The 57,671-nt window shown below is 37.7% G+C and carries 61 protein-coding genes, 5 tRNA genes, 1 other RNA gene and 1 other annotated feature (1 of these 68 running past the window's edge); of the genes, 59 read left to right on the plus strand and 8 right to left on the minus strand.

Annotation, left to right across the window (positions count from 1 at the left end; genetic code table 11):
- Nucleotides 1–37 precede the first annotated feature (37 nt).
- From IV86_RS03395 to IV86_RS03440, 10 genes are all read left to right on the plus strand, one after another.
- Nucleotides 38–110, plus strand: a tRNA-Asn gene (locus IV86_RS03395).
- Between the two features lie 48 nt (nucleotides 111–158).
- Nucleotides 159–231: transfer RNA gene (locus tag IV86_RS03400), tRNA-Thr, on the plus strand.
- A gap of 92 nt (nucleotides 232–323) precedes the next feature.
- The gene (locus IV86_RS03405) at nucleotides 324–1,790 is read left to right on the plus strand and encodes a peptide MFS transporter (protein ID WP_002834588.1); all 1,467 of its coding nucleotides are present in this window, start codon (nucleotides 324–326) and stop codon (nucleotides 1,788–1,790) included.
- A 67-nt stretch (nucleotides 1,791–1,857) separates the two neighbouring features.
- Nucleotides 1,858–2,391, plus strand: coding sequence for a dihydrofolate reductase family protein (locus IV86_RS03410; RefSeq protein WP_002834589.1), 534 nt, complete (start codon nucleotides 1,858–1,860; stop codon nucleotides 2,389–2,391).
- A 4-nt stretch (nucleotides 2,392–2,395) separates the two neighbouring features.
- Nucleotides 2,396–3,211 (plus strand): metallophosphoesterase, encoded by an 816-nt coding sequence (locus IV86_RS03415; RefSeq protein ID WP_029258125.1) that lies wholly within the window; start codon nucleotides 2,396–2,398, stop codon nucleotides 3,209–3,211.
- 88 nt (nucleotides 3,212–3,299) lie between these two features.
- Nucleotides 3,300–3,385: transfer RNA gene (locus tag IV86_RS03420), tRNA-Tyr, on the plus strand.
- 3 nt (nucleotides 3,386–3,388) lie between these two features.
- Nucleotides 3,389–3,460, plus strand: a tRNA-Gln gene (locus tag IV86_RS03425).
- A gap of 215 nt (nucleotides 3,461–3,675) precedes the next feature.
- A complete protein-coding gene (gene proC, locus IV86_RS03430; protein WP_002833221.1) occupies nucleotides 3,676–4,467 on the plus strand; it encodes a pyrroline-5-carboxylate reductase in 792 nt (263 codons plus the stop codon).
- Between the two features lie 65 nt (nucleotides 4,468–4,532).
- A complete protein-coding gene (gene nagA, locus IV86_RS03435) occupies nucleotides 4,533–5,675 on the plus strand; it encodes an N-acetylglucosamine-6-phosphate deacetylase (RefSeq protein WP_002833222.1) in 1,143 nt (380 codons plus the stop codon).
- Between the two features lie 26 nt (nucleotides 5,676–5,701).
- Nucleotides 5,702–6,403 carry a GntR family transcriptional regulator gene (locus tag IV86_RS03440; RefSeq protein ID WP_002833223.1) on the plus strand — a complete coding sequence of 234 codons (702 nt, stop codon included), beginning with the start codon at nucleotides 5,702–5,704 and terminating at the stop codon, nucleotides 6,401–6,403.
- A gap of 27 nt (nucleotides 6,404–6,430) precedes the next feature.
- On the opposite strand, the gene IV86_RS03445 is transcribed toward IV86_RS03440, so the two are convergent.
- Nucleotides 6,431–7,162: a WecB/TagA/CpsF family glycosyltransferase gene (locus IV86_RS03445; RefSeq protein ID WP_002833224.1), complete on the minus strand. Its 732-nt coding sequence runs from the start codon at nucleotides 7,160–7,162 to the stop codon at nucleotides 6,431–6,433.
- 107 nt (nucleotides 7,163–7,269) lie between these two features.
- On the opposite strand from IV86_RS03445, the gene IV86_RS03450 reads away from it, so the two are divergent.
- The 13 genes from IV86_RS03450 (at nucleotide 7,270) to IV86_RS03510 (ending at nucleotide 23,136) form a co-directional block, all read left to right on the plus strand.
- Complete coding sequence (locus IV86_RS03450) at nucleotides 7,270–8,733, plus strand: nicotinate phosphoribosyltransferase (RefSeq protein ID WP_011673713.1); 1,464 nt, start codon at nucleotides 7,270–7,272, stop codon at nucleotides 8,731–8,733.
- A gap of 17 nt (nucleotides 8,734–8,750) precedes the next feature.
- Complete coding sequence (gene nadE / locus IV86_RS03455; protein ID WP_011673712.1) at nucleotides 8,751–9,569, plus strand: ammonia-dependent NAD(+) synthetase; 819 nt, start codon at nucleotides 8,751–8,753, stop codon at nucleotides 9,567–9,569.
- Nucleotides 9,570–9,796: 227 nt separating this feature from the next.
- Nucleotides 9,797–12,448: a cation-translocating P-type ATPase gene (locus tag IV86_RS03460; RefSeq protein ID WP_002833227.1), complete on the plus strand. Its 2,652-nt coding sequence runs from the start codon at nucleotides 9,797–9,799 to the stop codon at nucleotides 12,446–12,448.
- Nucleotides 12,449–12,460: 12 nt separating this feature from the next.
- Nucleotides 12,461–12,895, plus strand: coding sequence for a hypothetical protein (locus IV86_RS03465; protein ID WP_002833228.1), 435 nt, complete (start codon nucleotides 12,461–12,463; stop codon nucleotides 12,893–12,895).
- A gap of 89 nt (nucleotides 12,896–12,984) precedes the next feature.
- Entirely contained in the window at nucleotides 12,985–15,153 is a 2,169-nt protein-coding gene (locus IV86_RS03470) for a Tex family protein (RefSeq protein ID WP_002833229.1), read from the plus strand.
- Nucleotide 15,154: 1 nt separating this feature from the next.
- The gene (locus IV86_RS03475) at nucleotides 15,155–15,601 is read left to right on the plus strand and encodes a SprT family protein (RefSeq protein ID WP_036673006.1); all 447 of its coding nucleotides are present in this window, start codon (nucleotides 15,155–15,157) and stop codon (nucleotides 15,599–15,601) included.
- A gap of 78 nt (nucleotides 15,602–15,679) precedes the next feature.
- Nucleotides 15,680–15,765, plus strand: a tRNA-Leu gene (locus tag IV86_RS03480).
- 488 nt (nucleotides 15,766–16,253) lie between these two features.
- Nucleotides 16,254–17,225, plus strand: coding sequence for a mannose/fructose/sorbose PTS transporter subunit IIA (locus IV86_RS03485; protein ID WP_002833231.1), 972 nt, complete (start codon nucleotides 16,254–16,256; stop codon nucleotides 17,223–17,225).
- A gap of 27 nt (nucleotides 17,226–17,252) precedes the next feature.
- Nucleotides 17,253–18,059: a PTS mannose/fructose/sorbose transporter subunit IIC gene (locus IV86_RS03490; RefSeq protein WP_011673707.1), complete on the plus strand. Its 807-nt coding sequence runs from the start codon at nucleotides 17,253–17,255 to the stop codon at nucleotides 18,057–18,059.
- 17 nt (nucleotides 18,060–18,076) lie between these two features.
- The gene (locus IV86_RS03495; protein WP_002833234.1) at nucleotides 18,077–18,988 is read left to right on the plus strand and encodes a PTS system mannose/fructose/sorbose family transporter subunit IID; all 912 of its coding nucleotides are present in this window, start codon (nucleotides 18,077–18,079) and stop codon (nucleotides 18,986–18,988) included.
- A 109-nt stretch (nucleotides 18,989–19,097) separates the two neighbouring features.
- Entirely contained in the window at nucleotides 19,098–19,478 is a 381-nt protein-coding gene (locus IV86_RS03500; protein WP_002833235.1) for a DUF956 family protein, read from the plus strand.
- A gap of 195 nt (nucleotides 19,479–19,673) precedes the next feature.
- Nucleotides 19,674–22,604, plus strand: a complete 2,931-nt coding sequence (locus IV86_RS03505; protein ID WP_056979361.1) for a sigma-54-dependent transcriptional regulator — start codon at nucleotides 19,674–19,676, stop codon at nucleotides 22,602–22,604.
- A 31-nt stretch (nucleotides 22,605–22,635) separates the two neighbouring features.
- Complete coding sequence (locus IV86_RS03510; RefSeq protein WP_002833237.1) at nucleotides 22,636–23,136, plus strand: PTS sugar transporter subunit IIB; 501 nt, start codon at nucleotides 22,636–22,638, stop codon at nucleotides 23,134–23,136.
- A 57-nt stretch (nucleotides 23,137–23,193) separates the two neighbouring features.
- Here the strand turns inward: IV86_RS03510 and IV86_RS03515 are convergent, their stop codons facing one another.
- A complete protein-coding gene (locus IV86_RS03515; RefSeq protein WP_002833238.1) occupies nucleotides 23,194–23,655 on the minus strand; it encodes a hypothetical protein in 462 nt (153 codons plus the stop codon).
- Between the two features lie 241 nt (nucleotides 23,656–23,896).
- On the opposite strand from IV86_RS03515, the gene IV86_RS03520 reads away from it, so the two are divergent.
- The 4 genes from IV86_RS03520 (at nucleotide 23,897) to IV86_RS03535 (ending at nucleotide 27,504) form a co-directional block, all read left to right on the plus strand.
- The gene (locus tag IV86_RS03520) at nucleotides 23,897–24,868 is read left to right on the plus strand and encodes a beta-ketoacyl-ACP synthase III (RefSeq protein WP_002833240.1); all 972 of its coding nucleotides are present in this window, start codon (nucleotides 23,897–23,899) and stop codon (nucleotides 24,866–24,868) included.
- Between the two features lie 171 nt (nucleotides 24,869–25,039).
- Nucleotides 25,040–25,720: a 2,3-bisphosphoglycerate-dependent phosphoglycerate mutase gene (locus tag IV86_RS03525; RefSeq protein ID WP_002833241.1), complete on the plus strand. Its 681-nt coding sequence runs from the start codon at nucleotides 25,040–25,042 to the stop codon at nucleotides 25,718–25,720.
- Between the two features lie 152 nt (nucleotides 25,721–25,872).
- Nucleotides 25,873–27,060: an MFS transporter gene (locus tag IV86_RS03530; RefSeq protein WP_002833242.1), complete on the plus strand. Its 1,188-nt coding sequence runs from the start codon at nucleotides 25,873–25,875 to the stop codon at nucleotides 27,058–27,060.
- Nucleotides 27,061–27,123: 63 nt separating this feature from the next.
- Nucleotides 27,124–27,504 carry a winged helix-turn-helix transcriptional regulator gene (locus IV86_RS03535; protein WP_002833243.1) on the plus strand — a complete coding sequence of 127 codons (381 nt, stop codon included), beginning with the start codon at nucleotides 27,124–27,126 and terminating at the stop codon, nucleotides 27,502–27,504.
- A gap of 75 nt (nucleotides 27,505–27,579) precedes the next feature.
- Here IV86_RS03535 and IV86_RS03540 read toward each other — a convergent pair whose 3' ends face one another.
- The 3 genes from IV86_RS03540 to IV86_RS03550 form a co-directional block, all read right to left on the minus strand.
- The gene (locus IV86_RS03540) at nucleotides 27,580–28,926 is read right to left on the minus strand and encodes a C1 family peptidase (RefSeq protein WP_002833244.1); all 1,347 of its coding nucleotides are present in this window, start codon (nucleotides 28,924–28,926) and stop codon (nucleotides 27,580–27,582) included.
- 69 nt (nucleotides 28,927–28,995) lie between these two features.
- Nucleotides 28,996–29,682 carry a ribose-5-phosphate isomerase RpiA gene (gene rpiA / locus IV86_RS03545; protein ID WP_002833245.1) on the minus strand — a complete coding sequence of 229 codons (687 nt, stop codon included), beginning with the start codon at nucleotides 29,680–29,682 and terminating at the stop codon, nucleotides 28,996–28,998.
- A 3-nt stretch (nucleotides 29,683–29,685) separates the two neighbouring features.
- Entirely contained in the window at nucleotides 29,686–30,015 is a 330-nt protein-coding gene (locus IV86_RS03550) for a GNAT family N-acetyltransferase (protein ID WP_002833246.1), read from the minus strand.
- 136 nt (nucleotides 30,016–30,151) lie between these two features.
- Here IV86_RS03550 and IV86_RS03555 point away from each other — a divergent pair, with 136 nt between their 5' ends.
- The 15 genes from IV86_RS03555 to rplL all read left to right on the plus strand — a co-directional run bounded on the left by IV86_RS03555 (nucleotide 30,152) and on the right by rplL (nucleotide 41,797).
- Entirely contained in the window at nucleotides 30,152–30,685 is a 534-nt protein-coding gene (locus tag IV86_RS03555) for a dCTP deaminase/dUTPase family protein (protein WP_002833247.1), read from the plus strand.
- A gap of 99 nt (nucleotides 30,686–30,784) precedes the next feature.
- Nucleotides 30,785–32,155 carry a DNA repair protein RadA gene (gene radA, locus IV86_RS03560; RefSeq protein ID WP_002833248.1) on the plus strand — a complete coding sequence of 457 codons (1,371 nt, stop codon included), beginning with the start codon at nucleotides 30,785–30,787 and terminating at the stop codon, nucleotides 32,153–32,155.
- A 17-nt stretch (nucleotides 32,156–32,172) separates the two neighbouring features.
- The gene (locus IV86_RS03565; protein ID WP_002833249.1) at nucleotides 32,173–33,303 is read left to right on the plus strand and encodes a PIN/TRAM domain-containing protein; all 1,131 of its coding nucleotides are present in this window, start codon (nucleotides 32,173–32,175) and stop codon (nucleotides 33,301–33,303) included.
- Between the two features lie 69 nt (nucleotides 33,304–33,372).
- Complete coding sequence (gltX, locus tag IV86_RS03570; protein ID WP_056979362.1) at nucleotides 33,373–34,860, plus strand: glutamate--tRNA ligase; 1,488 nt, start codon at nucleotides 33,373–33,375, stop codon at nucleotides 34,858–34,860.
- Between the two features lie 180 nt (nucleotides 34,861–35,040).
- Nucleotides 35,041–36,453 carry a cysteine--tRNA ligase gene (gene cysS, locus IV86_RS03575; protein WP_002833251.1) on the plus strand — a complete coding sequence of 471 codons (1,413 nt, stop codon included), beginning with the start codon at nucleotides 35,041–35,043 and terminating at the stop codon, nucleotides 36,451–36,453.
- Nucleotides 36,446–36,859, plus strand: coding sequence for a Mini-ribonuclease 3 (locus IV86_RS03580; RefSeq protein ID WP_002833252.1), 414 nt, complete (start codon nucleotides 36,446–36,448; stop codon nucleotides 36,857–36,859). The genes cysS and IV86_RS03580 overlap by 8 nt, the downstream gene beginning before the upstream one ends.
- Nucleotides 36,852–37,610, plus strand: coding sequence for a 23S rRNA (guanosine(2251)-2'-O)-methyltransferase RlmB (gene rlmB / locus IV86_RS03585; RefSeq protein WP_002833253.1), 759 nt, complete (start codon nucleotides 36,852–36,854; stop codon nucleotides 37,608–37,610). The genes IV86_RS03580 and rlmB overlap by 8 nt, the downstream gene beginning before the upstream one ends.
- Nucleotides 37,611–37,727: 117 nt before the next feature.
- Nucleotides 37,728–38,321 (plus strand): competence protein ComX, encoded by a 594-nt coding sequence (locus tag IV86_RS03590; RefSeq protein ID WP_002833254.1) that lies wholly within the window; start codon nucleotides 37,728–37,730, stop codon nucleotides 38,319–38,321.
- A 55-nt stretch (nucleotides 38,322–38,376) separates the two neighbouring features.
- Nucleotides 38,377–38,526, plus strand: a complete 150-nt coding sequence (gene rpmG / locus IV86_RS03595; protein ID WP_011673699.1) for a 50S ribosomal protein L33 — start codon at nucleotides 38,377–38,379, stop codon at nucleotides 38,524–38,526.
- A 12-nt stretch (nucleotides 38,527–38,538) separates the two neighbouring features.
- Nucleotides 38,539–38,709, plus strand: a complete 171-nt coding sequence (gene secE / locus IV86_RS03600; protein ID WP_002833255.1) for a preprotein translocase subunit SecE — start codon at nucleotides 38,539–38,541, stop codon at nucleotides 38,707–38,709.
- Nucleotides 38,710–38,802: 93 nt separating this feature from the next.
- The gene (gene nusG, locus IV86_RS03605) at nucleotides 38,803–39,348 is read left to right on the plus strand and encodes a transcription termination/antitermination protein NusG (RefSeq protein WP_002833256.1); all 546 of its coding nucleotides are present in this window, start codon (nucleotides 38,803–38,805) and stop codon (nucleotides 39,346–39,348) included.
- A 128-nt stretch (nucleotides 39,349–39,476) separates the two neighbouring features.
- Entirely contained in the window at nucleotides 39,477–39,902 is a 426-nt protein-coding gene (gene rplK / locus IV86_RS03610) for a 50S ribosomal protein L11 (RefSeq protein ID WP_002833257.1), read from the plus strand.
- Between the two features lie 92 nt (nucleotides 39,903–39,994).
- Nucleotides 39,995–40,684 carry a 50S ribosomal protein L1 gene (gene rplA, locus IV86_RS03615; protein WP_002833258.1) on the plus strand — a complete coding sequence of 230 codons (690 nt, stop codon included), beginning with the start codon at nucleotides 39,995–39,997 and terminating at the stop codon, nucleotides 40,682–40,684.
- A 47-nt stretch (nucleotides 40,685–40,731) separates the two neighbouring features.
- Nucleotides 40,732–40,858, plus strand: a sequence feature (ribosomal protein L10 leader region).
- Between the two features lie 25 nt (nucleotides 40,859–40,883).
- On the plus strand, nucleotides 40,884–41,390 hold the full coding sequence (gene rplJ, locus IV86_RS03620; RefSeq protein ID WP_002833259.1) for a 50S ribosomal protein L10: 507 nt from the start codon (nucleotides 40,884–40,886) through the stop codon (nucleotides 41,388–41,390).
- Between the two features lie 41 nt (nucleotides 41,391–41,431).
- Nucleotides 41,432–41,797: a 50S ribosomal protein L7/L12 gene (gene rplL, locus IV86_RS03625; RefSeq protein ID WP_002833260.1), complete on the plus strand. Its 366-nt coding sequence runs from the start codon at nucleotides 41,432–41,434 to the stop codon at nucleotides 41,795–41,797.
- 162 nt (nucleotides 41,798–41,959) lie between these two features.
- Here rplL and nrdF read toward each other — a convergent pair whose 3' ends face one another.
- The 3 genes from nrdF to nrdH form a co-directional block, all read right to left on the minus strand.
- A complete protein-coding gene (gene nrdF / locus IV86_RS03630) occupies nucleotides 41,960–42,913 on the minus strand; it encodes a class 1b ribonucleoside-diphosphate reductase subunit beta (RefSeq protein ID WP_002833261.1) in 954 nt (317 codons plus the stop codon).
- 19 nt (nucleotides 42,914–42,932) lie between these two features.
- Nucleotides 42,933–45,098 carry a class 1b ribonucleoside-diphosphate reductase subunit alpha gene (nrdE, locus tag IV86_RS03635; RefSeq protein ID WP_002833262.1) on the minus strand — a complete coding sequence of 722 codons (2,166 nt, stop codon included), beginning with the start codon at nucleotides 45,096–45,098 and terminating at the stop codon, nucleotides 42,933–42,935.
- 101 nt (nucleotides 45,099–45,199) lie between these two features.
- Complete coding sequence (nrdH, locus tag IV86_RS03640) at nucleotides 45,200–45,430, minus strand: glutaredoxin-like protein NrdH (RefSeq protein ID WP_029258121.1); 231 nt, start codon at nucleotides 45,428–45,430, stop codon at nucleotides 45,200–45,202.
- Nucleotides 45,431–45,641: 211 nt separating this feature from the next.
- Here nrdH and IV86_RS03645 point away from each other — a divergent pair, with 211 nt between their 5' ends.
- From IV86_RS03645 to IV86_RS03720, 17 genes are all read left to right on the plus strand, one after another.
- The gene (locus IV86_RS03645; protein WP_002833265.1) at nucleotides 45,642–46,247 is read left to right on the plus strand and encodes a class I SAM-dependent methyltransferase; all 606 of its coding nucleotides are present in this window, start codon (nucleotides 45,642–45,644) and stop codon (nucleotides 46,245–46,247) included.
- Complete coding sequence (locus tag IV86_RS03650; RefSeq protein WP_002833267.1) at nucleotides 46,240–46,725, plus strand: nucleoside deaminase; 486 nt, start codon at nucleotides 46,240–46,242, stop codon at nucleotides 46,723–46,725. The genes IV86_RS03645 and IV86_RS03650 overlap by 8 nt, the downstream gene beginning before the upstream one ends.
- A gap of 49 nt (nucleotides 46,726–46,774) precedes the next feature.
- Nucleotides 46,775–46,861: signal recognition particle sRNA small type (ffs, locus tag IV86_RS08590), an RNA gene on the plus strand.
- Between the two features lie 75 nt (nucleotides 46,862–46,936).
- The gene (dnaX, locus tag IV86_RS03655; RefSeq protein WP_056979363.1) at nucleotides 46,937–48,682 is read left to right on the plus strand and encodes a DNA polymerase III subunit gamma/tau; all 1,746 of its coding nucleotides are present in this window, start codon (nucleotides 46,937–46,939) and stop codon (nucleotides 48,680–48,682) included.
- Nucleotides 48,683–48,697: 15 nt separating this feature from the next.
- Entirely contained in the window at nucleotides 48,698–49,012 is a 315-nt protein-coding gene (locus IV86_RS03660) for a YbaB/EbfC family nucleoid-associated protein (RefSeq protein ID WP_002833269.1), read from the plus strand.
- A gap of 26 nt (nucleotides 49,013–49,038) precedes the next feature.
- Nucleotides 49,039–49,638, plus strand: a complete 600-nt coding sequence (recR, locus tag IV86_RS03665) for a recombination mediator RecR (RefSeq protein ID WP_002833270.1) — start codon at nucleotides 49,039–49,041, stop codon at nucleotides 49,636–49,638.
- 164 nt (nucleotides 49,639–49,802) lie between these two features.
- A complete protein-coding gene (gene tmk, locus IV86_RS03670; protein ID WP_002833271.1) occupies nucleotides 49,803–50,432 on the plus strand; it encodes a dTMP kinase in 630 nt (209 codons plus the stop codon).
- 15 nt (nucleotides 50,433–50,447) lie between these two features.
- Complete coding sequence (locus IV86_RS03675; protein WP_002833272.1) at nucleotides 50,448–50,783, plus strand: cyclic-di-AMP receptor; 336 nt, start codon at nucleotides 50,448–50,450, stop codon at nucleotides 50,781–50,783.
- On the plus strand, nucleotides 50,783–51,799 hold the full coding sequence (gene holB / locus IV86_RS03680; protein WP_002833273.1) for a DNA polymerase III subunit delta': 1,017 nt from the start codon (nucleotides 50,783–50,785) through the stop codon (nucleotides 51,797–51,799). Before IV86_RS03675 ends, holB begins: the two co-directional genes overlap by 1 nt.
- 1 nt (nucleotide 51,800) lies before the next feature.
- Entirely contained in the window at nucleotides 51,801–52,142 is a 342-nt protein-coding gene (locus IV86_RS03685) for a DNA replication initiation control protein YabA (protein ID WP_002833274.1), read from the plus strand.
- Nucleotide 52,143: 1 nt separating this feature from the next.
- Nucleotides 52,144–53,022, plus strand: a complete 879-nt coding sequence (rsmI, locus tag IV86_RS03690; protein WP_002833275.1) for a 16S rRNA (cytidine(1402)-2'-O)-methyltransferase — start codon at nucleotides 52,144–52,146, stop codon at nucleotides 53,020–53,022.
- Nucleotides 53,023–53,031: 9 nt separating this feature from the next.
- Entirely contained in the window at nucleotides 53,032–53,769 is a 738-nt protein-coding gene (locus IV86_RS03695; protein ID WP_002833276.1) for an acyl-[acyl-carrier-protein] thioesterase, read from the plus strand.
- A 45-nt stretch (nucleotides 53,770–53,814) separates the two neighbouring features.
- On the plus strand, nucleotides 53,815–54,807 hold the full coding sequence (galE, locus tag IV86_RS03700; RefSeq protein WP_002833277.1) for a UDP-glucose 4-epimerase GalE: 993 nt from the start codon (nucleotides 53,815–53,817) through the stop codon (nucleotides 54,805–54,807).
- A 162-nt stretch (nucleotides 54,808–54,969) separates the two neighbouring features.
- Nucleotides 54,970–55,698 carry a tRNA (adenosine(37)-N6)-threonylcarbamoyltransferase complex dimerization subunit type 1 TsaB gene (gene tsaB / locus IV86_RS03705; protein WP_002833278.1) on the plus strand — a complete coding sequence of 243 codons (729 nt, stop codon included), beginning with the start codon at nucleotides 54,970–54,972 and terminating at the stop codon, nucleotides 55,696–55,698.
- Nucleotides 55,679–56,275 carry a ribosomal protein S18-alanine N-acetyltransferase gene (gene rimI, locus IV86_RS03710; RefSeq protein ID WP_002833279.1) on the plus strand — a complete coding sequence of 199 codons (597 nt, stop codon included), beginning with the start codon at nucleotides 55,679–55,681 and terminating at the stop codon, nucleotides 56,273–56,275. The genes tsaB and rimI overlap by 20 nt, the downstream gene beginning before the upstream one ends.
- Nucleotides 56,262–57,299, plus strand: a complete 1,038-nt coding sequence (gene tsaD, locus IV86_RS03715) for a tRNA (adenosine(37)-N6)-threonylcarbamoyltransferase complex transferase subunit TsaD (protein ID WP_002833280.1) — start codon at nucleotides 56,262–56,264, stop codon at nucleotides 57,297–57,299. The genes rimI and tsaD overlap by 14 nt, the downstream gene beginning before the upstream one ends.
- A 17-nt stretch (nucleotides 57,300–57,316) precedes the next feature.
- Nucleotides 57,317–57,671, plus strand: partial view of a serine hydrolase domain-containing protein gene (locus tag IV86_RS03720; protein WP_056979364.1) — the beginning only. Its footprint extends 623 nt past the window's final position; 355 of the gene's 978 nt are visible here — the first part of the coding sequence; the start codon lies at nucleotides 57,317–57,319; its stop codon lies beyond the right edge, outside the window.

The following is a 57,671-nucleotide window of genomic DNA, read 5'->3' on the forward strand; positions in this document are numbered from 1 at the left end:
CGCCCCCTGCGAGGGTAGGACGTTGCCATGCGTTTATTCCGGCATAGCTCAGTTGGTAGAGCATCTGACTGTTAATCAGGGTGTCGACGGTTCGAGTCCGCCTGCCGGAGTTAGGCTGTATGGATGTTAACTGGAAAGTTAGCATCCTTTTGTTATATGCCGGCTTAGCTCAGTTGGTAGAGCGGCGGTATCGTAAACCGTAGGTCAGGTGTTCGACTCACCTAGCCGGCATTTGTTTGGATGCGCCTTAATGTTAAGTTAAGGCGCATTTTTTCATATACAGTCTTTGTTTTTAAGGCGAAAATTATGGAGGAAATATACAATTGAATACACAAGATAAGGATACAGCATTTCTTGGTCAACCACGTGGATTAATGACGTTGTTCTTCACGGAAATGTGGGAACGTTTCAGTTACTACGGTATGCGTGCAATTTTAATTTATTACATGTATTACGCTGTAACCAAGGGTGGTTTAGGCTTTAGTCAAGCCACTGCTGCTTCAGTAATGGCCATTTATGGTTCACTGGTTTATCTAGCTAGTGTTGCGGGTGGGTTTATCAGTGACCGAATTTTAGGTAGTCGAAAAACCGTATTTTACGGTGGTGTATTGATCATGTTTGGTCATATTGCACTTTCACTTCCTTTCGGTGGGGCGGCCCTACTAGTATCAATTGCTTTAATTGTTGCTGGTACTGGTATGCTAAAACCAAATGTTTCTGAAATGGTTGGATCACTATATTCCGTGGAGGATACGAGACGTGATGCCGGATTTAGTATTTTTGTTTTCGGTATTAATCTAGGTGCTTTATTAGCTCCCATAATTGTTTCGTGGGTTGGTTTTAATATGAGTTTCCATGCTGGATTCTCATTAGCTGCAATTGGTATGTTCTTTGGATTAGTCCAATATTATATTGATGGTAAAAAATATTTAAATAAAGATAGTTTATATCCATCAGATCCAATTCAACCCGATGAAGTTAAGAAATTTAGTCTTCGAGTTTTAATGGGTGTGATTGTATTAGCATTAATTTTAGTGGTTATGTTTGTTGCTAATGCATTAACAATTGATAATGTTGTTCTATTAATTAGTATTATTGCTGTTATTGCTCCAATTGTTTACTTTATCATCATGTTTTCAAGTAGTAAGGTTTCTAAAACAGAACGTTCACGTTTATGGGCTTATGTGCCATTATTTATCGCTGCAACGTTATTCTGGGCAATTGAAGAACAAGGTTCAGTTGTTTTAGCATTATTTGCTGCTGATCGTACTCAATTAAACTACGGTTGGATGCATATTACGCCCGCTAACTTCCAGTCCCTTAATCCATTATTCATCATGCTTTATACACCAATTTTTGCATGGCTATGGACTAAGTTAGGTAAGAAGCAACCTTCATCACCTAAGAAATTTACGTATGGACTTGTATTTACGGGTCTATCATACTTATTTATTGCCTTACCTGGTTTGATGTTTGGTACTGATGGTAAGGTTAATGCTCTTTGGTTAGTTGGTAGCTGGGCAATTGTTGAAATTGGTGAAATGTTAATCTCACCAATTGGTTTATCTGTAACGACCAAATTGGCACCTGCTGCATTTGCGTCTCAAATGATGAGTATGTGGTTCTTAGCCGATGCTGCTGGACAAGCAATTAACGCTCAGTTAGTTCGCTTCTACCCAGGACATGAAGTAGCTTACTTTATTGTATTAGGTCTTGTAACACTAGTCTTTGCACTTGTACTATTAATTTGTTCACCATGGATTACTAAGAAGATGCAAGGGATTAGATAATTAAATATTTGAATTCAAGAGATGAACTAGGTTATGCTTAGTTCATCTTTTTATTTTGGAGGGATTTATGGCTAGAAAAGTAATACTTTTTATTGCAATGAGTATTGATAATTACATTGCTGACGATCAAGGTGCCGTTGATTGGTTGGAGAAAAATGTCCATGGTACCGAAAGTGATGACAGTTATGAGAAAATGTATTCCAAAATAGATACGGTTATTATGGGAAGAACTACCTATGAACAAGTAACACAAAAATTATCTCCGGAAAAATATGTTTACGCAGATCGGCAGACGTATATTGTTACGTCTCACCTAGGGGAAGATACAGATACGATTAAATACTGGAAACAGTCGCCAGTAGAATTAGTTAAAAGAATCCAAAAGGAGAAGGGAAAAGACGTTTGGATTGTGGGAGGAGCTAAGCTTATTGATCCGCTCGTGCAAGCCAATTTAATTGATATATATATTTTAACAACGGTCCCGATTTTTTTAGGATCAGGTATTCGACTTTTTGATCGATTAGAGGAGCAAGTTCCGGTCCGTCTTATAGATGTATATCAAAAAAACGAATTAGTATATTCGATTTATCAGAGAGGTTAATAGTTTGAAAATTGCAGCAACTAGCGACAATCATTTCGATGTGAACAAAATAGATGAAAATCAAATGGCTCAAAAACAAGCCGAGTATCTTTTAAAACAACATGTGGGAGTATATTTAATAGCAGGAGACCTATTTAATAAATTTAATCGAAGCATGCAGTACGTGGAAAAGCTACAGGAATTAGTGGGAGAACACACTAAAGTTTTTTTCATAGCCGGAAATCATGATATGTTGAACGATATCGACTATAATCAATTAGAATCAAATTTAAGCCCATTATACTTGCATAACCAGTTCTATGACGTTCCTGGGACTAAATGGCGTATTATTGGAAATAATGGGTGGTACGACTATACGTTTGCAGATAATGTTGATAAAACCACCGAACAGTTTTGGCGTTGGAAAAAGTCTTTCTGGATTGATACTGGAATTGAACAGCCTATGTCAGATATTGAACGAATGAATATTGTGTTGAAGCAAACTGAACAACAAATGCAGCAGGCCAGTCGGAGAAAAGTGTTATTTATGACTCACTTTGCAGTAAGACATGAGTATATTCATTATTCCGAAGATGCCCGCTTTTGGAACATGATTAATGGAATGGCGGGGAGCAGAAGAATGGAAAAGTTGTTGGAAACATACCAGCCTGAATTGGTGATATCAGGACATTTACATCATCATTTTAAACCACTTGCAAAGTCTAATGGAATATATTATAATAATTCAGTCGGTTATCATAACAACCGAATCAACGAGTGGAATTCAGATGATTTCTTCACTGAATGGACTCAGCGATTGCTTATAACCGATCTCAAATAATTTTGAAAAAAGTTTAAAAAAAAGCTTGCAAAATTATTCGAGATTGGGTATTATTATTAAGTCGGATAGATAAGACGACAACTTATATGGAAGGGTAGCGAAGTCTGGCTAAACGCGGCGGACTGTAAATCCGCTCCTTCGGGTTCGGTGGTTCGAATCCACTCCCTTCCACCATATTGGGCTATAGCCAAGCGGTAAGGCAACAGGTTTTGATCCTGTCATGCGCTGGTTCGATCCCAGCTAGCCCAATCTAGTTTTCAGAAACATCATATCATTGATATGATGTTTTTTTGTATCTAAATCAATAAATCACAGATAGTTTTAATATGTTTCGTTTTTAGAATGGTATTAGTAATTAGTTGGAGGTTGATAGCTTAAATTTTTAATTGGAGGCTTTCAATATTGGCCTAGTTAATGATAGGATAAGGAGAACAAAATGAAATAACCAATGGGGGGCTTTTTTTATGAAAATTGGATTTATTGGTGTAGGTAATATGGCCAAAGCGATTATCAAGGGATTATTAAAAAATAATTTTGAAAGCACAGATATACTGGTACACAGTGCGCATCAATCAAGTTATGGACCTTTCGCAGAAAAGAATCAACTAATAGCGACAAAATCTAACCAAGAACTTGTTAGAAATTCGGATATCATTGTCATAGCGGTTAAACCATACGTAGTAAAAACGGTTATAGACGAAGTCAGAGATGATTTAAATCATCATCAGTTAGTTGTCTCACTGGCATCAGGAATTAGTATAGAAGATCTACAGACCAGCTTAGATGAGCAACAACCTATCTTACGCATTATGCCGAATGTTAACGTTGAAATTGGCGAAGGAATGACAGCGGTCGTTGCTAATGGTGATCTTAAAATGGAACCATTTCAGTCCGGCGTTAAAATCTTTGAAACTGTTGGAAGTACAATGGAACTTGCTGAAAAAGACTTTCCAATTTTTTCAGCAATTGCTGGTAGTGCACCTGCCTATGCTTACTTGTTTATTGATGCTCTTTCACGGGCGGGAGTTAAACATGGATTAACTAAGGCTTCTGCTACAAAGATCGCTGCTCAAATGGTCAAAGGTAGCGCAGAAATGGTTCTGAAATCCGATGAGATACCGTATGCCTTAATTGATAAAGTATCTTCTCCAGGTGGTACAACAGTGGCGGGACTCCTAGCAATGGAAGAAGCAGGCTTTTCACCAGCGGTTGTTAAGGGAATCGATGCTACGGTAGCAAAAGAAATCAATCATTAGAATCTTGTTTTTTGGTCTATACCGATATATAATGGATTTAGATTAAAAATTTAGGAGGAAAATTCATGAGTACAGTTTTGCGTCATGCTACTATTTATACTGGTTTAGAAAAAATTGAAGATGGTTACATTCGATTTGGTAAAAAAATTGAAGCCGTTGGTCCAATGAGCGAATACAAAGCCCAAGGTGATGATCAAGTTTTCTATGCTGGAGAAAAGATTATTGTTCCAGGATTCATTGATGTACATACACACGGTGGATACGGATTTGATGCCATGGATGGTGATCCAGATCAAATCAATGAAATGGTAAATAAAGCCGTTGTTAACGAAGGGGTTACCAGCTTCTTTTGTACAACAATGACCCAATCAAATGCCAACATTGAAAAAGCAATGCGTGGGGTTGCGAAAGCTGCTGAAGATAACCCAGTTATCCAAGGGGTTCATTTGGAAGGACCATTTATTTCTACTAAGTATAAGGGTGCTCAACCTGAAGAGTACATCAAGGATCCAGATGCAGAACTTTTGGGTAAATGGAATGAATTATCTGGTGGTCGTGTTAAGTTGATTACAATTGCACCTGAACATAAGGGATCTGATGCTTTTGAAGCTTACTGTTTAGACCATGGAATTGTGCCTTCAGTGGGTCATTCAGACGCAACTCGTGCGGAACTACTAAATAGTACTGTTACTCATGCAACTCATCTTTACAATGCTCAACGTGAGTTTAAGCATCGCGAACCAGGTGTAACTGGACACGTTATGTTAGAAGACAACATTTACGCTGAATTAATTTGTGACGGCTTCCATATCGTTCCTGATATGCTTAAATTAGCATACGAAGTTAAGGGACCAGAACGAATTGACCTAGTTACAGATTCAATGCGGGCTAAAGGATTCGCTGAAGGTGAAAGTGAACTTGGTGGACAAAAAGTTTACGTTAAAGACAAACAAGCACGTTTGGAAGATGGTACATTAGCTGGTTCTGTACTTGCATTTGATGATGCATTTAGAAATGCAATGCGTTTCTTTAATTGCGGAATTGCTGAAGCTGTACAAATGAGCTCAGTTAACCAAGCTCGCGAATTTGGTTTGGATTCAAAGGGAACACTTGAAGTTGGTAAGGATGCAGATATCAACGTCTTTGATAGCAACCTTAACAAATTGGAAACATATAGTTACGGGAAAAAGTTTTCTAAAGAAGACTAATAGTCAAACATTATAGGGGTACAAGAATGAATTCACCGGTATATATTCAAATTCATAATGAAATCAAAAAGGCGATTGAAGCCGGGAAATGGAAAGTGGGAGAGCGAATTCCAGCTGAACGTGAACTTTCTACAGAATTTAGTGTAAGTCGAATGACTCTTCGCCAAGCTATTTCAACTTTGGTTGATGAGGGAATTTTGGAACGTAAGGTGGGTTCGGGAACCTATGTTGCTAGTCAGAAAGTTCAAGAAAAGGTTTCAGGAGTTACTAGTTTTACGGAATTAACGGAGGCTCAAGGTAAAAAGCCGTCTAGTCGGACAATTTCGTACCATACTAGTGAACCTTCTTTAAGTGAAATTGAAAAATTACAGTTAAATGATGGCGATCTAGTATTGCGGATGGAGCGTATTCGATTTGCTGACGCTGTTCCAATTTGTTATGAAACGGCAACTATTCCAGAAAAGCTAGTTAGTGATTTTAGTAAATCTGAAGTGACTAAATCACTTTATAAAACTCTGGAAGAAAAAGCAGGGTTGATGATTGGACGTGCGGAACAAACCGTCTCGGCGATGTTGGCTTCTGAAAAAGTGTCAGAGTATTTAGATATTAAACGTGGCGATGCAATTCTACGTTTACATCAATTATCGTATGCTCAAGATGGTACACCGTTTGAATATGTACGTACTCAGTATGTAGGCGAACGTTTTGAATTTTATTTAAATCGTTAATAAAAAAGAAGGAAGAATAGGCTAATCCTATTTTTCCTTCTTTTTATTTGCTTTAAAGGCTTCCATCATAAAAATCGGTAATACTATTTGGCGTTTGATTCGTTTAGGGTCACTTAATAAACGATATAACCACTCAACGTTATGTTTTTGCCAAAATTCAGGAGCCCGTTTAACAGTTCCGGCGTAGACGTCAAAGCTACCACCGATTCCCATCCAGATTGCTGGGGTAAAATGACGATATTTAGCAATAAATTCCTCTTGTTTTGGAAAACCTGTAGCTACAAAAACTATTTCAGGTTGAAGTTCTTTAATTTCGTCAATAATCGGAAGGGAATCTTTGAAATAGCCGTCGTGATAACCAACCAAATTAATACCAGGATGTTCATGATGAACTTTATGAACAACTTTTTTAATTACGGCAGGTTTCCCACCTAAGAAGTAGGCTTTGGAATGATGTTCATTGGCCCACTGCATGAGTTCAGTAAAGACATCATATCCAGTTACTCGCTCTGTCAACGGCGTTTTCGTGAATTTGGATGCTTTAACGATTCCAATCCCATCAGGAACTAAATAATCAGCAGAACGCACAATTTTTGCGTAATTAGGATTTTTGCGAGCAAACATGATGATTTCCGGATTAGCAGTGATGATAAAACGATTTTGATGTTGAAGAAGATCTTCTTCAACTTGTTTTAAAAACTGTGATTTAGTGACATTCAGAAAATTAAATCCGAGAATATTAACAAAATTATATTTCATAAGGGTCTCCTAGATTAAAAATTGCGATTTAATGTATAAATGATAAAATTAAAACAACTGTATTGTTAGATTAAATAAAAACATAAAAGAGTAGGAGCATAATCATCATGGTAAAAGAGTTTCCAGATGACACATTAACTTTGCATACAGATGCGTATCAAATCAATATGATCCAAACCTATTGGAATAAAGGAATTCACAACAAGACGGCGATCTTTGAAGTGTTTTTCAGAAATATGCCATTTGATAATGGGTATGCTGTTTTTGCTGGATTAGACCGCATTATTGATTATATCAGTAACTTACATTTTTCAGAGAGCGATATTGAATATTTAAAGGATGTGGCTGGTTATCCAGACGATTTTTTAGCTTACCTTAAAGATTTTCATTTTAGAGGTACAATTCGTTCTGCAGTTGAAGGCGACCTAGTTTTCAACAACGAACCTATTTTACAAGTCGAAGGGCCACTTGCCGACTGTCAATTAATTGAAACAGCGTTATTGAATATTGTCAATTACCAAACCTTAATTGCTACAAAAGCGGCTCGCATTAAGTCGGTAGTTGGTTCAGACAAGTTACTTGAATTTGGTACTCGGCGTGCGCAAGAAATGGATGCTGCCCTTTGGGGAACTCGCGCTGCTTACATTGGTGGCTTCGATGCTACCAGTAATGTACGGGCCGGTAAGAAATTTGGAATTCCAGTAAGTGGGACACACGCGCATGCATTGGTTCAATATTACATGAATGATTATGATGCTTTCAAAGCGTATGCGACAACTCACCGTGATTGTGTTTTTCTAGTAGATACATTTGATACATTAAAAAGTGGGGTACCTAATGCTATTCGCGTAGCAAAAGAAATGGGCGATAAGATTAATTTCTTAGGAGTTCGAATTGACAGTGGTGACATGGCCTATTTATCGAAACGTGTTCGTGAACAATTAGATGAAGCAGGTTTCCCTAATGCTAAAATTTTTGCATCGAATGATTTAGATGAAAAAACAATCCAAAACTTGAAGATGCAGGGAGCTAAGATTGAAGTTTGGGGCGTTGGTACTAAGTTGATTACGGCATATGATCAACCAGCGCTAGGTGCAGTTTATAAGATGGTGTCAATTGAACGTGACGGTAAAATGGTGGATACCATCAAATTATCAAATAATGCTGAGAAAGTTTCTACTCCAGGTAAAAAACAAGTTTGGCGTATTTCAAGAAACTCAGATGGAAAATCGGAAGGTGACTACATCACTCTTTGGGATGAAGATCCTCGAGTAGAAGAGTCTCTATACATGTTCCATCCGAACTACACGTATATTAATAAAACGGTCACTGATTTTAAAGCTCGTCCAGTTTTACAAACCATTTTTGAAGATGGTAAATTAGTTTATGATCGACCAAGTTTGGCTGAGATTAAAGAATTTGCTCGTCGTAGTTTGGATTCTCTGTGGGATGAGTACAAACGGGATTTAAATCCACAAGATTATCCGGTGGATCTTTCACAAGATTGCTACGACAATAAAGTTGCTATTATCAAGCGAGTCCGTGAATATGTTGGGAAACTAAAATTTTAACAAACTAGGTGATAAAATTGCGAGAATTACAAAAAGAGATTATTGAAACTTTAAAGGTTCAACCGACGATTGACCCAAAACAGGAAATTCGTCGTAGTGTAGATTTTATGAAAAATTATCTAAAAAAAGTTCCTAGTTTACGTTCCTTAGTGCTCGGAATCTCAGGTGGACAGGATTCAACCCTTGCCGGTGCGTTAGCTGAAATTGCGGTTCGTGAATTACGGGAAGAAACGGGTATTCAAGACTACCGGTTCATTGCAGTTCGCTTGCCCTATGGTGTGCAAGCGGATGAATCCGATGCAATGAAAGCAATCGAATTTATGCAAGCCGATGAAGTAGTTCGAATTGATATCAAACCAGCGGCAGATGCCATGGTTGCTGCGTTGGAAGCTAATGATTTAAAAATTTCTGATTTTAACAAAGGGAATATCAAAGCTCGTGAACGGATGATTGCTCAATATGGTATTGCGGGAAGTAATGCTGGAATTGTAATTGGAACCGATCATGCTGCAGAATCTGTTACGGGATTTTATACTAAATTTGGTGATGGCGGAGCTGATATTATCCCTCTTTGGCGCTTGGATAAGCGACAAGGAAAGGCAATGCTAAAAGAGCTCAACGCACCGGTTGAACTTTATGAAAAGACCCCAACGGCTGATTTAGAAGAGGAGCGTCCAGCGTTGCCTGACGAAGTGGCCTTAGGGGTTACTTACGACGATATTGACAACTATCTGGAAGGTCGCGAAATTAGTTCTGAAGCGGCTGACAAAATTGAAGGTTGGTATAAACGGACGGCTCATAAACGAGTTTTACCTTATACGGTTTTCGATAACTAATTATTAAGAGAAGGGGTTTAGCTTGTAATTAGTTTGAATGGTCGGTTATAATCAAATTGTAGACATGAGGGAGTAACTTGCAGACTATCTGCGATAATATCACCAACAAGAATAAATCTGGTATTATCTTAATTTAGTGAGACTCATGTGTGTGGGAAAAGATTCCTTGCGCACATGGGTCTTTTTTCATACCCAGCATTAAAAAATAGCTAGGAGGAAAAGGAATTATGCACAAAGAGCAATGGCAGTTAACGGTAGAAGAGATTTTGAAGCAGGAACAAAGTAATAAAGAGCGTGGTTTATCTGCTAGTGAGGTTCAAAAAAGAACTGAACAATACGGAAAAAATGTTTTAGCAACCAAAAAGAAAACCACTCTTTTACAGAAGTTTATTGAACAGTTTAAAGATTTGATGATTATCGTATTGATGATTGCAGCCCTGATCTCCGTCTTTGTTGGCGAAGGAGTGGATGCAATGATCATCATGCTAGTAGTTATTTTGAATGCGGTTTTTGGAGTATTCCAAGAAGCCAAGGCTGAGGAGGCGATTGACGCGCTAAAAAGTTTAGCTGCTCCTCAAGCGCATGTTCGCCGAGATGGAAGAGTACAAACGATAAAAAGTGAGGATTTAGTCCCGGGCGATATCGTTCTGCTCGAAGCTGGTGATATCGTTCCAGCAGATTTAAGATTAATTGAATCTGCTTCAATTAAGATGGAGGAAGCTGCACTAACGGGTGAATCTGTACCAGTAAATAAAGCAGTTGCTCCCATTGAGGGAGAAAATCCGGCACTAGGTGATCGTAAAAACATGGCATTTATGAATAGTAATGTAACGTTTGGCCGTGGACTAGGTGTGGTTACTGGAACGGGAATGCAAACTGAAGTTGGGCGAATTGCCGACTTAATTAATAATGCCGAAGAAACTATTACCCCGTTGCAACGGAACCTGATTAAGTTGAGTAAAACTTTAACTTGGCTAATTTTAGGTATTGCGGTGGTAGTATTCATAGTAGGGATGTTACGTGGACAAGAAACCTTAATTGACATGTTATTAACAGCAATTTCTTTAGCTGTAGCGGCTATTCCAGAAGGATTACCAGCTATTGTTACGATTACTCTAGCACTGGGAACGCAGCGGATGGCTAAAAGACATGCTATTATTCGAAAATTACCAGCAGTCGAAACTTTGGGAAGTACTGAAATTATTGCTTCAGATAAGACAGGGACATTGACCCAAAATAAAATGACTGTGGAAAAAGTATTTGTGGATAACCAACTCCTGAATGCCGAAGAGGTTATTCCAGATACTAAACAAAAGCTATACGATTTAATGATTTTAAATAATGATACTAAAAAAATTGAGGGAGAATTGATCGGTGATCCTACGGAAACCGCCTTGATTGCATTCAATGATTCCAAAAATTATCAAGCGGACGAAGTTATTAAAAGTTATCCACGGGTGGCTGAGGTTCCATTTGACTCCGAAAGAAAATTGATGTCTACTATTAATGCTTTGGAAGATGGAAGATATCTTTTAACAGTGAAGGGTGCTCCAGATGAGTTGTTGAAACGAACTACTCAATATGTGGAAAAGAACCAAATTCTCCCAATGAATGATGCTGAAATCAAACTAATTCGGGCGACAAATCATGAACTAGCTACACAAGCTATTCGAGTATTAGGATTTGCTTACCAGATTTTAGACGAAATTCCTACAGCCTTAGATAGTGAAACTGTGGAAAAAGATTTAATTTTTGCTGGTTTAATTGGAATGATTGATCCAGAACGGACCGAAGTTGCACAAGCTGTCAAAGAAGCCCAACAAGCAGGAATCCGGACCTTAATGATTACTGGTGATCATCGTGATACAGCGGGAGCGATTGCCAAACGTTTAGGAATGATTGATGAAGATGAAGTTGATACAGCCGTAATCACGGGAGCCGAACTTGATCAACAAACGGATGAAGAATTGGCTCGAAATGTAGATAAATATGCTGTATACGCACGGGTGGCACCAGAACATAAAGTTAGAATTGTAAATGCTTGGCAAAAAAAGGGAAAGATTGTCGCCATGACTGGTGATGGAGTTAATGATGCCCCTTCCCTGAAACAGGCAGATATTGGAGTGGCAATGGGAATCACTGGTACTGAAGTTTCCAAAGGGGCCAGTGATATGGTCCTTGCAGATGATAACTTTGCCACCATCGTAGTTGCTGTAGAGGAAGGACGAAAAGTTTTTGCTAATATCCAAAAGGCAATTCAGTATCTTTTGTCGGCTAATTTAGGTGAAGTATTAACTTTATTCGTAATGACCATGATGGGATGGCAAATTTTAGCGCCGGTTCATATTTTGTGGATTAATCTAGTCACTGATACGTTCCCTGCTATTGCGTTAGGACTTGAACCAGCTGAAAAAGACGCAATGAAACAAAAACCGCGTGGTAAAAATGCAAGCTTCCTATCAGGAGGCGTGGCTAGTAATGTAATTTACCAAGGAATTTTAGAAGGGGCTATTACTTTATTTGTTTATGCGATGGCACTCCGTTTTCCAGATCATGCTACGGCTACTCAAATTCACGCAGATGCGTTAACAATGGCCTTTGCAACATTAGGCTTAATCCAACTATTTCATGCGTTTAACTCAAAATCAGTTCATGGTTCTATTTTTAGTGCAACAACGCTAAAAAATAAGTTCTTCAATTGGTCAATTGTAATTTCGTTTGTGCTATTAGCCGCAACAATTGTGGTGCCAGGATTAAATGATTTATTCCATGTTAGCAACCTAAATCTCCACCAATGGATGATTGTAATTTTTGCATCATTATCGATGATTGTGATTGTCGAAGTGGTAAAATTAATACAACGTACTTTAAAAAAATAGTGGAGAGATTAAATGAGAGCTAATATTCAAACTTATGCTGGTACAATTTCCAAATTAACTGAAATACTTGAACAAACAGGAGAACAGGTCGATCCATACTTTCAAGAACTAAAAAAATGGATGCAGTTGGGACAAGTTGCTGATCTAGATCAAGCTAAATTAGCAGAAATTAAGAATCAATTTCAGCTGGCTACAGATAACTACCGTTCAATTGAAAAAGAACTTACAGAAATGCAAGCTCCTATCAAATTTATCGGGAAACACCAAAATTTGAAACATGATTATCTTCGATATATTGAAGAATGTCAAAAAATGGTGGATACGATTAATCCAGAAGCTAAAAAAGTTAATGCTGAAGATTTTAATGCTTCTGAAAAGGCTCAAGCAGAAATTATGGGCCAAATTACCAAGACGTTAACTAGAATTATGAATATGCTACTTGCATAATGTTTAATATTGCAATACGAGAGGTTGAGGGAGAAGTTGGTTCCTCAGCCTCTTCTTGTTAGATTTTAAGATAAAGGGAGAAAATGATTTTGGAAGAAAAAATTTTAAAAATTGTCGGAACTAAGTTAAAAGATTATCGAGCAAATCAAATTAAAGCTACACTAGAAATGCTAGAGGATGGAAATACAGTTCCCTTTATCGCTCGGTATCGAAAAGAACGAACTCAAAGTTTAGATGAAGTTCAAATTCGGGAAATTCAAGCAACGTACCACCAGACTGAAACACTTGAAAAAAGAAAAGCCGATGTTTTAAAAAATATTGAAGATCAACAAAAATTAACTCCAGAATTGGCGCAAAAGATTCGTACAGCCGATGCCTTACAAACGGTGGAGGACTTGTATTTACCATACAAACAAAAACGGCGGACGAAAGCGACAATTGCTAAGGAAGCAGGTTTAGAACCGATTGCAACCTGGATTTTGGGTTTTCCACAAGGAACTTTAGCTAAGCAACTTCAAAGTGCGATTAATCCAGAACAGAATCTTAATAGTGTTGACGATGTTTTAGCAGGAGTTCACGAAATATTAGCCGAAGCCTTCTCGGACCAAGCTGATATCCGTGAATGGGTGCGAAGTTATACCAAAAAAAATGGACGATTAACGGCAGAAGTAAAGCCCAAGGGCCAAGCAATTGATGAGAACGGTGTTTATGGGATTTACTATGACTTCAGTGAAAAACTGAATCAAGTGGCCTCCCACCAAATTTTAGCGATTAACCGAGGCGAAAAAGAAAAGGTCCTACGAGCTAAAATTGAGGTTGATCCTCAAGGAATCGAACGATACCTTCACTTTCGTTTGATTGGTAAAAAGACCGGCGAAGCAGTTGGTATAGTCGAAGATGCATATCAAGATGCTTATAAACGTTTTATTGGCCCAGCAATTGAACGTGAATTACGTGCAGAACTGACTGCTATGGGCGACCAACAGGCTATTAAGGTGTTTGGTGAAAACTTATACCATCTCTTGATGCAAGCCCCTCTAAAGGGAAAAGTAGTCTTAGGTTTTGACCCAGCTTATCGGACCGGTTGTAAGTTGGCGGTTATTGATGAGAACGGTAAATTTTTAGATAAATTAGTGATTTATCCACATAAACCAGCTTCAATGGAAAAACGAGCTAAAGCCGGAAAACAATTAAAAGATTTCATTGAGAAGTACCAAGTTGAAATGATTGCAATTGGAAACGGAACAGCAAGTCGCGAATCAGAAGAATTTGTAGCTAATTTAATTAAAGAAATTAAGCGTCCCATCTATTATGTAATTGTCAATGAAGCAGGAGCGTCAGTTTATTCTGCTAGTAACGAAGCCCGAGAGGCATTTCCAGATCTTCAAGTTGAAGAAAGAAGTGCGATTAGTATTGGACGACGCTTACAAGATCCTTTAGCAGAATTGATTAAGATCGATCCTCAAGCAGTTGGAGTCGGTCAATATCAACATGATGTTGCGCAAAAAGATTTACATGAACAACTTGATAACGTCGTTGAAACGGCCGTTAACCAAGTTGGAGTTAATTTAAATACTGCTAGCCCAGAGTTGCTAACCCATATTTCGGGGTTAACTAAAACAACCGCTAAAAATATTGTTAATTTTCGAGAGGAAAATGGAAGCTATCATTCTCGCAAACAATTAAAAAAAGTCCCTCGCTTAGGACCTAAAGCCTATGAACAAGCAATTGGTTTTTTGAGAATTGTTGATGGAGATGATATTTTGGATAATACCGGAATCCATCCTGAAAGTTATGCAGTTGTTAAACAATTAATGCAGTTATTGGGACTAAAATTGCAAGACATTGGTAAAGCGGAAGTTAACGAAAAACTACAAGGAGTGCAGGTTAAAGCAGTCGCTGAACAGCTTAACGTTGGCTGGGAAACTTTAGCTGATATTATTGCCGAATTACAGAAACCGGGACGTGATTTGCGAGATGAAATGCCGGCGCCATTACTTCGATCAGATGTTCTAACGCTAGAGGACCTTAAACCAGGGATGGAACTTCAAGGGACAGTACGAAATGTAATTGATTTCGGAGCATTTGTAGATATTGGGGTTAAACAGGACGGTTTAGTCCACATCTCAAAACTAAAGAAAGGTTTTGTGAAGCAACCCAGCGATGTGGTTGCAGTCGGGGATATTGTTAAAGTTTGGGTTGAAAGTGTAGACGTTGAACGCCACCGAATTCAATTAACAATGATTCCTAAGGATTAAAATGACAGACTTAGAATTGCAACAATTAACTCAACGCATTGCTCAAGAGTCCTTTGGTAAAAGTTTTCCGTATAAGGTGGTCTTTAATCGACGTTTAAAAACCACTGGTGGTCGCTATCATCTAAATGATCATCATATTGATATTAATCCGTTGATGCTGGAAGAATTCGATGAAGCGATCTTGATCGGGGTTATTAAACATGAACTAGTGCATTATTTTGTGCATATGTTAAACGAGAAACCAGATCATCGAAACCCACATTTTCAGCAGTTGTTACGAGCGGTGGGAGGGTTAAGGTATGCTCCAACCACCTCTAAGCGGCGGCGAACTCCTCCCAAGTTACTATATCAATGCCAAGGTTGTGGATTACAATACCCCCGACAAAGGCGGATTAATACACGCAAGTATGTGTGTAGCAAGTGTCGCGGACGACTCAAATTATTATAAATTAGATTTTTTAAAATAAAACGTAAAAAAGTCTTGCTAGCAGTAGGTAGATTTGATACTATTATCTAGTAAGCTTTTGCGGCCATGGCGGAACTGGCAGACGCGCAGGATTAAGGATCCTGTCCGAATTTACTCGGGTGGAGGTTCGAACCCTCTTGGCCGCATCAATAAAAAAGGACTCCTAGAAATAGGAGTCCTTTTTGTGTTTCTAGGAACTGTTTCAATATTGACACACTTTTTAATACACAATTAGTGTATTAGTATCGATGTGTATTAATAAGAATGCTGATTCTACGGTATTTAATCATTAGTGTATTTTGGCACGGTATTTGCTTATATATAGGTGAATGCAAAATATGTTGAATTATCAATGTGTTTCGCACATCGAAGCGGGTTTAACCACTTTGATGGATGGATGTTTATCTGATGAGAAGCCATTTTAAATTAAAACTTAAACTTTGAAAAGCACGATGGGATTAATCAGTCCCATCTTTTATCCTAGATAATTGAAAGCGTTTTTTGAAAATTTTAATTTAAGTTGGTTTCCAAACGAATAAACGTTCAATTTAGATTTAAGTTACAGGTTTTAGAACTTATTTTATTTATTTTTTGATTAAGCTGTAACAATATAATATGGGAGGTATACAGACAGATGGTTGGAATTATCATTGCTAGTCACGGCGAATTTGCTAAAGGTATTTTGCAATCAGGTTCAATGATCTTCGGTGAACAAGAAGACGTTAAAGCTGTTACATTAATGCCAAGTGAAGGCCCTGACGATATCAGAGCAAAACTTCAAGAAGCAGTTGCTTCTTTTAGTAACCAAGACGAAGTATTATTCTTAGTCGACCTATGGGGAGGCACTCCATTTAATCAAGTTAATAACTTGTTTGAAGAACACAAGGACAAATGGGCAATCGTTGCCGGTTTGAACTTGCCAATGCTAATCGAAGCTTATGCTTCACGTTTATCAATGGAATCAGCACAAGAAATTGCTGCTCATATCATTGAAACTGCTAAAGAAGGGGTTAAGGTTCGTCCTGAAGCTCTTCAACCAGAAGAAGCTCCAAAGGCAGCAGAAAGCGCACAAGTTGCTTCTGGTCGTCCAGGACACTTCGATTATGTCTTAGCTCGTATCGATACTCGTTTACTTCATGGACAAGTTGCTACAGCTTGGACAAAGACGACTAAACCAGATCGAATCATCGTTGTTTCTGATAACGTTGCTAAAGATGAACTTCGTTCTTCAATGATCAAGCAAGCTGCTCCATCAGGAGTTAAGGCTCATATCGTTCCTATTGATCAAATGATTAAACTTGCTAAGGATGATCAACATTTTGGTGGAACCCGTGCCATGCTATTATTTGAAACACCACAAGATGCTTTGAGAGCAATCGAAGGTGGCGTTCCACTTAAGTCATTAAACGTTGGTTCAATGGCACATTCACCTGGTAAAGTTCAACCTAATAAGGTATTGGCTTTTGACCAAAATGATATTGATACTTACAAGAAGTTGGAAGACATGAACGTTGAACTTGATGTTCGTAAAGTTCCAACTGATTCAAAAGACAATATGGATGCAATTATGAAGAAAGCTCAAGATGAGCTTAACGCAAAAAAATAATTTAATTATAACGGAGGATTAATAATCATGGCATTGAATGCAATTCAAATGATTTTAGTCGTTATCGTAGCGTTTTTAGCTGGTGTGGAAGGTATCTTGGATCAATTCCATTTCCATCAACCAGTAATCGCATGTACTTTAATCGGCTTAGTAACTGGTAACTTAGTACCTTGCCTTATCTTAGGTGGTTCACTTCAAATGATCGCTCTTGGTTGGGCTAACGTTGGGGCTGCTGTAGCTCCTGATGCTGCTTTGGCTTCTGTAGCTTCTGCTATTATTTTAGTTTTAGGTGGCCAAGGTAAAGCTGGTGTTTCATCAGCTATCGCTCTTGCTGTTCCTTTAGCTGTAGCTGGACTATTATTAACAATCATTGCTCGTACACTTGCAACTCTTATCGTTCACGTTATGGATGCTGCTGCTAAAGAAGGTAGCTTCGGTAAACTTGAAGCATGGCACTACGTTGCTATCTGTATGCAAGGTTTACGTATCGCTATCCCAGCTGGATTGATTCTTGCAATCGGTGCTGGTCCCGTACGTAGTTTACTTGCTGCTATGCCTGCTTGGTTGACAGACGGTCTATCAGTTGGTGGTGGTATGGTTGTTGCCGTTGGTTATGCAATGGTTATCAACATGATGGCTACTAAAGAAGTTTGGCCTTTCTTCGCGCTTGGTTTCGTTTTAGCAACTATCCCTGATTTGACACTTATCGCTTTAGGTACAATCGGTATTGCATTGGCTCTTATCTACTTAACCCTTTCAAAAATGGGTGGTTCAAGTAACGGAGGCAACTCAGGTTCCGGTGATCCGCTCGGCGATATAATTGATAAATACTAAAAGGAGGCCAACAGAAAATGCAAGAAAAAGTTCAATTAACTAAAAAAGATCGTATTCATGTTTGGTTACGTTCAACATTCCTTCAAGGTTCATGGAACTACGAACGTATGCAAAATGGTGGTTGGGCATATACATTAATCCCAGCTCTTAAAAAGTTATACAAAACAAAAGAAGACCGTGCCGCAGCTTTGACACGTCACATGGAATTCTTTAATACTCATCCATACTTAGCTGCACCTATCCTTGGTGTAACAATGTCTCTTGAAGAAGAACGTGCTAATGGTGCTCCTATTGATGACGTTGCGATTCAAGGGGTTAAAGTTGGTATGATGGGACCTCTTGCCGGTGTTGGTGATCCGGTATTCTGGTTTACAGTTAAGCCAATTATTGGTGCTTTAGCTGCTTCACTTGCTTTGGGTGGTAACATCCTTGGACCAATTCTTTACTTCGTACTTTGGAATGCTATTCGTATGGGATTCACATGGTATACACAAGAATTTGGTTATAAAGCTGGTTCAAAGATTACAGAAGACATGTCTGGTGGTTTACTACAAGACGTTACTAAAGGTGCTTCAATCTTGGGTATGTTTATCCTTGGTTCATTGATTAACCGTTGGGTTACTGTTAAGTTCACACCAGTTGTTTCAACTGTTAAACAAAGTAAAGGTGCTTACATCGACTGGGCAAACCTTCCAAGTGGTGCTAAAGGAATTCAAGAAGCATTGCAACAACAAGCTGCTGGTCTTTCATTAACTCCAGAAAAAGTTACAACATTGCAAGATAACTTGGATCAATTAATTCCAGGACTTGCTGGATTACTTCTAACACTTCTTTGCATGTGGTTACTTAAGAAGGGTGTTTCTCCTATCGTTGTTATCTTTGGTTTATTCATCGTTGGTGTTGTACTTCACGTACTCCACGTTATGTAATAAACTTAAATTAAGTCTGGGCTATGGCCTAGGCTTTTTTTATTAAAATTTTTGGTGAAATGTACCTTAAGTATTATAATTGGATAAAAAGAAGAATGGAGTAATTTGAATGGCTCAATCAATTAATACAAAAGCAGATTTGGTAATCGATGCTACCTCATTTTTGGGGATGGGTGATTACGGAAAAATTATGATTGGCGATCACGGTTTTGAATTTTTTGACAATCGTAATGTTGAAAACTTCATTCAAATTCCTTGGGAAGAAGTTGATACAGTGATTGCTTCCTTGGTCTTTGGGGGTAGATGGATTCCAAGATTTGCCATTAAAACTAAACGAAGTGGAACCTATAGTTTCGCTTCTAAAAAAACCCATGAAGTTTTAAGAGAAATTAGAAAACATGTTGATGCTGACCGCATGGTACGTTCATTAGGGGTTTGGGACGTAATCAAACGAGGAGTAATGAGCATTTTCAAGCGTAAAGCTAAATAATAATTAATTAACCATTTAAAACTATGCTAAAAAGCGATTTGAAACGACCCAATTAAAGCAAGTCTAAAAAATATTTGGACGAGGGACGGAAAGATGAGTTTTTTAGCATAGTTTTTTGTTTGAAAGCGTTTGTTTTGAAACTGTGTTAAACTGTATTGTATTAATTAGTGTATTAATACAGATTGCGGTGAGAAAATGAAAAGACAAGATAGAATTTATGAATATGTTATTGAAAATACGCAAAATGTTTCCGATACGGAATTAAAGGAGCAAGCTGCGTTAACGACGAGTTTAATCGCAGAGAACCTGAACATCGCTCGAAGCAATGTTAGCAAGGAACTAAATGAATTAGTTCGTAAGAATAAGTTATCCAAGATTAGTGGACGGCCTGTACGTTATTGTCGACCTTTGACAGAAGAAGGACAACTTCCCCAACAATCCAGTCAAGATCCATCTAGCTATCACATTGAAGATGGTATTAGTGGAATGGACCTGGGGAAGAAGAAATTAGCAGGTACCCTTGAAGAACCAACTCGACCGGTTACTTTAAATAAAAATACTAATATTTTTGATCGAATGATTGGCAAGAGTCGAAGCATGCACAACCAAATTGAACAAGCCAAGGCAGCCATGTTGTATCCACCAAGAGGACTGAACACATTAATTATTGGCCCGACTGGTTCTGGTAAAACATACTTCGCCAATGCGATGTTTGAATTTGCCCAAACTAAGGGTTTAATTGATCGACAGCAACAGTTGGTAACCTTTAATTGTGCTGATTATGCACACAATCCGGAATTATTGATGTCCCATCTATTTGGTTACATTCAAGGTGCATTTACAGGGGCAAATGATGAGCAAGATGGCTTGATTCAAGAGGCCGATGGTGGGATGCTCTTCTTGGATGAAGTTCATCGACTTCCACCAGAAGGTCAAGAAATGATTTTCTATTTCATGGATCATGGTACTTATAATCGGTTGGGGGAAACTTCCAAGAACCATCATGCCGACGTTCGCTTAGTTTGTGCTACAACGGAAGATCCAGAAAGTTCATTGCTACAGACTTTTGTTCGTCGAATTCCAATTACCATTCAACTTCCGGCATTTAACAAACGTAGTCCGGAAGAACGAATTGACCTTCTACGTTCATTGGTAACAATTGAAGCCAACCGAACTAACAAAGAAATTACATTAACCGAAGATGTTGTCCAAGCTTTATTAGGTAGTGTTACGTATGGAAATGTGGGTCAATTAAAATCTAATATTCAATTAGTGTGCGCTAAGGGATTTTTGAACAATATCGAAAATGAAGGCGAAATCATGATTACAGCGGATGATTTGCCGTCAAATATTAAGGATGGATTACTAAATTTAGCCTCTAACCGGGCTGAACTTGGGGCAATTTCGAAGATACTAGAACCCTACATGGTAATTAAACCGGGATCATCTTATGCAACTCCCGTTAGCCGTAAAGATAGCTATGAACTGCCCTATAATTTGTATGAAATCATTGGCGATAAAGCGATGATGCTACGTGAAGAGGGTCTTGACCAAGAAAATATCAATAATTTTATTACTACGGATATTAACCTACATTTAAAATCTTTCTATAAGAATGAATCAGACACTCGTCAAGCAGAAAGTAAACTAGCTGAAATTGTGGATAAAGGGATTATTGATTTTGCTAAACAGGTTCAGCCTAAGATTGAAAATCAATTAGATTATCATTTTAAAGAGAACTTTATATATGCAATGAGTTTGCATATTAGTTCATTTATTAAACGAATTCAATCTGGAAAACCGATGCGGTTGATGGGCAATGATTTAGTTGCAATGGTTAAGGATTATCCAGAAGAGTTGGCGGTTGCTAAATCGATTAAGGAAATGCTAGAACAGCGGTATGGAATGCCGATTCCTGAATCAGAGAGTTACTATTTAGCAGTCCTTTTAATTTCACTAAGAACGGTCCCAACTAGTAATGGTCAAGTCGGTATTGTGGTGGCAGCTCATGGAAGTAGTACAGCTAGTTCTATGACACAAGTCGTCTCTCAATTATTATCTGACAACTCGATTCAAGCTTTTGATATGCCGCTCGACATGAATCCGCAAACGGCGTATAAGGGGATTGTGGAACGCGTCCGAGCTGCTAACCAGGGGGAAGGAGTACTTCTACTAGTTGATATGGGATCCTTAAGTACCTTTGGATCTAAAATCACGGAAGAAACTCAAATTCCGGTTAAAGTTATTGATATGGTAACGACGGCGATGGTCTTAGAAGCGACCAGAAAAGCTTCTTTTATCGATAGTGATTTGAACGATATTTATGCTGAACTACGTGAATTTCACGGATACTCCAGAGTTGCAATTGCGGATGAAAGTAACGTTGAAGAAAGAGCAGAAGATCTATCCATGATTTCTGGGAAACCCAAAGCGATCGTTGCGGTATGCTCCACAGGTGAAGGAACCGCCAAAAAAATTAAAGATTTACTAGATCAACTCTTAGTTCAAAATTTAATTGAGGATATCAAAGTTTTTCCGATCTCCATAGTAAACATGCAAGATCATATCCAACAAATTAACACCAAATATACGATTGTCGCAGCGACTGGAGTAATGAATCCACAAATTGGAGTACCATTTATGCCTCTTCAAACACTTTTACAGGGTGGAGGAGAAAAGTTCGTTCGACAGTTGGCAGAACGTAGCGAAGTATCATGGGTGCTTGATGAACAAGACTCTAAATTGACGCGTAGCGTTTGTCGTCAATATTTATCACAGTACTTTGTTTTCTTGAATGCGGATAAGTTCACGGATATTTTATGGAATTATGTGGATTACTTGGCAGAAACTAAGAAAGTGGAATTTAGTGAATCCTTCCGCATCAATTTAATTATGCATATTGCGGGAGCAGTGGAAAGAATGCTTACCAATAATCCGATGGAAACAGCACCGGAAGAATTGGCTGCGGTTCAGGATGAAGTGTGGTTTAAATTGATACAAAAAGCGGATGATAAGTATTTGAGAAGGATTCAAATTGAAATGACTCCAAGTGAAGAATTTTATGTTTATAAATTGTTGGAAACATGGCAAGAAAAAAATGATACAATCCTAAGTGAGGTAGATTAAAACTAATCTTAATTTTGGAGGACACGGTGATATGACGATGGACATTCTACTGGCTCGTGTCGATAGTCGGCTCTTGCATGGGCAAGTAGCGACTGCTTGGGCTAAAAAGGTTAAACCTAATCGGATTTTAGTCGTTTCAGATAGCGTTGCAGAAGATAATTTACGTAAAACGTTGATTACTCAAGCTGCGCCTCCTGGAATATTAGTAAACGTGATTACGGTTGAAAAAATGATTCGAATTTATCAAGATTCGCAATTTGATTCTTTTAAAGTGTTACTTTTAACGGAAACCCTACAAGATATGTTGAAGCTGGTTGATGGCGGTATCGATGTCTCTGATTTAGGGATTGATGTGGGCAGTTTGGCATACGCCGTAGATATGACGATGCTAACAGATGCGATTGCGGTTGGTAAAGAAGAGATTGCTACAATCCGAACCCTACACGAACGTGGATTAACAGTGTACGCTCAAAAAATTCCTAATGATAGCCGTAAAGATTTGATAAAAATGTTAGATAAAAATAATTTATAATAAAAAATAACCCACAACTTTAATAGTTACGGGTTATTTTTATGGTCCAAATAAATGTTAAAGTTCCTCAAGCACCTGATTTTCTTTAATCTTTGGTTCGGGTTGTTTTTGACGATTTTGAATTTCTCGTTCTATTTTAAACAAAACTTCTTTTTGAGAAGCAGGAACGTCAATGTTAAAACGACCAGTGGCAGTTTCGATTGTTAAACGGGCCTTGAATCCGGCAATACCTAGAATTAAACCGATAATGATGGCTAAAATTCCGATTGCTAAGCCTTTATTCATGGCACTTAAAGCTCCTAAAACAATTAAAATTAAACCAAGTAGTAGCGGGAAAAACTGATTTTTACCTTTGATGCTGGTAGATTTAATATCACTTAGTGCAATGTCTTTAGAAATTAGAGCATAAGGGAAAACCCATAGTAATAGACGAGGGATGCGACTACGAACAGATTGGTTGTCCACTTCGACGCGACCTTTCATCCAAAAAATAAGCCAGCTAATTGAAAAATTAAACATTAATATTCCTCCAGTATTGTTCCATTGTCTTATTAATTAAGCATAATTATTTAACGATTAAAAGGCAAGTTTTCTACATGAGATCCATTAGATTTCTTAATATAATTATAAGAACTTAATTAATCCGATTGTTACAACAATGAAAACGTTTGTTAGATGTGATCTGTCACGCACACTATTTTCACAAATAATATTTTACTGGTAGAATAGAATGATAAACAAAGTGAGGAAGAAGCTTAAAATGAGTTTAAAAATTTTATCTACAGCACATTATGTACCCGAACGGGTGGTTGATAACGATGAGTTATCCAAAATTATGGATACAAATGATGAGTGGATTCAATCCCACACAGGAATTCAAACTCGTCATTATGCCATGGGCGAAGAGAATACATCAAGCTTAGCAGTCGAAGTGGGACAAAAATTATTAAACGAAAGTGGTTTAACGGCTGATCAAATCGATGTTATTATTCTTTCAACGATTACGCCAGACGCTTTAACTCCGGCTACTGCAACCATTGTGCAAGCTAAGTTAGGCGCCAAAAATGCTATTGCTTTTGATATATCGGCTGCTTGTGCTGGATTTGTTTTTGGTTTAAGTACGGCTGAAAAATTTATGCGTTCTGGACGTTACCGAAACGCGATGGTGATTAGTGCGGAAACCAATTCTAAAATGATGGATTTTAAAGATCGGACCTCCGCAGTATTTTTTGGTGACGGAGCGGGTGGTGTAATTATTTCTGCTGATGCGCATAACACAGAAGATTTCTTTATTGACGAAGAATTAGCCACCTTAGCGGAAAAAAATGAGTATATTCATAGCGGCCGAATTCCGGCTTTAACGGCTGTGAAAGCTAATAACTTTCCAACAATCGACGCTTTTTTCCAAAGTGGACGAGATGTTTTTAGTTTTGCTACCGGAGTAGTTCCTCCTCAAATGGTAGAAATTTTAAATCGAAATGATTTACATGATAAGGTTGATTACGTAATCTGTCATCAAGCTAACTTAAGAATTATTGAAAAGATTTCTGAAACGATTAACATTCCAATGGAAAAATTTGTTACGAATGTTGAACAATATGGAAATACTTCATCAGCTGGAATTCCAATGGCATTGGCTCAACTCCAAGAAAAAGATCCTAATCCTAAAACAGTTTTAATGACTGGGTTTGGTGCGGGTCTGGACTATGGAAGTATGTTGATTAGAATTTAATCATTGGAATTAAAACTAAACTGTGGTTCGTAATGTGGACCACAGTTTTTTAGTATCTTCATGTAAAAATTTTTAATGGGATTAAGACTTGCAACTAGTTAGAAAATGAATAACAATGAAGTAGAGTTGAACGATAAGATTGAATTAATATTGAGCAGGGAGAGAAAAGAATTGGCTAAATTAGTTTTAATTAGGCATGGGGAAAGTACCGCCAATCGTGATAATATTTATACAGGGTGGTCGGATGTTCCGCTTACTCCGCTTGGTATTAAGCAAGCACAACGAGCAGGAAAATTAATTGCTAAATTAGGAATTAATTTTGATATGGTTCACACTTCAATGCTGAAGCGCGCGATTGTGACTGCTAATATCGTTTTAGATGATCTTAATCAAAATTGGCTACCGATTAATAAGACTTGGCGATTAAATGAACGCCATTATGGGGCTTTAAGGGGACAAAATAAGGATGAGACCCGCCAAATTTATGGTAAGGAGCAGGTTGCTTTATGGCGTCGGAGTTTTGATGCAGTACCACCCCTGCTAGAGCATCCCGATGATGATCGACGATATGCGGTTAATGGAATTTTGAATGAACCACTGGGTGAAAGTTTACATATGGCTTATAATCGCTTGCTACCATACTGGATTGATCAAATTGCTCCTAGATTAATGGAAGGACAAAATCAATTGGTAGTCGCACATGGAAGTTCTTTGCGAGCATTAATTAAATATTTGGAGAACATTTCTGACCAGGGTATTGACGGAGTCGAAGTTGAAAATGGAGAACCCATCATTTACGAATTAAAATCGGATTTATCCATCCAAAATAAAATTATCTTGAAAGAAGCCTAATTATTTAGGCTCTTTTTTTATGCATAAAGTATTGATTTCAGTAAAATGGGACAATTTTGTCTCTATGCGACAAAATAGTGCGTACTTCTATAAATGTCATAATTCACTTATATTATCTATATCGTTTGAGAGAGAAAATATGAGGTGAGATAATGATTAATCAAAAATCTAAAGCTAATTTTGCTTTATTTGCTTTGGCAGTAATATTTTTTGCGGTTGGTGTCACAGAATTTATTAGCGTGGGGGTACTACCAGCAATTTCAAAAAGTTTTATGATTACGACTTCGACAGCCGGACTAATAACTACTATTTATGCTTTAGGAGTAGCATTAGGTGCTCCAATTTTAACAATTTTAACTGCTAAATTTCAGCGGAAAGGAACTATTTTAGGGGCTATTATTATTTTTATAATCGGTCACTTAATTATTGGATTTGCTACCAATTTTGGAGAAGTCATTTTTGGCAGGTTAATAGCTGGTGCTTCACATGGGTTATTGTTTGCGCTCAGTTCGACAATAGCCGCCGAATTAGTTGATGAATCCAGACAAGCGAGTGCAATTGCTTATATTTTTACGGGTTTCACAATTGCGACAGCACTGGGTGCTCCATTGGGGACGGCGGTTAGTACTTATTGGGGATGGCGGATACCTTTTTTGGCGATTGCGACTTTAGGAATAGTAGCATGGATTTTAAATCGAGTAGCTTTACCTAAACAAGCTAGAAAGAATGTAGAAATATCCAGCATAGCAGATCAAGTAAAGTTGATTTTGCATCCACATGTTTTATTAACGCTCCTAATTACCATCTTAGGATATGGTGGTACTTTTGCAACCTTCACGTATTTATCATCAATTTTGCAAAAGATAACCCATGTCCCTGCGAATCAAGTTAGTTTATTCTTAGTGATTTATGGTATAGCTATCGCAATTGGAAATACGCTTGGTGGTAAACTAGGAAATGCTAAACCGATTAACGCTTTATTCGGGATCTTCATCGTTCAAGGGTTAGCTTTATTTGCTTTTTATTTTACAGTTACTAATATATATTTAAGTACTTTAAATATTGTGCTCTTAGGTTTAGTTGCTTTTATGAGCGTTCCGGTTCTACAGTCGTATATTTTAATTTTAGCTAAAAGTTATTCATCTAAAGCAGTTGATGTTGCCTCATCCTTGAATATTTCTGCATTTAGTTTTGGCATTGTAGGTGGGTCTTTCTTAGGAGGAGTTGCACTTGATACTTATGGCTTAAGAAGCACAATGCTACTAGCAGCAGCTATGGTTGCATTAGCAGTTTTATTGATGTTGGTAGAAAATAAATTTGAAAATAAACGTCAGAAATAGTTTTAGAAAATGCTGTCGTTCCAAAAGGACGTGCTAAAATTACCCAGTAGGAGGTTTGGTTAGATGCCTGAAAAAATATATCATGTAGCAGTTGAAGCAACTTTAGATGTAATAGGAGGAAAATGGAAACCCGTCATTCTATGTCATCTAGGAGGTCGTACTCTAAGAACGGGAGAGTTATGTCAGTTGATGCCGGACGTTTCACAAAGAGTATTAACTAGGCAATTGCGCGAACTAGAAGCCGACAATATTGTTCAACGTAAGGTGTACAACCAGGTACCGCCAAAGGTTGAATATTCTTTAACCGAAGAGGGAAAAAGTCTAAGAAATATTTTATTAGCAATGTCAAATTGGGGTAAGGATAAGGTTGAACGTCTGCAAAAACAAGGTAATAGTGTAGAAATTATTGATAACGATCCACATCCCTTTTCAAATATGGAGTAGTAAAAAAGCGACTAGTTAAGGACCGATTTTCATTTGGTCCACAGCTAGTCGCTTTTTTATTGATAAAATTATTTATTAATCTTGATAAGCCAAAGATCCCATTGGGTCCCAAGGTTTCAAAACGGTAGGTGTTTGAGCCTGCGCTTGACGTTGCGCTTCGGTCAAGAATTGTTTTTGAACAACTACTTGGTAACAGTATTCGTCCATCCAAGCATCGGACATTACCATATAGCCTTTTTCACCGACTTTTTTACCCCAACTATTTTCAACTTTCCATTTAGTTGGTTGACCATCGACAAGATCGACACCAGTAAGTACCATAGCGTGAGTCATTAAACTCTCTTTGTAGTCTAAACGTTCAGCTTTAGACATTGAAAGATCGATATCAAACAACTCATCTTCAGCAAAAACATCTAGGTCCAAAAGTCCCTTTTCACGAGCCTCAGAGTGTTGACCAACATCGCAACCAAACCACACTGATTGTCCAGCTTTAAGTTGGTTGATGGCCGCCTGCTTGAAGTCGTCCATAGCAAGGTTTAGATGTTTAACTTGGCGTCCATTTACGACATTGCCAAGCATATCAATTGTATATGTTTGGTTGTAAGGTTTGTCAGCAGTTGGCGCATTAATGATGGAAATATATTCGGAAAGGTTCCAACCTACATACTTATCATAAAATGCTTTAGGCGTAATACCTGCTTCACGATGATAATTTTGATCAGCGTCACGATATTCCCAATCGAATTGAACAGGTGGTTCTCCGAAACTGTAAGAAGCCATGCGATAGACTTCACTAAGCATTTGTTGCTTACGTTCATCAATGTCTGTACGATTTGCTCCTGAATTAACTAAATTACGTAATGTAACTGCATCTTTGCGTAACTTTTCATTTAACAATGTGTCGAATTCACGAGATTTTGAACTATTATAAGTTTCAGGGTAGGCCGATTGAGGAACTACACCGTATTTTTCAATTAATGCGCAAAGCATATCCCATTGGCCACCATCACCTTGAGGTTCATTTAATAAGAAGGCCACTTTACGGTCATCAGTATCAAGCTCGGCCGTATTAATGATATTTTCGTAGAACCAATTTGATTTTTCAAACTTATCCCAGAAAAAAGTATAATTTTGGGATAATTCAAAATTGCCAGGAACTTTGAATTGGTTTTTCATGTCATGGCGCATGGTATTCAAAGCGGCAAACATCCAACAACGACCACTTTGTTTCTGATTCGCAACATCACCGGTATCTAAATCAATTGAAAAAACGGGTGTGCTTTGAACATCAGCTGCAAGGTTACGACTGGAATTAAGAATTCCATTTTTAGTAACTGTGCGTTCAATAACTTTAGCTTCTTTACGACCGTTATATTCTTGTTTAAAACGGTCAATTAAATTTTGTGAAATTTCTTTACTCAATATCTTCAACTCCATCCTAATATTGGTGATGATTATACGCTAATTAAAAAAATTAGTAAATGATTAGAATTATGGTCGAGCAGTCAAAACTTCTGGACCATTTTGGCGTCCAACAATGACAGTATTAACCATGTCAAGGAACAATCCTTGTTCTACAATACCAACTTGTTTGATTAGATAATCTGCTAATTGATGCGGGTGTTTAATTTCACCAAGATGAAGATCAATTACGTAGTTTTTAGAATCGGTTAAAACATATTCGCCAGCATCATTTTTCCTAAATTCAGGATGAAGGCCTTCTTTTTCAAGCTTCTTGAAGACTTGTTTGCTACCATATGGAATTACTTCTAGAGGGAGTGGGAAGGCCCCTAAGTGATCAACCATTTTAGATTCATCTACAATCCACATTACTTTTTTTGAGTTTGTGGCAACAATTTTTTCAAACAAGTGAGCGGCACCGCCACCTTTGATACCTTGGAAGTCAGAACTGATTTCATCAGCTCCATCAATGGTTAAATCAATATGATCAACCTCGTCAACAGATTTAACATTAATGCCTAAGGAACGGGCTTGTTCAGCTGTACGATCGGAAGTTGGGACCCCAACGATATTTAAATTTTCATTTTTAACGCGTTCACCAAGAGCGTCCACCATAAATTTAACAGTAGAACCGGTACCTAAACCCACAGTCATCCCATCTTCAATAAATTTAACGGCTTCTTCGCCAACTAGTTTTTTTAATTCATTTTGATCCATTTCTTAATCTTCCTTTCGACTTACTAAGCTTTGTATTTTAGTTGCTGTAATTTGGTCGTGCATGTTCCATTCGGAAAGTTCCGGATGGTTGAGAAAATATTTTCTTGCAAAGGGACAAAGAGGATAAATTTTCTGGTTATTTTCAATTGCAAAATTAATGAAGTCTTTCATCAATTTGCCACCCCAGCCTTGTCCTCGAACTTCAGGATTAACAAAGACTTCTTCACAGATTAAAGTATCAAGATCGGGAATTTTAGAATAGAGCACATGTCCTACTTGCACACCTTCGGAATTAGTCCAAAAAAGACGGTTTGCTTCGATATTTCTTTCCATACATAAGCCTCCTTTTCCTACAATAATCATTGTCGCCAAGAAAGCGCATAAAGTCAATTGCTTCAACAGATTTCCGTTTACAAAGTGGGTCAATAAAAGGATAATAAAATAAATGATTATTAGGAGGGAAACCGTAATGAGTAGAGGATTTGAAATTATTAGTAAGTATCAAAATCAAGGATTACATTTACCCCAACGACAAACAAAAGCAGCCGCTGGATATGACTTTGAAGCGGCAGAAGATTTTGTGTTGCCAAGTATTTGGAAATTGAATTTTGTGAAGGTTTTGTGGGCCCTACGTCATCAAGAAAATGTAACAGACGAAGTATTAGATGCGGCTCGAGCAGAATTAAAACCATATTTAGTACCAACGGGTATTAAAGCATATATGGAAGATGATGAGTATTTAATGTTGGCCAATCGTTCTAGTAACCCTCTAAAACGTAGTTTGATTTTACCTAATGGGGTAGGAATTGTGGATGCGGACTACTACAATAATGAAAGCAATGAAGGGGCTATTTTTCTCCAACTTGTAAATTATGGAATTACAGATGTAAAAATCAAAAAGGGCGAACGAATTGGTCAGGGAATTTTTATGAAATATTTAGTAGCTGACAACGAAACGGCCTCAGAACAAAAGCGAACTGGTGGGTTTGGTTCGACTAAGTAGTCATTAAAAATCAATAAAGGTCAAACTAATTTTGATTAAATTATAGAAATAAATGCTATCCTAATTGTACGAATTTAAAGTTGAGGGGGGATTTAAAGCTTGGCTAAAGTAAAAACACAGTTTTTGTGTTCAGAATGTGGGTATGTTTCACCTAAATTCTTAGGACGTTGTCCTAATTGTGGAAGATGGAACACTCTGGTTGAAGAGCGGATTAGTGAACCTAAAAATGAACGTAAGAGTCGCGTTAGTTTTGAGGGTAAAAGTAGTAAACCACAATTAATTTCAGAAGTTAAAATGCACGAAGAACCGCGAGTTAAAACAGGGATGGAAGAACTGAACCGAGTACTCGGTGGTGGAGTAGTAGATGGCTCACTAGTTCTAATTGGTGGAGATCCAGGAATTGGTAAGTCGACCCTATTATTACAACTATCTGGGCAATTAGCTGCTACTGATCGAGATGTTTTATACGTGTCTGGGGAAGAAAGTGCTTCACAGATCAAGATGCGCGCCGAACGTTTACAGGTTAACAGTGAACGTTTTTACTTATACCCTGAAACTGATATGTCCAATATTCGTGCGGTCATTGAGGAACTACATCCTCAGTATGTAATTATTGATTCTGTTCAAACCATGCAAGAGCCCGACATTGATTCAGCAGTAGGTAGTGTATCGCAAATTCGAGAAATTACAGCCGAATTAATGCAGATTGCTAAAACAAATAACATTACTATTTTTATTGTTGGTCATGTAACTAAAGGCGGAGCCATTGCTGGTCCTAAAATTTTAGAACATATGGTTGATACAGTACTTTATTTTGAAGGCGATTTGCATCATACGTATCGAATTTTACGAGCGGTTAAAAATCGATTTGGTTCTACGAATGAATTGGGAATTTTCGAAATGCGAGAGGAAGGGCTTCGAGAAGTAGCCAATCCTTCGGAAATCTTTTTAGAGGAACGCCTGCAAGATGCTAACGGTTCCGCTATTGTGGTTTCGATGGAAGGTACTCGACCAATTTTGGTCGAAATTCAAGCTTTGATTACGCCTACCATTTTTGGGAATGCTCAGCGGACTGCTAGCGGGTTGGATCGTAACCGAGTCTCATTAATTATGGCAGTTTTAGAAAAAAGGGCTAATTTAACGTTGCAGAACCAAGACGCCTACTTAAAGGCTGCTGGCGGAGTGAAATTGGATGAGCCAGCAATTGATTTGGCAATTGCGATGAGTATTGTATCGAGTTTTAAGAATCAAGGGACGAGACCGACTGATAGCTTTGTTGGCGAAATTGGTTTAACTGGTGAAATCCGACGGGTTAATCGGATTGAACAACGGGTTGCCGAAGCTCAAAAACTAGGTTTTCAACGAATTTTAATTCCTAAGAATAATTTGAAGGGTTGGAATCCACCTAAAGGGATTGAAGTAGTAGGAGTAACAACGATTACGGACGCAATTCGGAAGGCGTTTAATTAGAAAGGAGGTGAATTAAAATGAAAAATATTAAAAAACGAATTGTCCAAGCGGTGTTTGCTTTAGCTGGTGGTACTTTAGGAATGTCGTATCTACCAGTTGTTTGGTCATTATCAAATTTGGATAAGTTTATTTTATTAAACAATCGCGTAACGGGCTTTGTTATTGGTGCAATTATTTTCTGGGTTCTATCTATCTTTTTGGCTGGTTATGTATTGAGTTTAATGAGACGAGCAGAAAAAATGTTAACTAAATCTTCGCCAATCTATTTAATTACTAGTGGTGTTGGAACGGTCATTGGATTGGTCATTGCTATTTTAATTTCCACTTTATTTTATCGATCAGATGTCTTCTTTATTAATACGATGATTCCATTAATTTTAATGTTGATTTTGGGTTATTTAGGTTTTCGAATTGGAACAACTCGGCTAAACGAATGGAAAAAATTATTCCAAGTTCGCAAACGTGATTTAAATAATCAAGATCAAGTGTTGGAGCGTCGAGCAGGTGAAAATTACCATCATTACAAGATTTTAGATACTAATATCTTAATTGATGGGCGAGTATACGATTTAGTAAAAACTGGATTGTTAGAGGGAACTTTATTAGTTCCTAACTTTGTCTTATACGAACTACAATACATTGCCGATTCTGCTGATAGCATCAAGCGGGTGCGTGGACGCCGAGGCTTAGACTTCTTAAACAAGCTTCAAAATGAAAAGATTATGCCAATTGAAATGTACGATGGCGATTATGAAGAAATTGAAGAAGTCGATAGCAAACTAATCCAACTTGCTAAGGACAAGGACGCCGTAATTGTGACGAACGATTATAACTTGAATAAAGTTAGTCAATTTCAGAATGTCCAAGTATTAAATATCAACGAGTTGGCTAATGCGTTGAAACCACGAGTAATTCCAGGTGAAACGATGAAAGTACACGTCGTTAAGAATGGTACAGAACGTCAACAAGGGGTTGCCTATTTGGACGACGGGACGATGGTTGTTGTGGAAGATGGTAAGTTTTATATCAGTGAAACAATTGACGTCGTAGTTACGAGCGCAATTCAAACTGATGCGGGTCGAATGATTTTTGCTAAACCGGTTCACTCCACTAAGGAAATTACCCATAGCAAAGATAAGACAGAATAGACTTTATTTATTATTGATATCAATGTAGAATGAAAACATTGTGACATAATTTTTGGAGAGGTGTTAATTTTGGCAAAGCAAAAGATTCGAGTACGTTATGCTCCAAGTCCAACGGGACATTTGCATATCGGAAATGCACGAACAGCCTTATTTAATTATTTGTTTGCTCGTCATTACAAAGGTAAATTTATTCTTAGAATTGAAGATACTGACCAAAGTCGGAATATCGCTGACGGAGAAAAAAGTCAGATCGATAACCTAAAATGGTTGGGAATGGATTGGGATGAAGGTCCTGATAAACCGGGAGAATACGGTCCTTATCGTCAATCTGAACGTAAAGGTATATATCAACCACTAATTGATCAGTTAGTTGCTGAAGGTAAAGCATATGAATCATATATGACTGAAGAAGAACTAGCTGCTCAACGTGAAGAGCAAAAGGCAAATGGTGAAATGCCTCATTATGTTGATGAATATGCTGGATTATCACCTGAACAAAAAGAACAAAAAATTGCTGATGCTAAGGCAGCAGGAATTGAACCTGTAATTCGTTTTAAGGTGCCTACCAACACTACTTACGAATGGGATGATTTGGTTAAGGGTCATATTTCATTTGAATCTGAAACAATTGGTGGCGATTTTGTCATTCAAAAGCGTGATGGAATGCCAACTTACAACTTTGCGGTAGTTGTTGATGATCACATGATGGAAATTAGCCATGTTTTCCGTGGGGATGACCACGTTGCAAATACTCCTAAACAATTGATGATTTATGAAGCTTTAGGATGGGGTGCTCCCCAATTTGGTCACATGAGCTTAATTATCAATACTGAAACAGGTAAGAAGTTAAGTAAACGTGATGAATCTATTCTTCAATTCATCGAACAATATCGTAGTTTAGGATATCTACCAGAAGCAATGTTGAACTTTATTATCTTGCTCGGCTGGTCACCAGTGGGAGAAAGTGAAATCTTTACTCTACGTGAATTCGTTAAGATGTATGATGAAAAGCGTTTGAGTAAGTCACCTGCTGCTTTTGATGCTAAGAAATTGGAATGGATTAACAACCAATATGTTAAAGCTGCTGATGAAGATCGTATCATGCACTCAGCACTCCTTCAATTGATTAATGCCGGTAAGATTGAAAAGAACCCAGCACCAATGAAGGTAGAATGGGCACGTAAGTTAATCAACTTATTTAAGCGTCAAATGAGTTATACAGCGCAAATTGTTGAATTTACAGAATTATTCTTTAATGGTCCTGAAAATATCGATGAAGAGGCTAAAGAAGAATTGGCCACGGATGATGCTCTTCCAGTATTAAAAGCATTGGAAAAACAATTCAGTGATTTGCCAGTCTTTGATACAGTTAACATTTTGGCAGCTATTAAGGCGGTTCAAAAGGAAACTGGAATTAAGGGTCGCAAACTTTGGATGCCAATTCGAATTGCTATTACCCATGAAATGCATGGACCAGAACTTCCAGAAAGTTTGGAATTATTAGGTTATGAATTATCAATGCAACATTTACGGGCAATGATTGAAGAATTAAGCTAAATATGAAAGAAGAACTTCAATAAAGTTAGGTGGGAGACATGGACTCCGCTACCAAACGTTGATGCTTGGCTCAGCGACTAAAACTTTTTTGAAGCTCTTCTTTTTTATATTCACTTTGCGTTGCATACTCTTTTCAATTATCATTAGAGGTAGCTAAAAATCCCCGTAGGGAGTGAAAAAATGATTAAAATTTATAATACAATGTCTAGAACTAAAGAAACTTTCAAGCCTTTAGTGGATCATAAGGTATCAATGTACGTTTGTGGACCGACGGTATACAACTATATTCATATTGGCAACGCGCGTAGTATTATTGCCTTTGACACCATCAGGAGATATTTTGAATATCGCGGATTTGAAGTGAAATTTGTTTCAAATTTTACTGATGTTGACGATAAAATGATTAATTCAGCTCGTGAACAAGGTATTACAGTTCCAGAATTAGCGGATCGTTATATTGGAGCTTTTAAAGAAGATGTCCAAGCTGTTAATGTAGAACCAGCGACGCTTAATCCACGGGCTACTGAGAATATCGATGATATTATCGCATTTATTGCAGATTTGATGGACAAGGGCTTTGCCTATGCGGTAGATGGCGATGTATACTATCGGGCACGTAAGTTTTCAAAGTATGGTGCCCTTTCGCACCAAAATATTGATGAATTAGAACAGGGTGCGAGCCAACACGTAGATGATGAAGAAACAGCTCGTAAAGAAGATCCAATTGATTTTGCGTTGTGGAAGGCAGCTAAGGGTGATGAAATTGCTTGGAAAGCACCATGGGGGATCGGACGCCCTGGATGGCATATTGAATGTTCAGTAATGTCAACCAAATATCTAGGAGATACTTTTGATATTCATGGTGGAGGAGAAGACCTTCAATTTCCGCATCATGAAAATGAAATTGCTCAAAGTGAAGCCAAAACTGGTAAACAGTTTGCTAGATACTGGATGCATAATGGTTTTGTCACAGTCGGTGATGATAATGAAAAGATGAGTAAATCTTTGGGAAACTTTGTTACGGTGCACGATTTAGTTCAAAAAATAAATCCCCAAGTCTTACGTTTCTTAATGTCGACTACTCAATATCGACGCCCAATTCAATATACACAAGCAAGTTTACAAGACGCTAAAAACAATCTAGAAAAGCTGCAAAATGCTTTTATCAATTTGAATTATCGTTTGCAAGGTGCTCAAGGGGCAGCTGACGCAACGGTTGCTGAACAGGCTGCTCAATTAGAAACAGACTTTATTACAGCGATGGATGATGACTTTAATGCGCAAAATGGGATTACCGTTGTTTACGAGTTTGCGCGCTTAATCAATGTATATAGTGAAAAAACAGCCGTGAATGCTGAGCAAATTAATCAATTATTAACCAGCTATGCTAAAATGGCAGCTGTTTTTGGGATTGAATTGAAACAGATTGAAAATGATGATGCTGAAATTGATGAATTAGTTAAACAACGCGATCAAGCTCGTGCAGACCGCGATTTTGAGACTAGTGATCGATTACGTAATCAATTAAAAGAAATGGGTGTTATCTTAGAGGATACGCCACAAGGAACACGTTGGAGAAAAAAAGATGAGTGAAGAGTTTAATTACCAAGCAATTAATGGAATTGCATTAGCTTATTTGGGTGATGCGGAGTACGAAGTTTTTATTAGAAGACATCTAATTAAACAGGGGCTCACCCGGCCTAATCGGTTACATCACGTTGCAACCAGATATGTATCTGCTAAAGCACAAGCAGCTTTAATTAACGCAATGGAAGCAGAAAATTTTCTTACTGAAAAAGAAATCGAAGCTTTCAAAAAGGGGCGTAATGCTAAAAGTCATACGTCTGCAAAAAACACATCAGTCCTTACTTACCGAATTTCAACGGGATTTGAGGCAATTGTTGGATATCTATCATTGACGAATCAAACTGAACGTTTAGCTGAATTTGCTCAATGGTGTATTGAAAAAGTCGAGGAAGGAAATTTACGTATTGAATAATTCAAATGAAACGCAACAACCAGATTTTGTCATTGGCCGCCATCCAGCAATGGCTAGTTTGCAAAGTGATCATTCAATTAACAAGGTTTTTATTCAAGAAGGGCTAAAATCGGATGGAATTGGACAAATTATTGCTAAAGCAAAAAAACAAGGTCTGGTAATTCAACGAGTTACTAAGTCGAAATTGGATACATTATCGAACGGACAAAATCACCAAGGGGTGGTACTAGCGGTTGCATCCTTTGAATATGCTGAATTAGATGATATCTTCAAGTTAGCTAAAGCACGCGAAGAGGAACCCTTCATTTTAATTTTAGATGGAATTGAAGACCCGCATAACTTAGGTTCAATTTTAAGAACGGCAGATGCAGCAGGCGTTCACGGAGTAATTATTCCAAAACGACGGGCAGTTGGTTTAACCAGTACCGTAGCCAAAACTTCTGCGGGAGCAATTGAACGAGTTCCTGTCGTCCAAGTTAGCAACTTAGTTAACGCGATTAAAGAACTTAAAGAACGTGGACTTTGGATTTTTGGTACTGATATGAAGGGAACGGATTATCGCCGCTGGGATGCAAAAGGGGCGGTAGGTTTGATTATCGGTAACGAAGGAAAAGGTATGGCCCGCCTAACTAAGGATAATGTGGACGAAATGTTAACGATTCCGATGGTTGGTGAAATTCAAAGTTTAAATGCAAGTGTAGCAGCCGGACTTTTAATTTACCAAGGCTATAATTCAAGACATCAACTTTAAAAATTAGAAACGAATGATTGGAATGCCAATTATTCGTTTTTTATTTACGAAAAATGCGGTTAGAAAATTTTAACAACCTTGCTAAGATCGTTTCCATTGAAACAGGGAGGAAGCGTAATGGCGAAACAAGGTAGTTTGGAAGAATTGGATGAGCTTGAAATAGTTCAACAAATAAAAAACAATGATTCAAGTAATTTTGAAATTCTATTTAAGCGATATATTCCAATTATTAAAAAATTAAGAACAAGATATTCGATTCGTAATCTAGAATGGGATGATTGGTTGCAAGAAGGACGCATCGTTTTCTTCAACTCGGTAGTTAATTTTGATGAAAATTTAAAAATTACTTTGGGGGCTTTTTTTCGAACTAATTTTACTAATCGAATTTATAGTATCTTAAGATTTGAGATGGCCTATAAAAGAAAAGCGGGTCTGACGGCGCAATCGATAGAAAGTGTTGATGGTGATTTAGAAACAGCAACTAAGAAAATTTCTAAGATTACACCGCATAGTAATTTAGTCATTAAGGAGAGTTATGCGGAATATGAATCATTGTTATCAAAATTTGAAAAAGAAGTTTCAGTGCTGTTGTTTAAAGGAAATTGCCCAGAAGAAATTGCGGAAAAACTTGGTTATGAGGTGATTAAGATCCAAAATGCGATAGTACGGTGTAAACAAAAATTAAGTGAACAAATGTATGGTCGCCCTTAATTGACAATCAGGGTTGCACATGCTAAAGTTTAATTTCGATAAGGAGGGATTTTTTATGTCCCAAAAGAAAGTAGCTTTAGCATGTACTGTTTGTGGTTCAAGAAACTACACAGTAGCAGCTAACCCGCAAAGAACAGACCGTTTAGAGGTTAATAAGTACTGTAAACGTTGTAACAAACACACTTTACACAGTGAAACAAGATAGGAGGCGTATTAAATGTTTCGATTTTTTAAGAGCATTGGTCAAGAGATGCGAGAAGTTGACTGGCCTAATTTTAAACAGTTAAGAAAAGACTCTTCCACTGTTATTTCAACATCGGTATTTTTTATAGCCTTCTTAGCTTTAGCCGATTGGCTAATTCAATTGTTCCTTAAGCTATTTGTATAATGGCATAAGGTCGATTATTTTGTTATAATTTAATTTGTTGATAGAAACTTCGTGCTTACGGAGTTTTTTTATTTTGGAAAAGGAGCGCTTAACTTGGAAACTGAAGAAAAAAACTGGTATGTGTTACATACATATTCTGGATATGAAAATAAAGTTAAAAATAACTTGGATTCACGTGCTAAATCAATGGGGATGGCGGAATATATTTTCCGAGTAGTTGTTCCCGAAGAAGAAGAAGTTGAAACTAAAAATGGGGAAGACAAGATTGTTAAGAAGAATGAATTTCCTGGCTATGTTTTGGTTGAAATGATTATGACTGATGATTCTTGGTACGTGGTTCGTAATACACCAGGAGTTACTGGATTTATTGGTTCCCATGGTTCTGGTAGTAAACCAACTCCACTTTTACCAGATGAAGTTGAACGTATTCTTCGTCGCCTAGGAATGACTGCTCGTCATGCTGATATCGAAGTTGAAGTAGGCGAATTAGTTAAGATCGTCGACGGTGCTTTTGAAGGTTTGACTGGTAAGATTACTGAAGTCGATAATAACAACATGAAGGTTAAAGTTAACATCGATATGTTCGGTCGAGAAACTAGTACAGAACTAGATATCGAACAAATTGATAAAATTGACTAGATTTTAATTTGAACAAACATTTCGGGTGTGGTATTATATCGTAGTATGCCTTGCATACTCAATGTGGGAGAAGAAATATAAATCTTCATCGTGACCACACACGGACTTATTTTAAGGAGGTATGTCTCGTGGCAAAGAAAGTAGCAAACATTGTTAAATTGCAAATTCCTGCAGGAAAAGCAACTCCAGCTCCACCGGTTGGACCAGCACTTGGACAAGCAGGTATCAATATTATGGGATTTACAAAGGACTTTAACGCACGTACAGCTGACCAAGCTGGCTTGTTAATTCCTGTTGTAATCACAGTTTACGAAGACCGTTCATTCGACTTCGTTACAAAGACACCACCTGCTTCAGTTCTTTTGAAGAAAGCTGCTGGTGTAGAACACGGTTCTGGTGAACCTAACACGAACAAAGTAGCAACAGTTACTTCTGCTCAAGTTAAGGAAATCGCTGAAACAAAAATGCAAGATCTAAACGCTGCAGACGTTGAAGCTGCTATGCGCATGATCGAAGGTACAGCACGTAGTATGGGATTCGTAGTCGAAGGCTAATACACGCACTGTCGGATACTCCACTAAAGTGGATGTATCAAAGTGGGAGGAAAATCCGCTATAACCACATTTGCTAGGAGGAAAACACACAGATGGCTAAAAAAGGTAAAAAGTTTCAAGACGCTGCAAAACAAGTAGAAGCTCTTAAGGCTTATGCTCCAAAAGAAGCGCTTGAATTAGTTAAGAAAATTGATTTTGCAAAGTTCGACGCTACTGTTGAAACAGTATACAAGTTGAACGTTGACACAAAGCAAGCTGACCAACAACTTCGTGGTGCCGTTGTTTTACCAAACGGTACTGGTAAAGAACAAACAGTTATTGTATTTGCTAAGGGTGCTAAGGCTGAAGCAGCTAAAGCAGCTGGTGCAGATGTTGTTGGTGACGACGACTTAGTACAACGTATCCAAGACGGATGGTTAGACTTTGACGTTGCAATCGCAACACCAGACATGATGGGACAAGTAGGTCGTTTAGGTCGCGTATTGGGACCTAAGAACTTAATGCCTAACCCTAAGACTGGTACAGTTACTATGGATGTTGAAAAGGCTGTTGCTGATTCTAAGTCTGGTAAGGTTACATACCGTACAGACCGTGACGGTAATGTTCATGTGCCAATTGGTAAAGTATCATTTGATGTTGACCAATTACTTGGTAACTTACAAACAATCAACGATACAATCGTTCGTTTACGTCCTGCATCTGTTAAGGGTGCTTACGTACAAAACGTATCAGTTGCATCAACATTTGGACCAGGAGTTAAGGTTGACTTTTCTCAATTCTAAAATCTCTTGATTTGTTCCAAACGCTGTGATATATTACTAAGAGTGAATTATAACTGAATAATTTACCTAAGACTCAGGTGGCCAGGTTTGGCCTTAATATATTGCCTGCCGAGGAACGTATGAAACTATTCGTGTCTCAGAGTCTTTCTGGGGTACGAATTTTTTTATGGTTCAACAATCATTCAGGAGGTGAAATACATTGAGTAAAGAAGCTATCGCACAAAAAGCTGCAATCGTTGATGAAGTTGCTGAACAATTAAAGGAATCCGTTTCTGCTATTGTTGTTGATTCACGTGGTTTAACTGTTGCTGAAGTAACAGACTTACGTAAACAACTTCGTGACGCTGGTATCAAGCTACGCGTTATCAAAAACAAAGTGTTGACACGTGCTGCTGAAAAAGCTGGTTTTGAAGGTATGGACGACGTGTTCGTTGGTCCTTCAGCCGTTGCTTTCTCAGAAGAAGACGCTGTTGCACCTGCTAAGATTTTGAAGACTTTTGCTGACAGTAATGACAACCTTTCAATTAAGGGTGGTATTATTGAAGGTGAAGTTGCTGATATCGATACAATTAATACATTCGCTACATTGCCTAGTCGTGAAGACTTGCTTGCAATGCTTGCTAATGAATTTATGTCACCTGTACGTGACGTTGCATATGCACTTAAAGCTGTTGCTGACAAGAAGTCTGAAGAAGACGCTGCATAAGCAAATAACATTTAATTATAATTAATTTGGAGGAAACAAAAATGGCATTAGATAAAGACCAATTTATTGAAGACTTAAAAGGTGCTTCAATTACTGATTTAAACGATCTTGTTAAAGCAATCGAAGACGAATTCGGCGTTTCAGCTGCTGCTCCAGTTGCTGCAGCAGGTGCTGCTGGTGGCGCTGCTGAAGCTAAGACTTCATTCAACGTTGAACTTACTTCAGGTGGTTCAGCTAAGATCAAAGTTATCAAAGCAGTTCGCGAAATCACAGGTGCTGGCTTGAAAGACGCTAAGGACATGGTAGACAACGCTCCTTCTGTAATTAAAGAAGACGTTTCTGAAGACGAAGCAAACGAACTTAAAGCTAAGCTTGAAGAAGCTGGCGCAACTGTAGAAGTTAAGTAATTTAATTTCTTAAGTTATTAAAAGAGCTATTTCCATTTGGATGGAAATAGCTCTTTTTTTGTTTTAAAAAATATTCAAATAAAGACTTTTTGATAAATAGGATGACAGAGCGTTACAAAAAATCCAACTTCTAAAATGGAAGTTGGATTTTTTTATTTGGATTTAAATGTTGTAATCTTCATCACTCATAGTTTCCACATTACCTAAACGATAACCGTTACCAACTTGTGAGAAGAAGTCATGGTTAGAAGTTCCAGTTGAAATCCCATTCATTACGATGGGATTAACATCAGCTTCAGTATCAGGGAACAATGGGTCTTGCCCTAAATTCATGAGGGCTTTGTTAGCATTATAACGCGTGAAGGTAAGAACTTCATCAGTCCAACCAACTTGGTCATACAAAGTATGAACATATTTTTCTTCGTTATCATATAAATCGTATAAGAAGTTATACATCCAATCCTTTATTTCTTGCTGTTCATTTTCACCAAGCTCTTTAAGGCCTAATTGGAATTTGTAACCAATATAAGTTCCATGAACTGATTCATCACGAAGAATTAGTTTAATAATCTCAGCCACATTGTTTAGTTGATTATGACCTAAGTAATAAAGGGGGGTGAAGAAACCAGAGTAGAATAAGAAAGTTTCTAAAAATACACTCGAAATCTTTTTCTTCAAAGGATGTTCATCATCATGATATAACTCATAGATTCGTTTAGTTTTATTTTGAAGGAATTCTTCTGAATCACTCCAAGCAAAAATTTCATCAATTTCAGAGGGAGTATTTAAAGTCTCAAAGATTGATGAATAACTCTTAGCATGGACCGATTCCATAAATTGAATGTTATTTAACACTGCTGTCTCGTGAGGAGTACGAATATCCTTTCTGAGAGCTGCCATTCCATCTTGTGATTGAAGAGTATCTAACAGAGTTAGACCGCCAAATACGTGACCTACGACCCATTTGTGGTCTTCATCTAATTCACGCCAGTCACTAAGATCATTTGAAATTGGAATACGGGTATCAAGCCAAAATTGTTCAGTCAACTTTTCCCAAGTAGCTTTATCAATTTGGTCTGAAATGGCATTCCAGTTGATTGCTTCATAGTTTTCCATTAAAAAATCCTCCACTTATTTAAATTGAACAGCTTTCACATTGATTTACGCCAACTTCACCATCATTATCTGTGAAGGTACGAACGTAGTAGATGGACTTGATACCTTCATGATGGGCATAGTTACGAAGGATATTAAGATCACGAGTGGTCATTTTATCAGTGCGGCCTTCCTTCCAATCATAAATTCCAGCTGGAATTGTTGAACGCATGAAGAAGGTCATACTCATCCCTTGGTCAACATGTTGTTGGGCAGCAGCGTAAATATCAATAACTTTACGCATATCAATGTCGTAAGCTGATTGGTAATATTTTAACGTATCATTGGAAAGATATGGAGCTGGGAAGTAAATTTTCCCAATTTTCTTTTCTTGACGCTCTTCAATTTTGTTAACAATGGGTTGAAGACTAGCTGTCGCATCGTTGATATAAGAGATTGAACCAGTAGGAGCAACTGCCATTCGATTTTGGTGATAAAGTCCTTCAGCCATCACATCAGTTTTAAGTTGTTTCCAATCTTCAACGCTTGGAATTTCAATTCCATTAAATAACTCTTTAACTCGATTGGATTTAGGTCCAAAATCATTTTCTACATATTTATCAAAGTAAGAACCATCAGCATATTTGCTTTTATCAAAGTTGTGGAAAACTTGATTCTTTTCTTTGGCAATCTGGTTAGAAGCTTTTAGAGTCCAATAGTTCAACAGCATAAAGTAAACACTAGTGAATTCAATCGAATCTGCTTCACCATAGTAAAGGTGGTTCTTAGCTAAGTAACCATGGAGTCCCATTGCTCCAAGACCAATGGTATGAGCAAGAGCATTTCCATTTTGGATAGAAGGAACAACGTCAATATCAGAATGATCCGTAACAAAAGTTAGTGCTCTAACCATAGTTTCGACCGATTTACCGAAGTGGGGCGTTTGCATCATATTAACAATGTTTGTTGAACCAAGGTTACAACTGATATCAGTTCCTAGTTTCGTATAGTTTTGCTTGTTATCAATTACGGATGGAGTTTGTACTTGCATAATTTCTGAGCAGAGATTACTCATTACAATTTTTCCATAAATTGGATTTTCTCGATTAGCCGTATCAACGTTAACAATGTAAGGATAGCCAGATTCCTGTTGAAGTTTAGAAATTTCATTTTCGATGTTACGGGCTTTAACTTTGAATTTCTTAATAGCAGGGTTTTTGACCATGTTGTCGTATTCTTTAGTAATATCGACGTAGGCGTAAGGTTCACCGTAAACTTTTTCCACACTATAAGGACTAAATAGATACATATCTTCGTCGTGTTTGATGAGGTCATAAAATTTATCGGGAACGACTACACCAAGTGAGAGGGTTTTAACCCGTATCTTTTCGTCGGCATTTTCCTTTTTAGCTGAAAGGAAAGATACAATGTCGGGATGGAAAACGTTTAGATATACAACACCAGCTCCCTGACGTTGTCCTAATTGATTGGCATAAGAAAAACTATCTTCTAGTAGTTTCATAACCGGAACCACACCGCTAGCAGCGCCTTCAATCCCCTTGATTGGTGCTCCCGCCTCACGAAGGTTAGTGAGGTTGATTCCGACCCCGCCACCTAATTTAGAAAGTTGAAGAGCAGAATTAATCGTACGACCAATCGAGTTCATATCGTCATTAGCTTGAATTAAGAAACATGAAACTAACTCTCCTCGATGCTTACGACCGGCATTTAAAAAACTAGGAGTAGCTGGTTGATAGCGTTGGTGAATGATTTCATCGGCAATATTCATGGCCAATTCTTCATTACCATCAGCAAAGTAGAGAGCGTTCATAGCCACGCGGTCGATGAAGTTTTCTAAATAATATTCGTTATTATTCGTTTTTAAGGCATATTGAGCGTAAAACTTATAAGCTGCCATAAACGATTGAAAGTGGAAGTCTTGTTGCTTTAAGAAGTCGTACAGTTTTTCGATAAAATCGAATGAATATTCTTCAACGAGGGCAGCCTCGATATAGTCTTCTTTGAGGAGGTAATCGAAACGTTCACGTAGAGAATCAAATTGCATGGTGTTAGCTTGAACATTCTCTTTTAGAAATGCAGCTAGAGCTTCACGATCCTTGCTTAGGGGAATTTGGTTATCAACAGGGATGTTAATTTCATTGTTTAAATCATAGTAAGTAACATCTTTTAGATCTTTTAAAGTCATAATTCGAATCCTCTCTTCAATCAAGTGAAATAAAAAAACGCTCCGCATTTACAATGTACGAATGGGGCGTCTTGAACATCTGAGTTAGCGTTGGTGGAGAACTAAATTGCTAATTTTTTTAGTAAATCAGGTCTAAAACCAGCCACAGCTTTTTCTTCAGAAAATTGAACGACTGGTACGGCTTGGAAGCCTTTAGCTTTTAAAGTGTCGATATATTCTGGATTTGCATTGATATTACGTTCTTCAAAAGTAACCCCGTTTTCGGATAAGAAGCGTTTAGTCATTTTGCATTGAATGCAGTTATTTTTAGTGTACACAATTATTTTTCTCATAATACTGATCCCCCTTGTCTCATTTATCATGGAACTAAGTATACAACATTTATTACTAAATTTGAAATAAAAAAGCACAATATGTAGAGGATATATTTTTACAATCCCACTATATATTGTGCTGGCGGTGTTTATTAAATTTTATTCTTTTTAAATTGGTAACTGAATTTACAATACGATATTATATTAATAGAGAATGGAGGACTTTTCAATGACAGATTATTATTTTACTGAAAATCCCAACGCCGAACATGACGAGAAGCATTGGAGCTACGAGCTTTTGAGTCATAAATTAAATTTTATTTCGGATCGCGGTGTTTTTTCAAAAAACACAATTGATTTTGGAACTAGGACGTTGCTTGAAGCAATACAAATTGCAGGTTCTGCTGAAAAGATTTTAGACGTGGGATGTGGATACGGTCCAATTGGCATATCACTTGCCAAAAGTTTTCCAGAGATACAAGTACAGATGACAGATGTTAACGAACGCGCGTTGGGACTCGCCAAACGAAATGCAGTTGCTAATAGCGTCGAAAAACAGACTCAAATTTATAAATCAGATGCATATGAGAATATCGATGATACGGATTTCACCACGATTATTTCTAATCCACCAGTCCGTGCAGGAAAATCGGTAGTTGAGACAATTATCGTTGAGGCTAAATCTCATTTAAAAGCAGGTGGCCAACTGGTAATCGTTCTTCAGAAAAAACAGGGGGCGCCCTCAGCTAAAAAATTAATGCAAGAAACCTTTGGGAATGTCGAAGTCCTAAAAAAGAATAAAGGATATTATATTTTAAGAAGTGCACATGAATAAGTTAACAGAGCATGAAATTAATTTTTATATGAATGAAGCAATTAAAGAGGCCCAATTCGCCAAAATGATTGATGAGGTCCCCATTGGAGCAGTGGTTGTTCATGATGGTAAAATTATTGGTCGTGGTCATAACTTAAGAGAACACTCACAGGATTCAACCACTCATGCGGAAGTCTTAGCGATTACGGAAGCTTGCGCTTATTTAAAAAGCTGGCGGCTGTGGGATTGTCAGCTTTTTGTGACCATTGAACCATGCTTAATGTGTAGTGGAACCATCATCAATTCACAATTACCTCAAGTATTTTTTGGTGCTCGAGATCCTAAAGCAGGAGCGGTTCGAAGCCTGTATACCGTACTCGAAGATACGCGTTTAAACCATCAAGTGACGGTTCATGAAGGGATTGGAGCTGACCGAGCATCGATGTTAATGAAGACGTTTTTTAAAGAAATTCGAAAAAGAAGAAAAAAAACTAAGTAAAATAGTGGAAATTTTTTTAAAATTCGAGTATCATAGTTATTGCCGTAAGGCCTTGAGGCAAGGTTGGACTTACGAATTGTGTCAGGTCCGGAAGGAAGCAGCACTAAGTATGCTCTGGCTTGTGCCTTAAGTTATTGGGTAAATTAACGAACTCTTAGTCCATTGGGCTAAGGGTTCTTTTCTTAAAAAAGCAAATATGGAAGGAAATCAAATGAGTTATCAAGCATTATACCGTGTTTGGCGGCCTCAAAAGTTTGATGATATGGTCGGTCAAGACGTCGTCACGAGGACTTTAAAAAATGCATTAATAACTGAGCAGACCAGCCATGCGTATCTATTTACTGGTCCACGAGGAACCGGAAAAACATCGGCAGCTAAGATTTTTGCTAAGGCGGTTAATTGTCACTATCTCAAAGATGGTGAGCCTTGTAATGAATGTGTGACTTGTAAAGCGATTACTGAGGGAACCTTAAACGATGTAATCGAAATTGATGCGGCCTCGAATAATGGTGTCGAAGAAATTCGCGATATTCGTGATAAGGCAAAGTATGCTCCAACTGAAGCAGACTACAAAGTCTACATTGTTGATGAAGTCCATATGCTATCAACCGGAGCATTTAATGCGTTGTTGAAAACTTTAGAAGAACCACCAGCTAATGTAATTTTTATTTTAGCAACGACGGAACCTCAAAAGATTCCATTAACCATTATTTCAAGAACACAACGTTTTGATTTTAAGCGAATTACACCAGCTCAAAGTTATGATCGCATGGTCTATATTTTGGATCAAAAGGGAATCCAGTACGATCAAAAGGCTTTAGCAATTATCGCCAAGGCTGCTGAAGGTGGGATGCGAGATGCATTAAGTATTTTGGATCAAGTGATCTCATTTGGTAACGAAGAAGTAACTTTAGATAACGCCTTATTAGTTACAGGAAGTGTTAACCAAACGCTATTAGATCAGTATTTAACGCAAATTTTTAAGCAAGAAACATCAGCGGCATTAGAAACTTTGCATCAAATTTTAGATGAGGGTAAAGATGGACAACGATTAATTGAAGACTTAATTACTGTCCAAAGAAATTTACTCTTATACCAAGAAGATCCCCAGTTGGTGCAAGAACAAAGCTTGAATGATCTATCGGAAGCTTTTACTGAAGAAGCAGCTATGGTGACTGGCGTGGAGCTGTATCAAATGATTGATACATTGAATAGTATTCAGCAACAAATGCGTTTCACGACCCACCCAGATGTCTATTTGGAAGTTTTGACGATTAAGCTATCACAACGAAAAACTGCGAAAGTTTCCACCGAAGCCCCAACCGGTTCCATGGATAACCAAGAAGTGGAGCAGTTACGTTCAGAAGTCAGTCAATTAAAACAAGCAATTCAAAAGCTACAACAAAATGTAAAAAATACGCCAAGTAATTCACAATCAGCTCAGCCTAAACCTAAGAAAAAAGCGATAGGTGCTAAACAAGTTAAAACTCCGGCTAATTTAACTAAGATTTATCCGATCTTGGAAAATGCTACTAAGGCCAGTTTAAATACGATGCAGGAACTCTGGCGCGACTTAATGGATATGCTATCTGTTACAGAACGGGCTTTGATGCACGTTTCTAAGCCAGTTGCAGCTAGTAAAGAAGGGGTGGTCGTAGCGTTCAATTACGACTTTCTGTTTGAAAAGGCTGTCGATAATGAAGTGCTTCGTACTGAACTTCAACAAAATTTAGCTAAGTTAACTGGTTCCGATTTTAAGGTAGTTTATGTTACAGTTGAAGAGTGGCCAGAGGTGCGGTCAGGTTTCTTAAATACTCATCATTTTGATAAGAATCAAGAAAAATCTGAACCAGAGGCATCAGAGCAATCTACACCCAAAGCGGATGAAGATAATCAAGCTGTTAAAAAAGCGGTCGAATTATTTGGCTCTGAAAATGTAAATATAAAAAATGATTAAAGGATGGTAATACAAATGCGTGGTGGAATGGGAAACATGCAAAGCATGATGCGTCAAATGCAAAAGATGCAAAAAAAGGTAACAGAAGAACAAGAAAAATTAAATCAAACTGAATTTACGGGTGTGGCACCAGATGACATGGTCAAAGTTGTATTCACCGGTGATCATAGAATGAAAGACATCGTGATTAATCCTGAAGCAATCGATGAAGACGATCCAGACATGTTACAAGATTTAATTGTAGCCGCTGTAAACGACGCTATGAATCGCGTGGATAGCGAAACTAATAAAACAATGGGAAAATACACTAAGGGCATCCCTGGAATGTAATTAAGAATCGTAGGTGATAGACCGTTATGCAATATCCAGAACCGATTGCGAAATTAATCGATAGTTTCATGAAATTACCAGGTATTGGTTATAAAACGGCAACCCGACTAGCATTTTTTACGTTAGATATGGAAAAAGATGATGTAACCGAATTTGCTAAGGCACTGATTTCAGCACAACGGGACCTAAGTTTCTGTAGTATTTGTGGAAATATTACGGAAGATGATCCATGTGATATTTGTCAGGACCCTTCACGAGATCAAAAAGCGGTTTTAGTAGTCGAAGATTCTAAAGACGTAATGTCAATGGAACAGATGAAAGAATACCATGGTTTGTACCACGTGTTACATGGCGTGTTATCACCCATGGATGGTAAAGGCCCTGAAGACATCAATATTGCTGCGTTACTTACCCGTTTACAGAAGAACGAGGCCATTAAAGAAGTTATTATTGCTACAAATGCAACTCCAGAAGGGGAAGCGACAGCGATGTATATTTCAAGATTGGTTAAACCGTCCGGCATTAAAGTTACTCGTTTAGCTCACGGGTTATCGGTCGGAAGTGATATTGAATATGCGGATCAAATGACTTTATATAAGGCGGTCGAAGGCCGAACAGAAATGTAAAGCAAAATAATTAAAAGATGAGTTAATGCGATTTTACCAACGCGTTAGCTCATTTTTTTAAATTAATATGGTGATATTTTAATTAAGGTTAATAGACAGTCCTTAAAATCTAAAGTAGAATAAAAACAATAAATAATTTAAAACAAGTAAGGCGGGGAATACTGGTGAACGGGCATTTTATATCATTTGAAGGTCCAGATGGGGCCGGAAAAACAACGGTTCTGCAAGCGATGGTTGAACATTACCAACAGCGTTTGAAGGACCAATTAACAGTAACGAGGGAGCCCGGCGGAAATCCCATTTCAGAGGCAATTCGAACTATTATTTTGGATAAAAACAACACCGAGATGGATGAGCGAACGGAGGCCTTACTCTATGCGGCTGCTAGACGACAACATTTGGTGGAAACGATTTTACCAGCTTTGAAAAAAAATCATGTGGTTTTTTGTGACCGATTTGTTGATAGCTCAATTGCATATCAAGGAGCAGGCAGAAAAATTGGTACCGATGCCGTCTATCAAATGAATCTCTTTGCTACTGAAGGAGCATTACCAGAAAAAACAATTTACTTGGATGTACCATCAGAACTTGGACTAAAGCGCATTATGACTCATCGGACGGAAGATGTTGATCGGTTAGATTTAGAACAATTAGATTTTCATCAGCGAGTCCGTTCGGCATATCTAGATTTAGCTAAGAAATTTCCAGATCGGATTGTCGTAATTGATGCGAGTCAAGAACTTGATGATGTAAAAAGAGATGTAATTGAAGTGTTAGACCAAATTTTAAATTAGCGGAGGAATATTATTATGGCAACTAAGTTAGTTATCGCAATTGTACAAGATAAAGATGCAAACTATTTGAGTGATCAGTTTATTGATCAAAATGTTCGAGCAACTAAGTTATCCACAACTGGTGGTTTTCTACAATCAGGTAATACAACTTTCATGATTGGGATTGAAGAAGAACGTGTCCCAGAAGTCCTTGAAATCATCAAGAAAGCTAGTCATACCAGAGAAGAATTTATGACACCATCTGTTAACATGGACGTTAATATGGAGGGTACTACGGCCTATCCAATTAAGGTTCAAGTCGGTGGTGCAACCGTCCTTGTTCTTCCGGTAGATCAATTCGAGCGCTTCTAGTGGAAGATCTGAAAAATTTAACTAATCAGGCTGTGGAAAAACAACCTGAAATTGTTAAACGCTTTAATGAAATGATTGATAGCCAGCATTTGTCGCATGCCTACCTGCTAACCGGAGCAGGTGGGATTGGAAAAAAAGACGTCGCTCAATGGGTAGCGATGCGTCTTTTTTGTATTGACTTACAGGGATCAATGCCTTGTGGAGAATGTGAAGAGTGCACTCGAATCATATCAGGACAACATCCAGATGTTGTAGAAATTGCACCAGATGGCCAATCAATCAAGGTGGAACAAGTTCGTTTTTTAAAAGCTGAATTTTCTAAAAGCGGGGTAGAGGGCGCACGGAAAGTTTTTATTATTGAACAAGCTAATAAAATGACAACGAGTGCAGCCAATAGTTTGCTGAAGTTCATCGAAGAGCCTTCAGGAGAGGTAACGGCGTTTTTACTTGCTGAAAATAGAAGTTTGATGCTACCAACTATTGTGTCGAGAACCGAAATTATTGAACTAAAACCGTTACCTAAAGATCGATTGATTAAGGAATTGACAGAGCAAAATATAGCTGAAACGGATGCTAGAATTTTAACCCGGTTAACCAACGATACGAGTGAAATTCAAACACTGGTAGATAACAACTGGATTTTGGATGCCCATAAGGCGTTAGAAAAGTGGTTTATAACGGCCACTACTGGGGACATAACTGCATTTGTAGATGTTCAAACTCGAGTAATGGCTTTGGCTAAGGATCGATTTTATCAAGAAAAAATATTGGACTTGATGATGTTATATGCAATGGACCTGTTAGAACTAAAATTTGATCAAGAAACGATTACTTATGAAGCTAATCGACGTCAGTTACAAGAGTTAGCTGATCAGACCAACGTCCGTCAATTATTGGCTGTTGCAGATGTATTGCTGCCTTTAAAACATCAGTTAAGTCAGAATTTAAATTTTCAAAGCGTTGTGGAAAAAGCAACGATTAAAATATGTAATATATTCAAAATGAGAGGGCGATAGTGTGGATAAAAAAGATTTATTTGATCAAATAACAGAAGTCACGCGAAATACTGAGGATTTGTTAAATAAACTACACGAAACCCAAAGTGCCATGGTGGAAATCATGGAAGAAAATGCTGAACTTCAAATTGAAAATCAACATTTGAGAGAGCGTCTAAAGCAAGCAACCGCTGCTGAAAATGAAGGAACCAAGAACACAAAATATGGTTTATCAAAGTCACTTCAAAACTTAGAAAAATTATATGCGAGCGGATATCACGTTTGTAATGAATTTTACGGTAAGCATCGTCAAGATGAAGAAGAGTGCGCATTTTGTTTAACCGTCATCTATGGAGATCGCTAATATGTTAACGCAAAAAAGTTTCAGCCAATCGAATGAAGGACGATTATATCTGGTACCAACGCCGATTGGAAATTTAGAAGATATGACTTTCAGAGCAATTAATATTTTGAAAGATGTTGATTTAATCCTAGCTGAAGATACACGAAATACTCAAAAACTACTTAACCACTTTGAAATTGATACCAAACAGATGAGCTTCCATGAGCACAACACTCAACAGCGCATCCCAACAATTTTGAAAATGTTAGAAGATGGTCAACAAATTGCTCAGGTATCAGATGCGGGGATGCCGTCAATTAGTGACCCTGGTCAAGAGTTAGTAAAGGCAGCAGTATCACAACACCTTAACGTTGTACCTTTACCAGGTTCGAATGCCGGAATTACAGCATTAATTGCTTCAGGATTAGTTCCCCAACCCTTTACTTTTTATGGCTTTCTATCACGCAAAACTAAAGAGCAAAAAGAAGAGCTTGAAGTTTTAAAAAATAATCCTAATACAGTTATCTTTTACGAAGCACCGCATCGTTTAGCTAAGACCGTCAAACAAATTGGTAGTAGTTTCGGTACGACCCGTAAAATGGTTTTGGCACGCGAACTTACCAAACGCTATGAGGAGTTTATTCGTGGAAGTATTGAAGAAGTTCAGCAATGGATTGCTGAAAATGAAGTACGAGGCGAATTTGTAGTGATGGTCGAAGGAAATGATCATCCACAGGTTACTATCAATAACGAGTGGGAAAGCATGACGATTAATGAACATGTGCAAAAAATTATCGATGATGAACAAGTTAAACCAACAATTGCGATTAAACAGGTCGCTAAATTGCGAGGTTTAAGTAAACAAGAAGTTTATGACATCTATCATCAGTTAGAGCAATAGGAGAGAATAATGGCTGGAAAGATACATGAAGAACAACATTTAGTAACGCATTACGAAGGTGACCAGACCGGAACAATGAAAGTTCCCATGATTATTAACGCCATGTTGTTAACTTCGGATAATCAAAGTCAGCAACTAGGTGTCGGAAATGCAGTTGTGGATAAAACCGGATTAGGCTGGGTAATTACGCAATACGTGCTGAAAATCAAACGACTACCACGGGTTGGAGAACAAATTGTAGTAGGAACTAGAGCAGTTAATAACAATGATTATTTCTGCCAACGGGATTTTTGGGTTAAAGATCAAAAAGGTGAAGTGATTGTGGAAAACACTTCAATTTTTGTATTGATGGATCGAACAACGCGAAGAATGCACAAGCTCCTACCTGAAATTATTGAACCCTATGAAGCTGACCAGGTTAAACGTATTGTTCGTTTGCCTAAACTGGAAACCATTGAAGGAGCATCAGTTGCTAAGGATTTCAGTGTAGAATATTTTGATATTGATCCAAATCGGCATGTGAATAATGCTAAATATTTTGAATGGATTTTTAATACGGTTGATCAAGATACTCTAAATAACTATTATCCAGCGATGATTAACATTCGTTATCATGTGGAAATCCAACCTAACCAGGTTGCCCATAGCACTTTTACGATGGATCATGATACACTCAAAAGTGATCATAAAATTTTTGCTAATGACACCTTGTGTTGTGAAGCAAATGTTGAATGGAATCACCGTTAAGGTTACAATGGGCGTAGTTTAAATTTTACATTGGAGGATGAATGAATGAGTATTCTTGTAGTTGGAGGAGCCGGATATATTGGTTCACATATGGTTAAGCGATTAGTCGAACAAAATCGAGATGTAGTCGTTGTGGATAACTTATCAACTGGTCATCGTGGCGCAGTGGATAAAGGCGTAAAATTTTATGAGGGCGATATCCGAGATCATGCCTTTTTAAAGGAAGTCTTTGATCAAGAAGCAATTGACACAGTTGTGCATTTTGCTGCATTTTCAATTGTTCCTGAATCCATGGAAAAACCGCTTAAGTATTTTGATAATAATACGGCAGGAATGGTTGCTCTTCTTGAAGAAATGCGGGATCATGATGTAAAACGTATTATTTTCTCATCTACAGCTGCTACTTATGGAGTTCCTGAAAAGTCTCCGATCGAAGAAACCGACCGTCAAGCCCCTATCAATCCTTACGGTGAAAGTAAATTAATGATGGAAAAAATCATTAAATGGGCGGATCAAGCTTATGGAATCAAATTTGTAGCCCTCCGCTACTTTAACGTAGCAGGAGCCTATCCAGATGGTTCAATTGGCGAAGATCATGGACCAGAAACTCATTTAACACCAATTATCTTGCAAGTGGCTTTAGGTAAACGTGACCAATTACAAATTTTTGGTGATGACTATCATACTCCAGATGGTACGAACGTACGTGACTATGTGCACGTTTTAGATCTTGCGGATGCTCATATTTTAGCAATCGATTATCTTAAAGCAGGTAATGATAGCGACGTCTTCAACTTAGGTTCATCAACTGGTTTCTCAGTTAAAGAAATGGTTGAAGCAGCACGTGAAGCAACTGGTGAAGCCATTCCAGCTAAAATTGCGGCTCGTCGTCCTGGAGATCCAGATTCATTAATTGCTGCAAGTCAAAAAGCACGCAAAATCTTAAAATGGAATCCTCAATATGATGACGTTAAAGAAATCATTAAAACTGCGTGGAATTGGACTCAGAAACATCCCAATGGTTATGAAGACCGCTAAAATAAACGTATAAATAATTTTAATTGAGGTTATGACATAAAAATTTGTCATAACCTCTTTAATTTTGAAAGAAATGACCTTGAAAGGACGAATTTATTCTTTGTTGTCGTCATCACTATTCTGTAGGATAATATGTAGAGGAATTAAAAGGGAGCGAACTGAATGAAGATTTTAGCTATGGATACGTCCAACGTTACTTTAAGTGTAGCGGTTTTGGATTCAGAACAATTACTAGCTATGCAAACCACTAATATTAAAAGAAATCATAGTAAACAACTGATGCCAATTATTTCGCAAACTCTTGCAGAAGCAGGGATGGCACTAAACGAAATTGACCGGATTGTTGTTGCCAAAGGACCGGGCTCATATACTGGGTTACGAATCGCCGTTACTACGGCCAAAACATTAGCATTAACGTTAAATGCTGAGTTAGTAGGAGTATCTAGTTTAGAAATGTTGGTTCCTAACGCACCTCAAAATGGTTTAGTAGTCCCATTCTTTGACGCTAGAAATGGAAATGTATTCGCCGGAATTTATGAGAAAAATGGAGAACAAGTTGTAAACGTACTAGCAGACCAACATATTAGTTTTGAAAAATTATTGGCTAAGATTAATGAGTTAGGTCGACCAGTTTACTTTGTATCTTCTCAATTTGAACAATTTCAAACAATGGTAGAAAATACGTTGGTTGTTGTTGCAGAACATTCTGGAAAATTAAACAGTTTACCAAATGCGCATGCATTAGGAATCTTAGGATTACAAAAAACAGAACTTGAAAATGTTTATACTTTTGTACCAGCTTATTTACGAGTGACAGAAGCAGAAAGAAATTGGAAGGAAAAGCATCCAAACGATGAAAACAAAGAATCATATGTTAGACAAATTAATTAATTGGGCTAAATACACTTTTTTTAATCGGACACGACGTTTGCGTGAGGAGGCTTTTGAAATTAAACACCACAATGTTGTAATCGAAGGTGAAAGATATTTTGTAGCGCAGGCTACTAATACCGATATTCCGGAGATATTAACGGTTGAACGTGCTGTGTATGACGGACAAACCCCTTGGGATCGAATGGCCTTTGCCAACGAATTGCGAAGAAAATTAGACCGATTATATTTAGTTATTAGGCATAATGACCAACTATTGGGCTTTATCGGAGCTTCTTTTGATGATCGTAGTAAAATGGCGCACATTACTAATGTAGCTATCTTACCGGAATATCAAAATCGTGGAATTGGATCATTTCTAATTGAGTCGATCATTAAAAAAGCTCAATTTATTGAATACAAATCAATCACTTTAGAAGTAAGAAAAAGTAATATTACAGCTCAAGCATTATATTTAAAGATTGGTTTTGAAAAGACAGGAATCAAGAAGAGGTATTATTTCGGCGATCATGAAGATGCAATTGATATGACATTAGATTTGTCGAAGTGGCGAGGAGGATATCGTGGATCAAACTAGTTTAATTTTAGCAATCGAATCAAGTTGTGATGAAACTAGTGTTGCAGTTATTAAAAATGGTGACATTATTTTATCTAACATAATTGCAACACAAATTAATAGCCATCAGCGCTTTGGCGGGGTGGTTCCGGAAGTTGCCAGTCGCCATCATATCGAGCAAATTACCATCTGCATTGAACAAGCCTTAAAGCAAGCTGAAGTACGTAAAGAGGACCTCGATGCTGTAGCAGTTACGTATGGACCCGGATTAGTTGGGGCACTTTTAGTGGGCGTTTCAGCTGCTAAAGCTTTTGCTTTTGCAAATGAATTACCATTAATCCCAGTTAATCACATGATTGGACATATCTACGCTGCACGTTTTGTAAAACCCATTGTTTTTCCAGCCTTAGCTCTCCTTGTTTCGGGGGGGCATACAGAACTAGTATATATGCCAACCGAAAATGAATTTAAAATTATCGGTGAGACTCGTGATGATGCAGCCGGTGAAGCCTATGATAAAGTGGGGCGCGTAATGGGTTTGAAGTATCCAGCGGGTAAAGCAATCGACGAACTTGCTCACCAAGGTGAAGACATCTTCAAGTTCCCACGAGCAATGGAACACGAAGATAATTTTGATTTTAGTTTCAGTGGTTTGAAGAGTGCTTTTATTAATACAGTGCATCATGCAGATCAAATTAATGAAGAACTCAGCAAAAAAGATTTAGCAGCAAGCTTCCAACAAAGCGTGGTAGATGTTATCACGGCTAAAACGGTTCGGGCTTGCGAGCAGTTAGAAATAAAACAATTAATTTTAGCTGGAGGAGTTGCAGCTAACCGTGGTTTACGGGATACTTTAGATAAAGAACTTGGCGAAAAATTTAATCATTTAGATTTCGTTAAGGCACCTTTGGATCTTTGTGGTGATAATGGAGCAATGATTGGTGCTGCTGGTGAAATGTTAATGCGACACCAAGTTTTTGCTGATATGACGTTAAATGCTGATCCAAGTTTAGAATTTGATTGGGAACCAGAAGCAATTAAGTAAAGAGTGGGTGAATAAATATGACTGAGCAAATGCATCAAGTTCATCAAGTTATTAAAAAGGAAATTGAGAATCATAATATTTATGGTGCTTCCTATAGCTTGATTACGCCAAAAGAAATTGAAAATCGTTATGAAGGTGTCCAAGGAGAAGGACCATCTGCCGTTTTATTAGATCCTTCGATGATTTATGACCTAAGTACAATGACAGAGGTAGTTGCAACCACAACTCGAATTTTTCAATTACTTGCAATTCGAGAAATTGGCTTAAAAGATCCAGTCACTAAATATTTACCTGGTTTTTCAAATCGAGATATTACAATCCTACATTTATTAACCCATACTAGTGGATTACCAGTAACGGTTAATAAATCGA

Source organism: Pediococcus pentosaceus (genome assembly GCF_001437285.1).
Lineage (GTDB): Bacteria > Bacillota > Bacilli > Lactobacillales > Lactobacillaceae > Pediococcus > Pediococcus pentosaceus.

Excerpts from the sequence above, each read along its gene's own strand:
- IV86_RS03660 (WP_002833269.1), top strand. The coding sequence starts at position 48,698 with ATGCGTGGTGGAATGGGAAACATGCAAAGCATGATGCGTCAAATGCAA.
- IV86_RS03550 (WP_002833246.1), bottom strand. The coding sequence starts at position 30,015 with ATGGAAAGAAATATCGAAGCAAACCGTCTTTTTTGGACTAATTCCGAA.
- nrdF (WP_002833261.1), bottom strand. The coding sequence starts at position 42,913 with ATGGAAAACTATGAAGCAATCAACTGGAATGCCATTTCAGACCAAATT.
- IV86_RS03515 (WP_002833238.1), bottom strand. The coding sequence starts at position 23,655 with ATGTTTAATTTTTCAATTAGCTGGCTTATTTTTTGGATGAAAGGTCGC.
- IV86_RS03535 (WP_002833243.1), top strand. The coding sequence starts at position 27,124 with ATGCCTGAAAAAATATATCATGTAGCAGTTGAAGCAACTTTAGATGTA.
- IV86_RS03520 (WP_002833240.1), top strand. The coding sequence starts at position 23,897 with ATGAGTTTAAAAATTTTATCTACAGCACATTATGTACCCGAACGGGTG.
- rpmG (WP_011673699.1), top strand. The coding sequence starts at position 38,377 with ATGTCCCAAAAGAAAGTAGCTTTAGCATGTACTGTTTGTGGTTCAAGA.
- IV86_RS03580 (WP_002833252.1), top strand. The coding sequence starts at position 36,446 with ATGAGTGAAGAGTTTAATTACCAAGCAATTAATGGAATTGCATTAGCT.
- IV86_RS03460 (WP_002833227.1), top strand. The coding sequence starts at position 9,797 with ATGCACAAAGAGCAATGGCAGTTAACGGTAGAAGAGATTTTGAAGCAG.
- rplA (WP_002833258.1), top strand. The coding sequence starts at position 39,995 with ATGGCTAAAAAAGGTAAAAAGTTTCAAGACGCTGCAAAACAAGTAGAA.
- IV86_RS03645 (WP_002833265.1), top strand. The coding sequence starts at position 45,642 with ATGACAGATTATTATTTTACTGAAAATCCCAACGCCGAACATGACGAG.
- IV86_RS03485 (WP_002833231.1), top strand. The coding sequence starts at position 16,254 with ATGGTTGGAATTATCATTGCTAGTCACGGCGAATTTGCTAAAGGTATT.
- IV86_RS03510 (WP_002833237.1), top strand. The coding sequence starts at position 22,636 with ATGACGATGGACATTCTACTGGCTCGTGTCGATAGTCGGCTCTTGCAT.
- IV86_RS03650 (WP_002833267.1), top strand. The coding sequence starts at position 46,240 with ATGAATAAGTTAACAGAGCATGAAATTAATTTTTATATGAATGAAGCA.
- IV86_RS03410 (WP_002834589.1), top strand. The coding sequence starts at position 1,858 with ATGGCTAGAAAAGTAATACTTTTTATTGCAATGAGTATTGATAATTAC.
- cysS (WP_002833251.1), top strand. The coding sequence starts at position 35,041 with ATGATTAAAATTTATAATACAATGTCTAGAACTAAAGAAACTTTCAAG.
- IV86_RS03500 (WP_002833235.1), top strand. The coding sequence starts at position 19,098 with ATGGCTCAATCAATTAATACAAAAGCAGATTTGGTAATCGATGCTACC.
- IV86_RS03495 (WP_002833234.1), top strand. The coding sequence starts at position 18,077 with ATGCAAGAAAAAGTTCAATTAACTAAAAAAGATCGTATTCATGTTTGG.
- IV86_RS03505 (WP_056979361.1), top strand. The coding sequence starts at position 19,674 with ATGAAAAGACAAGATAGAATTTATGAATATGTTATTGAAAATACGCAA.
- tsaB (WP_002833278.1), top strand. The coding sequence starts at position 54,970 with ATGAAGATTTTAGCTATGGATACGTCCAACGTTACTTTAAGTGTAGCG.
- nagA (WP_002833222.1), top strand. The coding sequence starts at position 4,533 with ATGAGTACAGTTTTGCGTCATGCTACTATTTATACTGGTTTAGAAAAA.
- proC (WP_002833221.1), top strand. The coding sequence starts at position 3,676 with ATGAAAATTGGATTTATTGGTGTAGGTAATATGGCCAAAGCGATTATC.
- IV86_RS03695 (WP_002833276.1), top strand. The coding sequence starts at position 53,032 with ATGGCTGGAAAGATACATGAAGAACAACATTTAGTAACGCATTACGAA.
- recR (WP_002833270.1), top strand. The coding sequence starts at position 49,039 with ATGCAATATCCAGAACCGATTGCGAAATTAATCGATAGTTTCATGAAA.
- IV86_RS03555 (WP_002833247.1), top strand. The coding sequence starts at position 30,152 with ATGAGTAGAGGATTTGAAATTATTAGTAAGTATCAAAATCAAGGATTA.
- IV86_RS03465 (WP_002833228.1), top strand. The coding sequence starts at position 12,461 with ATGAGAGCTAATATTCAAACTTATGCTGGTACAATTTCCAAATTAACT.
- dnaX (WP_056979363.1), top strand. The coding sequence starts at position 46,937 with ATGAGTTATCAAGCATTATACCGTGTTTGGCGGCCTCAAAAGTTTGAT.
- nrdE (WP_002833262.1), bottom strand. The coding sequence starts at position 45,098 with ATGACTTTAAAAGATCTAAAAGATGTTACTTACTATGATTTAAACAAT.
- IV86_RS03590 (WP_002833254.1), top strand. The coding sequence starts at position 37,728 with ATGGCGAAACAAGGTAGTTTGGAAGAATTGGATGAGCTTGAAATAGTT.
- rpiA (WP_002833245.1), bottom strand. The coding sequence starts at position 29,682 with ATGGATCAAAATGAATTAAAAAAACTAGTTGGCGAAGAAGCCGTTAAA.
- galE (WP_002833277.1), top strand. The coding sequence starts at position 53,815 with ATGAGTATTCTTGTAGTTGGAGGAGCCGGATATATTGGTTCACATATG.
- IV86_RS03440 (WP_002833223.1), top strand. The coding sequence starts at position 5,702 with ATGAATTCACCGGTATATATTCAAATTCATAATGAAATCAAAAAGGCG.
- rsmI (WP_002833275.1), top strand. The coding sequence starts at position 52,144 with ATGTTAACGCAAAAAAGTTTCAGCCAATCGAATGAAGGACGATTATAT.
- IV86_RS03490 (WP_011673707.1), top strand. The coding sequence starts at position 17,253 with ATGGCATTGAATGCAATTCAAATGATTTTAGTCGTTATCGTAGCGTTT.
- rplL (WP_002833260.1), top strand. The coding sequence starts at position 41,432 with ATGGCATTAGATAAAGACCAATTTATTGAAGACTTAAAAGGTGCTTCA.
- IV86_RS03565 (WP_002833249.1), top strand. The coding sequence starts at position 32,173 with ATGAAAAATATTAAAAAACGAATTGTCCAAGCGGTGTTTGCTTTAGCT.
- IV86_RS03675 (WP_002833272.1), top strand. The coding sequence starts at position 50,448 with ATGGCAACTAAGTTAGTTATCGCAATTGTACAAGATAAAGATGCAAAC.
- IV86_RS03530 (WP_002833242.1), top strand. The coding sequence starts at position 25,873 with ATGATTAATCAAAAATCTAAAGCTAATTTTGCTTTATTTGCTTTGGCA.
- IV86_RS03445 (WP_002833224.1), bottom strand. The coding sequence starts at position 7,162 with ATGAAATATAATTTTGTTAATATTCTCGGATTTAATTTTCTGAATGTC.
- nrdH (WP_029258121.1), bottom strand. The coding sequence starts at position 45,430 with ATGAGAAAAATAATTGTGTACACTAAAAATAACTGCATTCAATGCAAA.
- IV86_RS03450 (WP_011673713.1), top strand. The coding sequence starts at position 7,270 with ATGGTAAAAGAGTTTCCAGATGACACATTAACTTTGCATACAGATGCG.
- secE (WP_002833255.1), top strand. The coding sequence starts at position 38,539 with ATGTTTCGATTTTTTAAGAGCATTGGTCAAGAGATGCGAGAAGTTGAC.
- IV86_RS03475 (WP_036673006.1), top strand. The coding sequence starts at position 15,155 with ATGACAGACTTAGAATTGCAACAATTAACTCAACGCATTGCTCAAGAG.
- rimI (WP_002833279.1), top strand. The coding sequence starts at position 55,679 with ATGTTAGACAAATTAATTAATTGGGCTAAATACACTTTTTTTAATCGG.